The organism is Nocardioides sp., from assembly GCF_964228225.1.
In the GTDB taxonomy this organism is placed as follows: Bacteria; Actinomycetota; Actinomycetes; order Propionibacteriales; family Nocardioidaceae; genus Nocardioides.
Genome location: NZ_CAXQZB010000016.1, coordinates 56,702 through 112,978, shown reverse-complemented (window position 1 = coordinate 112,978; position 56,277 = coordinate 56,702). Strand labels below are relative to the sequence as shown.

Annotated in this window: 54 protein-coding genes (2 of these 54 only partly in view); 38 read left to right on the top strand and 16 right to left on the bottom strand. The window is 74.6% G+C overall.

The window, feature by feature from the left end; translation table 11 throughout:
• The 7 genes from ACERUJ_RS04110 to ACERUJ_RS04080 form a co-directional block, all read left to right on the top strand.
• A protein-coding gene (locus tag ACERUJ_RS04110; RefSeq protein ID WP_370247171.1) for a prenyltransferase/squalene oxidase repeat-containing protein crosses the window boundary here: on the top strand, positions 1-740 show its 3' portion. The gene continues 901 nt to the left of window position 1, outside the view; the window shows 740 of its 1,641 coding nt (coding positions 902-1,641); its start codon lies beyond the left edge, outside the window; its stop codon occupies positions 738-740.
• Positions 737-1,792 (top strand): hypothetical protein, encoded by a 1,056-nt coding sequence (locus ACERUJ_RS04105; protein ID WP_370247170.1) that lies wholly within the window; start codon positions 737-739, stop codon positions 1,790-1,792. The genes ACERUJ_RS04110 and ACERUJ_RS04105 overlap by 4 nt, the downstream gene beginning before the upstream one ends.
• Complete coding sequence (locus ACERUJ_RS04100; RefSeq protein WP_370247169.1) at positions 1,792-2,928, top strand: energy-coupling factor transporter transmembrane component T; 1,137 nt, start codon at positions 1,792-1,794, stop codon at positions 2,926-2,928. The genes ACERUJ_RS04105 and ACERUJ_RS04100 overlap by 1 nt, the downstream gene beginning before the upstream one ends.
• On the top strand, positions 2,925-4,505 hold the full coding sequence (locus ACERUJ_RS04095) for an ABC transporter ATP-binding protein (RefSeq protein ID WP_370247168.1): 1,581 nt from the start codon (positions 2,925-2,927) through the stop codon (positions 4,503-4,505). The genes ACERUJ_RS04100 and ACERUJ_RS04095 overlap by 4 nt, the downstream gene beginning before the upstream one ends.
• Positions 4,502-5,359: an ECF transporter S component gene (locus ACERUJ_RS04090; RefSeq protein WP_370247167.1), complete on the top strand. Its 858-nt coding sequence runs from the start codon at positions 4,502-4,504 to the stop codon at positions 5,357-5,359. Before ACERUJ_RS04095 ends, ACERUJ_RS04090 begins: the two co-directional genes overlap by 4 nt.
• A 4-nt stretch (positions 5,360-5,363) precedes the next feature.
• On the top strand, positions 5,364-6,074 hold the full coding sequence (gene hemQ, locus ACERUJ_RS04085; RefSeq protein ID WP_370247166.1) for a hydrogen peroxide-dependent heme synthase: 711 nt from the start codon (positions 5,364-5,366) through the stop codon (positions 6,072-6,074).
• A gap of 67 nt (positions 6,075-6,141) precedes the next feature.
• Positions 6,142-6,810 carry a hypothetical protein gene (locus ACERUJ_RS04080; RefSeq protein ID WP_370247165.1) on the top strand — a complete coding sequence of 223 codons (669 nt, stop codon included), beginning with the start codon at positions 6,142-6,144 and terminating at the stop codon, positions 6,808-6,810.
• 83 nt (positions 6,811-6,893) lie between these two features.
• Here the strand turns inward: ACERUJ_RS04080 and ACERUJ_RS04075 are convergent, their stop codons facing one another.
• Entirely contained in the window at positions 6,894-7,472 is a 579-nt protein-coding gene (locus ACERUJ_RS04075) for a dTMP kinase (RefSeq protein WP_370247164.1), read from the bottom strand.
• A gap of 163 nt (positions 7,473-7,635) precedes the next feature.
• Between ACERUJ_RS04075 and ACERUJ_RS04070 the strand changes: the two genes are divergently transcribed.
• The 6 genes from ACERUJ_RS04070 (at position 7,636) to ACERUJ_RS04045 (ending at position 14,541) form a co-directional block, all read left to right on the top strand.
• Positions 7,636-9,261: an amino acid permease gene (locus ACERUJ_RS04070; RefSeq protein ID WP_370247163.1), complete on the top strand. Its 1,626-nt coding sequence runs from the start codon at positions 7,636-7,638 to the stop codon at positions 9,259-9,261.
• On the top strand, positions 9,258-10,079 hold the full coding sequence (locus ACERUJ_RS04065) for a FadR/GntR family transcriptional regulator (protein WP_370247162.1): 822 nt from the start codon (positions 9,258-9,260) through the stop codon (positions 10,077-10,079). Before ACERUJ_RS04070 ends, ACERUJ_RS04065 begins: the two co-directional genes overlap by 4 nt.
• A gap of 90 nt (positions 10,080-10,169) precedes the next feature.
• Positions 10,170-11,534, top strand: coding sequence for a glutamine synthetase family protein (locus ACERUJ_RS04060; protein ID WP_370247161.1), 1,365 nt, complete (start codon positions 10,170-10,172; stop codon positions 11,532-11,534).
• Between the two features lie 11 nt (positions 11,535-11,545).
• Positions 11,546-12,922, top strand: coding sequence for an aldehyde dehydrogenase (locus ACERUJ_RS04055; protein WP_370247160.1), 1,377 nt, complete (start codon positions 11,546-11,548; stop codon positions 12,920-12,922).
• A gap of 85 nt (positions 12,923-13,007) precedes the next feature.
• Positions 13,008-13,775, top strand: coding sequence for a 3-oxoacyl-ACP reductase (locus ACERUJ_RS04050; RefSeq protein ID WP_370247159.1), 768 nt, complete (start codon positions 13,008-13,010; stop codon positions 13,773-13,775).
• A gap of 40 nt (positions 13,776-13,815) precedes the next feature.
• Positions 13,816-14,541: a gamma-glutamyl-gamma-aminobutyrate hydrolase family protein gene (locus ACERUJ_RS04045; protein WP_370247158.1), complete on the top strand. Its 726-nt coding sequence runs from the start codon at positions 13,816-13,818 to the stop codon at positions 14,539-14,541.
• On the opposite strand, the gene ACERUJ_RS04040 is transcribed toward ACERUJ_RS04045, so the two are convergent.
• Together ACERUJ_RS04040 and ACERUJ_RS04035 are read right to left on the bottom strand one after the other, a co-directional pair.
• Positions 14,522-15,502: a hypothetical protein gene (locus tag ACERUJ_RS04040; protein WP_370247157.1), complete on the bottom strand. Its 981-nt coding sequence runs from the start codon at positions 15,500-15,502 to the stop codon at positions 14,522-14,524. The two genes, ACERUJ_RS04045 and ACERUJ_RS04040, sit on opposite strands and share 20 nt — an antisense overlap.
• The gene (locus ACERUJ_RS04035) at positions 15,493-16,401 is read right to left on the bottom strand and encodes a hypothetical protein (RefSeq protein WP_370247156.1); all 909 of its coding nucleotides are present in this window, start codon (positions 16,399-16,401) and stop codon (positions 15,493-15,495) included. Before ACERUJ_RS04035 ends, ACERUJ_RS04040 begins: the two co-directional genes overlap by 10 nt.
• A gap of 88 nt (positions 16,402-16,489) precedes the next feature.
• Here ACERUJ_RS04035 and ACERUJ_RS04030 point away from each other — a divergent pair, with 88 nt between their 5' ends.
• From ACERUJ_RS04030 to ACERUJ_RS04010, 5 genes are all read left to right on the top strand, one after another.
• Positions 16,490-16,906 carry a hypothetical protein gene (locus ACERUJ_RS04030; protein ID WP_370247155.1) on the top strand — a complete coding sequence of 139 codons (417 nt, stop codon included), beginning with the start codon at positions 16,490-16,492 and terminating at the stop codon, positions 16,904-16,906.
• Positions 16,907-17,004: 98 nt separating this feature from the next.
• A complete protein-coding gene (locus ACERUJ_RS04025) occupies positions 17,005-18,186 on the top strand; it encodes a glycerophosphodiester phosphodiesterase (protein WP_370247154.1) in 1,182 nt (393 codons plus the stop codon).
• Positions 18,183-18,599: an HIT family protein gene (locus ACERUJ_RS04020; RefSeq protein ID WP_370247153.1), complete on the top strand. Its 417-nt coding sequence runs from the start codon at positions 18,183-18,185 to the stop codon at positions 18,597-18,599. The genes ACERUJ_RS04025 and ACERUJ_RS04020 overlap by 4 nt, the downstream gene beginning before the upstream one ends.
• Positions 18,600-18,699: 100 nt before the next feature.
• On the top strand, positions 18,700-19,467 hold the full coding sequence (locus ACERUJ_RS04015; protein WP_370247152.1) for an SDR family NAD(P)-dependent oxidoreductase: 768 nt from the start codon (positions 18,700-18,702) through the stop codon (positions 19,465-19,467).
• A gap of 99 nt (positions 19,468-19,566) precedes the next feature.
• A complete protein-coding gene (locus ACERUJ_RS04010) occupies positions 19,567-20,601 on the top strand; it encodes a DUF3048 domain-containing protein (RefSeq protein WP_370247151.1) in 1,035 nt (344 codons plus the stop codon).
• Between the two features lie 131 nt (positions 20,602-20,732).
• Here the strand turns inward: ACERUJ_RS04010 and ACERUJ_RS04005 are convergent, their stop codons facing one another.
• The 3 genes from ACERUJ_RS04005 to ACERUJ_RS03995 form a co-directional block, all read right to left on the bottom strand.
• A complete protein-coding gene (locus ACERUJ_RS04005; protein ID WP_370247150.1) occupies positions 20,733-20,987 on the bottom strand; it encodes a DUF3099 domain-containing protein in 255 nt (84 codons plus the stop codon).
• A gap of 91 nt (positions 20,988-21,078) precedes the next feature.
• Entirely contained in the window at positions 21,079-24,117 is a 3,039-nt protein-coding gene (locus ACERUJ_RS04000) for a S8 family serine peptidase (RefSeq protein WP_370247149.1), read from the bottom strand.
• A gap of 232 nt (positions 24,118-24,349) precedes the next feature.
• On the bottom strand, positions 24,350-25,360 hold the full coding sequence (locus ACERUJ_RS03995; protein WP_370247148.1) for an SGNH/GDSL hydrolase family protein: 1,011 nt from the start codon (positions 25,358-25,360) through the stop codon (positions 24,350-24,352).
• 86 nt (positions 25,361-25,446) lie between these two features.
• On the opposite strand from ACERUJ_RS03995, the gene ACERUJ_RS03990 reads away from it, so the two are divergent.
• From ACERUJ_RS03990 to ACERUJ_RS03980, 3 genes are all read left to right on the top strand, one after another.
• Positions 25,447-26,859 (top strand): cystathionine beta-synthase, encoded by a 1,413-nt coding sequence (locus ACERUJ_RS03990; RefSeq protein ID WP_370247147.1) that lies wholly within the window; start codon positions 25,447-25,449, stop codon positions 26,857-26,859.
• Positions 26,860-26,938: 79 nt separating this feature from the next.
• Positions 26,939-27,421 (top strand): Zn-ribbon domain-containing OB-fold protein, encoded by a 483-nt coding sequence (locus ACERUJ_RS03985; protein ID WP_370247146.1) that lies wholly within the window; start codon positions 26,939-26,941, stop codon positions 27,419-27,421.
• Positions 27,418-28,602, top strand: a complete 1,185-nt coding sequence (locus ACERUJ_RS03980; protein WP_370247145.1) for a lipid-transfer protein — start codon at positions 27,418-27,420, stop codon at positions 28,600-28,602. The genes ACERUJ_RS03985 and ACERUJ_RS03980 overlap by 4 nt, the downstream gene beginning before the upstream one ends.
• Before the next feature lie 16 nt (positions 28,603-28,618).
• Here the strand turns inward: ACERUJ_RS03980 and ACERUJ_RS03975 are convergent, their stop codons facing one another.
• Genes ACERUJ_RS03975 through ACERUJ_RS03965 form a run of 3 tightly spaced genes read right to left on the bottom strand, consistent with a single transcriptional unit; the run spans position 28,619 to position 31,258 of the window.
• On the bottom strand, positions 28,619-28,990 hold the full coding sequence (locus ACERUJ_RS03975; protein WP_370247144.1) for a YchJ family protein: 372 nt from the start codon (positions 28,988-28,990) through the stop codon (positions 28,619-28,621).
• Positions 28,987-29,823, bottom strand: coding sequence for an adenylate/guanylate cyclase domain-containing protein (locus tag ACERUJ_RS03970; RefSeq protein WP_370247143.1), 837 nt, complete (start codon positions 29,821-29,823; stop codon positions 28,987-28,989). Before ACERUJ_RS03970 ends, ACERUJ_RS03975 begins: the two co-directional genes overlap by 4 nt.
• A 13-nt stretch (positions 29,824-29,836) precedes the next feature.
• Entirely contained in the window at positions 29,837-31,258 is a 1,422-nt protein-coding gene (locus tag ACERUJ_RS03965; protein ID WP_370247142.1) for a wax ester/triacylglycerol synthase family O-acyltransferase, read from the bottom strand.
• A gap of 173 nt (positions 31,259-31,431) precedes the next feature.
• Here ACERUJ_RS03965 and ACERUJ_RS03960 point away from each other — a divergent pair, with 173 nt between their 5' ends.
• Both ACERUJ_RS03960 and ACERUJ_RS03955 read left to right on the top strand, forming a co-directional pair.
• Positions 31,432-32,844, top strand: a complete 1,413-nt coding sequence (locus ACERUJ_RS03960) for a magnesium chelatase (protein WP_370247141.1) — start codon at positions 31,432-31,434, stop codon at positions 32,842-32,844.
• 155 nt (positions 32,845-32,999) lie between these two features.
• The gene (locus ACERUJ_RS03955) at positions 33,000-35,027 is read left to right on the top strand and encodes a VWA domain-containing protein (RefSeq protein ID WP_370247140.1); all 2,028 of its coding nucleotides are present in this window, start codon (positions 33,000-33,002) and stop codon (positions 35,025-35,027) included.
• 205 nt (positions 35,028-35,232) lie between these two features.
• Here the strand turns inward: ACERUJ_RS03955 and ACERUJ_RS03950 are convergent, their stop codons facing one another.
• Positions 35,233-36,078 (bottom strand): cobalamin-binding protein, encoded by an 846-nt coding sequence (locus tag ACERUJ_RS03950; RefSeq protein WP_370247139.1) that lies wholly within the window; start codon positions 36,076-36,078, stop codon positions 35,233-35,235.
• 103 nt (positions 36,079-36,181) lie between these two features.
• On the opposite strand from ACERUJ_RS03950, the gene ACERUJ_RS03945 reads away from it, so the two are divergent.
• The 7 genes from ACERUJ_RS03945 (at position 36,182) to metG (ending at position 42,630) form a co-directional block, all read left to right on the top strand.
• Positions 36,182-36,961 (top strand): sulfite exporter TauE/SafE family protein, encoded by a 780-nt coding sequence (locus ACERUJ_RS03945; protein ID WP_370247138.1) that lies wholly within the window; start codon positions 36,182-36,184, stop codon positions 36,959-36,961.
• A 39-nt stretch (positions 36,962-37,000) separates the two neighbouring features.
• Positions 37,001-37,330, top strand: coding sequence for a pyridoxamine 5'-phosphate oxidase (locus ACERUJ_RS03940; protein WP_370247137.1), 330 nt, complete (start codon positions 37,001-37,003; stop codon positions 37,328-37,330).
• Between the two features lie 10 nt (positions 37,331-37,340).
• Entirely contained in the window at positions 37,341-38,126 is a 786-nt protein-coding gene (locus ACERUJ_RS03935; RefSeq protein WP_370247136.1) for a VOC family protein, read from the top strand.
• Positions 38,123-38,686 (top strand): DinB family protein, encoded by a 564-nt coding sequence (locus tag ACERUJ_RS03930; RefSeq protein ID WP_370247135.1) that lies wholly within the window; start codon positions 38,123-38,125, stop codon positions 38,684-38,686. The genes ACERUJ_RS03935 and ACERUJ_RS03930 overlap by 4 nt, the downstream gene beginning before the upstream one ends.
• A 98-nt stretch (positions 38,687-38,784) precedes the next feature.
• The gene (locus tag ACERUJ_RS03925; RefSeq protein WP_370247133.1) at positions 38,785-39,387 is read left to right on the top strand and encodes a DsbA family protein; all 603 of its coding nucleotides are present in this window, start codon (positions 38,785-38,787) and stop codon (positions 39,385-39,387) included.
• A gap of 126 nt (positions 39,388-39,513) precedes the next feature.
• Positions 39,514-40,794 (top strand): MOSC domain-containing protein, encoded by a 1,281-nt coding sequence (locus ACERUJ_RS03920; protein ID WP_370247132.1) that lies wholly within the window; start codon positions 39,514-39,516, stop codon positions 40,792-40,794.
• A 42-nt stretch (positions 40,795-40,836) separates the two neighbouring features.
• Positions 40,837-42,630, top strand: coding sequence for a methionine--tRNA ligase (metG, locus tag ACERUJ_RS03915; RefSeq protein WP_370247131.1), 1,794 nt, complete (start codon positions 40,837-40,839; stop codon positions 42,628-42,630).
• 49 nt (positions 42,631-42,679) lie between these two features.
• Here metG and ACERUJ_RS03910 read toward each other — a convergent pair whose 3' ends face one another.
• The 4 genes from ACERUJ_RS03910 to ACERUJ_RS03895 form a co-directional block, all read right to left on the bottom strand.
• Positions 42,680-43,858: a sorbosone dehydrogenase family protein gene (locus tag ACERUJ_RS03910; protein ID WP_370247129.1), complete on the bottom strand. Its 1,179-nt coding sequence runs from the start codon at positions 43,856-43,858 to the stop codon at positions 42,680-42,682.
• Between the two features lie 5 nt (positions 43,859-43,863).
• On the bottom strand, positions 43,864-44,778 hold the full coding sequence (locus ACERUJ_RS03905) for an alpha/beta fold hydrolase (protein ID WP_370247128.1): 915 nt from the start codon (positions 44,776-44,778) through the stop codon (positions 43,864-43,866).
• 44 nt (positions 44,779-44,822) lie between these two features.
• Positions 44,823-45,113, bottom strand: coding sequence for a hypothetical protein (locus ACERUJ_RS03900; RefSeq protein ID WP_370247127.1), 291 nt, complete (start codon positions 45,111-45,113; stop codon positions 44,823-44,825).
• Positions 45,114-45,188: 75 nt separating this feature from the next.
• Complete coding sequence (locus tag ACERUJ_RS03895; RefSeq protein WP_370247126.1) at positions 45,189-46,070, bottom strand: DMT family transporter; 882 nt, start codon at positions 46,068-46,070, stop codon at positions 45,189-45,191.
• A gap of 106 nt (positions 46,071-46,176) precedes the next feature.
• Between ACERUJ_RS03895 and ACERUJ_RS03890 the strand changes: the two genes are divergently transcribed.
• The 4 genes from ACERUJ_RS03890 (at position 46,177) to ACERUJ_RS03875 (ending at position 50,183) form a co-directional block, all read left to right on the top strand.
• On the top strand, positions 46,177-46,947 hold the full coding sequence (locus tag ACERUJ_RS03890) for a peroxiredoxin-like family protein (protein WP_370247125.1): 771 nt from the start codon (positions 46,177-46,179) through the stop codon (positions 46,945-46,947).
• 85 nt (positions 46,948-47,032) lie between these two features.
• Entirely contained in the window at positions 47,033-47,488 is a 456-nt protein-coding gene (locus ACERUJ_RS03885) for an SRPBCC family protein (protein ID WP_370247124.1), read from the top strand.
• 44 nt (positions 47,489-47,532) lie between these two features.
• On the top strand, positions 47,533-49,224 hold the full coding sequence (ilvD, locus tag ACERUJ_RS03880) for a dihydroxy-acid dehydratase (RefSeq protein ID WP_370247123.1): 1,692 nt from the start codon (positions 47,533-47,535) through the stop codon (positions 49,222-49,224).
• Positions 49,221-50,183 (top strand): hypothetical protein, encoded by a 963-nt coding sequence (locus tag ACERUJ_RS03875; RefSeq protein WP_370247122.1) that lies wholly within the window; start codon positions 49,221-49,223, stop codon positions 50,181-50,183. The genes ilvD and ACERUJ_RS03875 overlap by 4 nt, the downstream gene beginning before the upstream one ends.
• Before the next feature lie 134 nt (positions 50,184-50,317).
• Here ACERUJ_RS03875 and ACERUJ_RS03870 read toward each other — a convergent pair whose 3' ends face one another.
• The gene (locus ACERUJ_RS03870) at positions 50,318-51,382 is read right to left on the bottom strand and encodes an enhanced intracellular survival protein Eis (protein WP_370247121.1); all 1,065 of its coding nucleotides are present in this window, start codon (positions 51,380-51,382) and stop codon (positions 50,318-50,320) included.
• A gap of 359 nt (positions 51,383-51,741) precedes the next feature.
• Positions 51,742-52,278 carry a DUF1990 family protein gene (locus ACERUJ_RS03865; protein ID WP_370247120.1) on the bottom strand — a complete coding sequence of 179 codons (537 nt, stop codon included), beginning with the start codon at positions 52,276-52,278 and terminating at the stop codon, positions 51,742-51,744.
• Between the two features lie 45 nt (positions 52,279-52,323).
• Here ACERUJ_RS03865 and ACERUJ_RS03860 point away from each other — a divergent pair, with 45 nt between their 5' ends.
• The 4 genes from ACERUJ_RS03860 to ACERUJ_RS03845 all read left to right on the top strand — a co-directional run.
• The gene (locus ACERUJ_RS03860; protein WP_370247119.1) at positions 52,324-53,541 is read left to right on the top strand and encodes a kynureninase; all 1,218 of its coding nucleotides are present in this window, start codon (positions 52,324-52,326) and stop codon (positions 53,539-53,541) included.
• Between the two features lie 37 nt (positions 53,542-53,578).
• Positions 53,579-54,826: an MFS transporter gene (locus tag ACERUJ_RS03855; RefSeq protein ID WP_370247118.1), complete on the top strand. Its 1,248-nt coding sequence runs from the start codon at positions 53,579-53,581 to the stop codon at positions 54,824-54,826.
• A 101-nt stretch (positions 54,827-54,927) separates the two neighbouring features.
• The gene (locus ACERUJ_RS03850) at positions 54,928-55,629 is read left to right on the top strand and encodes a 4a-hydroxytetrahydrobiopterin dehydratase (RefSeq protein WP_370247117.1); all 702 of its coding nucleotides are present in this window, start codon (positions 54,928-54,930) and stop codon (positions 55,627-55,629) included.
• A 68-nt stretch (positions 55,630-55,697) separates the two neighbouring features.
• Positions 55,698-56,277: the 5' portion of an FAD-binding domain-containing protein gene (locus ACERUJ_RS03845; protein WP_370247116.1), read on the top strand. 653 nt of this gene lie beyond the right edge of the window; the window shows 580 of its 1,233 coding nt (coding positions 1-580); its start codon is at positions 55,698-55,700; its stop codon lies off the right edge, out of view.

Genomic DNA, 56,277 nt, shown 5'->3' with positions numbered 1-56,277 from the left:
CCGACGCCGCCACCTGGCTGCGCACCTACCAGGCCGACGACGTCGCCCCCTGCATCACCGCGATGACCCCCGAGCGGGGTGCGGTGGCCTACGAGCCGGGCGCCCTCGCCACCGCCCGGGTCGACGGCATCGCCGAGACGGTCGAGGACCAGTTCCGCTTCGCCACCGCGCAGGCCCTCGGCGGCCTGCTGTACGCCGACGACCGGCAGCCCACCAGCGAGCCCACCTCCAACGCCACGTTCGTGCGCGCGGGCAGCCTGCAGAACATCGACGTCACCGGCGTGGCCCCCGGCCGCACCCTGTGCGTCGTGCGGGTCTCCGACGGCCAGACCAAGCTGCTCAACGCCGACCCCGAGGGCAACGCCTCGCCGATCGTGCGCGCCGGTCGCCCCGACCGCTCCCAGGACGTGCGCTTCCGCATCAAGCTCGGCACCGAGGTCCTCGGCGTCGTGACCCTGCGCGCCCTGGCCCCCACCAGCTTCGTGGTGCAGGCCCCGGCCCGCGCCAGCCGACGCGACGGCGTCGTCGTCACCGTGACCGGCCTCGCGCCGGGCGAGCGTGGCCTGGTGCGCGTGCTGCGCGGTGACAAGGCGGTGGGCAAGTCCCGTCGTGCCGACGCCGATGGCGTGCTCAAGGTGCGCGTGGCCCTCACCGACCTCCCGCTCGGCAAGGCCGTGATCCGGGTCCAGGGCTTCTTCGACGACCGTCGCGGCTCCAAGGCGCTGCGGATCACCCGGTGACCCGCGGCAGGTTCGCGGCCCTCGCTGCGACCCTGCTCCTCCCGGTGTCGGCCCTCGTGGTCGGCACCGGGGCGGCCCCTGCCCACGCCGCGGCGTGTGCAGGGTCCACAGGGGTCACGGTGGTGGTCGACTTCCACGAGCTGGGCGGCGGCGTCCGCTCGGTGTGCGTCGCCGCCGGCGGCGACGTGACGGCCGACCGGCTGTTCACGGCGGCGGGCTTCAGCCTGCGCTACGCCTCGCGCCAGCCCGGCTTCGTGTGCCGGGTGGCCGGCGTGCCCGAGAGCGACCCGTGCGTGAACGCCGCCCCGGCGGACGCCTACTGGGCGCTGTGGTGGAGCACCGGCGACCCCGGCGCGCGCTGGGTCTACTCCAGCCTCGGGGTGACCTCGCTCGAGGTGCCCGAGGGCGGCCTGGTGGCCTTCAGCTGGGACCAGGGTCCCGGCGACAGCCTGCCCGGCGCCGCCGCGACCCGCCCCGAGCAGCCCGCGCCCACCGAGCCCTCCGACCCGACCCCGGGCAGCGGCTCCGGGGGCTCCGGCGGCTCGGGATCCACCGGTTCCGGTGGCGGCAAGGGCGGCGGCAAGGGCGGTGGCACGGGCGGCGGCACGGGCGGCGGCTCCGACGCGGGTGCCGACGGGGAGACGGCGTCGCCGGACCCCGCGGCCACGCCCACCGAGGACCCCGCCGACGAGACCACCGACCCGGCCCAGGACCCCACCGACGACGCCGGCGACGCCTCCGACGAGGACGGGGCCGCGGGACAGGGCCGTGGGAAGGGCCGCGACCGTGGTGACCGCGACGGTCGGGACGACGCGAGCCCGACGCCGTCGCCCGAGGCGTCCGCCGACCCCGGCACGGTCACGCTCGACGCGCCGGCGACCGAGGTGGACCTCGCCTCCGACGCCGCCGATCCCGCCTCCCAGGGCCTGCCCGGCTGGGTCGTGCCGCTGGTCCTGCTGCTGCTCGCCGCGGGCGGCGGCGCGGTGGCGTGGCGGCGTCGGACCGGCCCCGGGGCGGGCACCGGATCGGGCACCGGGTCGGGTCCGGCCTGATGAGCCGGCGGCCGTACCGCGAGCTCCACCCCCTGGCCTGGTGGCTGTGGGCGGTGGGGCTGGCGGCTGCCGCCTCGCTCACGACCAACCCGCTCACCCTGCTGCTCCTGGTGGTGGTGGTCGCGTGCGTCGTGTCCGCGCGGCGCACCGACCACCCCTGGGCCCGCTCCTTCCGGTTCTACCTCTGGCTCGGGGCGGTCGCGGTGGTGCTGCGCGTCGTGTGGCGCATCCTGCTCGGCGGCTACTCCGGCACGGTGCTGATCGACCTGCCCGAGATCCCGCTGCCCGACGCCGTCCTCGGCATCCGGCTGCTGGGCCCCGTCACTCGCGAGGCCCTGCTCTCGGGGCTCTACGACGGCCTGCGGCTGGCCACCATCGTGATCTGCATCGGGGCGGCGAACAGCCTGGCCAACCCCAAGCGACTGCTGCGCAGCCTCCCGCCGGCGCTCTACGAGGTCGGCACCGCGCTCGCGGTGGCCGTCACCGTGCTGCCGCAGTTCACCGAGAGCCTCACCCGCGTGCGCGCCGCCCAGGCGCTGCGGGCGGGGGAGACCCGGCGGGTGCGGGGCCTGCGGCGCCTCGTCGTGCCGGTCCTGGAGGACACCCTCGAACGCTCGCTGGCCCTGGCCGCGGGCATGGACACCCGCGGCTACGGCCGCAGCGGCGGGCTCGACCCCCGGCAGCGACGCGTCTCGGGGGCACTGCTGCTGGGGGCGCTCGCCGGGCTGCTGGTGGGCACCTACGCCTTCCTCGACCCCACCGCGCCCCGCTGGCTGGCCGCGCTCGGCCTGCTGATCGGGTTCGCGGCCGCGGCCGGGGGCTTCCGCAGCGCCGGGCGCCGGGTCGTGCGCACCCGCTACCGCCCCGACCCCTGGCGCCGCGAGGAGACCGCGGTGGCCGCCGTCGGCCTCGGGGCCGGTGTGGTGGCCTGGTGGGTGGGCCGCGAGCAGGTGGGCATCGCCTACCCCGACCTCGACGTCGTGCCGCAGGTGAGCCTGGTGGCGCTGCTCGGCACCCTGCTGGGCCTGCTCGCGATCGCCGCCAGCCCGCTCCCACGGGCCCCCGAGCCCACCGGCGACCCCGCCGCACCCCCGACCGACTCCCCGTCCCTCCCGCGAGAACGGATCCGGACATGATCGAACTGCGCGGCGTCACCGTGCGCTACGACGCGCGGCCCGGCGAGCAGGACCGGCCGGGCCTGCCGGTGCTCGACGGCGTCGACCTCACCGTCGAGGAGGGCGAGCTGATGCTCGTCTCCGGACCGACCGGGGTGGGCAAGTCGACCCTGCTCGGGGTCGTGACCGGCCTCGTGCCGCGGTTCAGCGGCGGGGAGCTGGCCGGCGACGTGCTGCTCGACGGCGTCTCGATCCTGCACACCCCGCCCCGCGAGCGCGCCCACGTGATCGGCTACGTCGGGCAGGACCCGGCCGCCGGGTTCGTCACCGACACCGCCGAGGAGGAGCTCGCCTTCGGCATGGAGCAGCTCGGCCTCGACGCCGCCACGATGCGGCGCCGCGTGGAGGAGACCCTGGACCTGCTCGGCATCGCCCACCTGCGCGACCGCGACCTGCGCTCGCTCTCGGGCGGGGAGCAGCAGCGCGTCGCGATCGGGGCGGTGCTCACCACCCACCCGCGGCTGCTCGTGCTCGACGAGCCGACCTCGGCGCTGGACCCCACCGCCGCCGAGGAGGTGCTGGCCATCCTCACCCGGCTCGTGCACGACCTCGGCGTCTCGGTGCTGCTCGCCGAGCACCGGCTCGAGCGGGTCGTGCCGTTCGCCGACCGGATGGCGCTGTTCACCGGCGCCGGCCGGGTGGAGGTGGGGGAGCCCGCCGACCTGCTCGCGCAGTCGCCCGTCGTGCCCCCGCTCGTCGAGCTGGGCCGGGCCGCGGGCTGGGACCCGCTGCCGCTCACGACCCGCGAGGCCAAGCGCCGGGCCCGCTCCCTGTCGCTGGTGCCGCCGCCCGTGCCCGCCCCCGCCGCGAGCGAGGAGGTGCTGGCCGCCGACGACGTCTCGGTGTCGCACGGGTCGCGGGTGGCGCTGCGCGAGGTGTCGTGCCGCCTGCACGCCGGGCGCATCACCGCGCTGATGGGCCGCAACGGCTCCGGCAAGTCCACCCTGCTCTGGACCCTGCAGGGCACCCGCGCCCGCCGGGCGGGTCGGGTGCGCGTCGGCGCCGTCGACCCCCACGCCCTGGACCCCGCCGGGCGCCGCGGCGTCGTCGGGCTGCTGCCGCAGACCGCCTCCGACCTGCTGTACCTGGAGTCGGTGGACGCCGAGTGCGCCGCGGGCGGACCCGCCACCCGCGGCCTGCTCGACCGTCTCGTGCCCGGCATCGACGGCGCCACCCACCCCCGCGACCTCTCCGAGGGGCAGCGCCTCGCGCTCGCCCTGGCGCTGGTGCTCGCGGCCGACCCGCAGGTCGTGCTGCTCGACGAGCCCACGCGCGGTCTGGACTACGCCGCCAAGGCGGCGCTCGCCACGATCCTGCGCGAGCTGGCCGACGAGGGCCGGGCGGTGTTCGTGGCCACCCACGACGTGGAGTTCGTGGCCGTGGCCGCCGACGACGTCGTCGTGCTGGCCGAGGGCGAGGTCGTCTCCTCCGGGGAGGTGCACGACGTGCTCACCCAGAGCCCGGCCTTCGCCCCCCAGGTGACCAAGGTGCTTGGCGCCCCGTGGCTGCGGGTGGCCGAGGTGGTGGCGGCGCTGTGAGCGCCCCCGAGGTCCCGCGGCCGGCGGCGCGGTCCCGGGTGACCGGCTCGGTGGACCGCCGCGGCGTCGTGCCGGTGTCCCCGCGCACGGCCGCCGCGCTGGTGCTGGCCTCCGCCGCGGGCCTGGTGATGCTCGGCTGGCCGCTGATCGTGGACGTCGACCCGGGCTCGCGGATGGACCCGCCGTTCCTGTTCCTGCTGCTCATGCCCGCGGTGCTCGTGGTGGTGCTGGTCGAGATGACCGAGGGCGGCATGGACTCCCGCGTCCTGGCGCTGCTCGGCGTCCTGGCCGCCCTCGACGCCGTGATGCGGCTGCTCTCGGCGGGCACCGCCGGGGTCGAGCTGGTGTTCTTCCTGCTCATCCTCGCCGGGCGCGTGTTCGGGCCGGGGTTCGGCTTCGTGCTCGGGGTGCTGGCGCTGTTCGCCTCCGCGCTGCTCACCGCGGGCGTGGGCCCCTGGCTGCCGTTCCAGATGATCTGTGCCGCCTGGGTGGGCATGGGGGCCGGGCTGCTGCCGCGCCGCGTGCGCGGCCGCGCCGAGGTCGCGATGCTCATGGCGTACGGCGTGGTGGCGGCCTACGCCTACGGCCTGCTCACCAACCTGTCGGGCTGGCCGTTCCTGTTCGGCATCGGCGTGCCCGGGGCCTCCGGCGACATCCAGTACGTGCCGGGCGACCCGACGCTGGAGAACCTGCGCCGCTTCGTGGCCTACACCCTCATCACCTCGACCACGAGCTGGGACACCGGCCGGGCGATCACCACCGCCGTCGCGATCGCGGTGCTCGGGCCCGCGGTGCTCGTGACGCTGCGGCGGGCGGCCCGCCGCGCCGTCGTCACCGGCACGACGGCACAATGAGGGTATGAGCGAGCACCAGACCAACGCCGCGCGCATCCGCGAGATCAACGCCTCGATCCGCTACACCATGTGGTCGGTCTTCCGCCTCGACGACGTCCTGGGCGACGGGGCCGACCGGGCCGCCGAGGCCGCTGAGGCCGAGAAGCTGTTCGCCGAGCTGGCCGAGGCCGACGTCGTGCTGCGCGGTGCCTACGACGTCAGCGGGCTGCGCGCCGACGCCGACGTCATGCTGTGGCTGCACGCCGCCACCTCCGAGGAGCTGCAGGACGCCTACCACCGCTTCCGCCGCACCGCCTTCGGTCGCCGGTTCGCCCCGGTGTGGTCGCAGCTGGCGCTGCACCGCCCCGCCGAGTTCAACAAGTCCCACGTGCCGGCCTTCCTCAGCGACGAGGAGCCCAAGAAGCACGTGTGCGTCTACCCGTTCGTGCGCTCCTACGAGTGGTACCTGCTGCCCGACGAGGAGCGCCGGGCGCTGCTGGCCGAGCACGGCAAGATGGCGCGGCCCTACCCCGACGTGCGCGCCAACACCGTGGCCTCCTTCGCCCTGGGCGACTACGAGTGGCTGCTCGCCTTCGAGGCCGACGACCTGTACCGGATCGTCGACCTCATGCGCGACCTGCGGGCTTCGGGCGCGCGGCGGCACGTGCGGGAGGAGATCCCGTTCTACACCGGCGCCCTCACCCCGATCGCCGACCTGGTCGACAAGCTGCCCTGACCCGGGCCGACCGGGCCCGATCCGACCCGCAGGGAACCGATCCGGGTCGGGCCGCGTCGGAGTGGACATGCGCCCTCCCGCCCGGCCCTTGAAGGCCCTGCTCGTGCCCCTCGCGATGCTCGTCCTCCTCCTCGCCGGGTGCGCCGGTGAGGAGGACGCGGCCCGCGCCAGCGACCCGGCCTCCGACACCAGCGCTCCCGCGCGGCCACCGGCACCCTCCGCCGTGCCGGCCGCACCGGGTCCGGTGCGCTCGACCGCGCTGCCCACGGTGATGGACGCCGGGCCGGAGGGCCCGGTGCTCTGCCTCGGCCCGATCGCGGAGTCCTACCCGCCGCAGTGCTCGGGCCCGGCGATCACGAACTGGTCCTGGCAGCGCGACGGCCAGGGGATGTTCGAGCAGCAGGGCGACGTCCGCTGGGGCACCTTCGCCGTCACCGGCACCTGGGACGGCACCGCGTTCACCGTGACCGAGGCGATCCCCGGTCCGCTCTACGACCCGATGATGAGCGAGCCCGTGGTGCTCCCGGCGCCGAGCGTGGCCTACGACCCCGCCGAGCTCGAGCGGATCGCCACCGAGACCTCCTCCCTGCCCGGCGCCCAGGGCTCCTACGGCGACGACGAGGGTCACGTGCTGCTCGACGTCACCTACGACGACGGCACCCTGCAGGACTACGTCGACGCCGCCTACGGCGATGGCGTCGTCGTGGTGCGGGGACTGCTGGCCGACGCGGGCTGAGTTCTCCCTTCGTCACCAGCGGAATGCACCGGTTCTCCCTCGGGACCGGTGCATTCCGCTGGTGACAACGGGAAACGGCGACCTCAGTCGTCGAGGTGGGCGAGGATCGCCTCGACGATGCTGTCCGAGGTCGTGTCGGCGTCCACCACGGTGAAGTCGGCGAACTCGGGCAGCGCGCGGTACGCGGCGTCGAAGGCGCGCAGGTGGGTGAGCGTCTCGTGGTCGGTGCCGCGTCGCTCGATGCGCTCCTGGGCGCGCTCGGGCGCCAGGGCGAGGTAGAAGGTGCGTTCGGGGGAGCGCAGGCCCCGGTAGCGCTCGCGCGCCGGGGCGGGGTCGGAGCCGCGGGCCGCCATGAGGGCGTACTGGCAGGGCATCCAGCGGTCGCAGACCGCGATCCGGTCCGGTCGGGCCCCCCACCACTGCGCGCGGCGCATCGCGGCGTGGCGCACGCGCATCTCGACGGCCTCGAAGCGGTCGCGGCCCAGCCAGGCGACGCCGTCGTCGTGTCCCTGGCGGCGGGCCAGCTGGTTCATCATCGGCCGCCCGCCGGGGTTCTCGAAGTAGCGCGCGTGCCGGCCGCGCTCCTGCAGGGCGGTGGTGAGGGCCCGCGCCGCGGTGGACTTGCCGGCGCCGTCGATCCCGACCAGCGCCACCAGCGTCATGTGCCGACCCTAGGGCACCTGCGGGCACCCGCCACGGTGATCGCCGCCACCCCCGCGGGCCGCCCCGACAAGTAAAGGTCTGAAGTCGGTCCATTGACAGTGGGTGGGGGCGGCAGCACACTTCCCTCCACCCCCACCGTCCCTCGGCGAAAGAGGACCTGGCATGGCAGTGACCGACCCGAAGCTCGACGCCGACGCCGCGAGGCTGGCCGAGCTCGGCTACAAGCAGGACCTGAAGCGCAGCTGGTCGAGCTTCTCCAACTTCGCGATCTCGTTCTCGATCATCTCGATCCTGGCCGGCTGCTTCACCAACTTCGGAGCCGGCTTCAACAACGGCGGCCCGATCTCGATCTCGTGGTCGTGGCCGATCCTGTCGGTGCTGATCCTCATCATCGGCCTCACCATGGCCGAGCTCGTCTCGAGCTACCCCACCTCCGGCGGCATCTACTGGTGGGCCTCGAAGCTCGGCGGGCCCCGCGCCGGCTTCTACACCGGCTGGCTCAACCTCGTCGGCCTGATGGCGGTCACCGCCGGCGTCGCCTACGGCTGCGCCACGTTCATCGACCTCACGATCAGCACCTGGTGGACCGCGTGGGCGGAGGACTACTCGCTGGGCCGGGTGTACCTGCTCTTCCTCGGTGTGCTGGCGTTCATCTCGGTGATCAACATCTTCAGCGGCCACCTCATGGCGGTGATGAACAACATCTCGGTCTGGTGGCACGTCGCCGGCGCCGCCACGATCGTCGGGATCCTGGTGTTCGTCCCCGACCAGCACCAGTCGTTCTCCTACGTCTTCACCGAGCGGTTCAACAACTCCGGCTTCAGCGACGGCAGCACCTCCAGCTTCGCCTTCTTCCTCGCCGTGATCCCGTTCGGCTTCCTGCTCACCCAGTACACGATCACCGGCTTCGACGCCTCGGTGCACCTCTCGGAGGAGACCCAGGGCGCCTCGCACGGGGCGGCCCAGGGCATCTGGCGCTCGATCGCCTACTCCGCGATCGGCGGCTACGTCCTGCTGCTCGCGGTGGTCTTCGCGATCCCCGACGACGCGATGGGCAACCCCGACAACGCCGGCGTCGGCGCGGGCGGGGTGGCGTTCATCTTCACCTCGGTGCTCGACTCGAAGGTCGCGGGTCTGGTGCTGTTCATCTCGGCCTCGGCCCAGCTGTTCTGCGCGACCTCGTGCATGACCTCGGCCTCGCGGATGCTCTACGCCTTCAGCCGCGACCGCGCCGTGCCCGGGTCCGGGCTGTGGCAGCGGCTGACCTCGGCCCAGGTGCCGGCCAACGCCGTGGGCCTGGTCGCGCTGGTGAGCATCGTCGTCACCGCCCCCGCCCTGGTGGAGGTGAACCTCGGCACCCCCGAGGAGCCGCTGATCGTGCCGGTGGCCTTCTACGCCGTCACCTCGATCGCGGTGATCGGGCTCTACCTCTCCTTCGCCATCCCGATCTACCTGCGCTGGCGCCACGGCGACCGGTTCGAGCTCGGCAGCTGGAACAACGGCGCGAAGTACAAGTGGATGAACCCGCTGGCGGTGCTGGAGATCGTGCTCGTCTCGGGCTACCTGATGATGCCGTTCGTGCCCGGCGCGGTGCCGTTCAGCGACGACTTCGACTGGAAGTTCGTCAACTACGCACCGATCGTCACCCTCGGGGTGCTGCTGCTCATCACGGTGTGGTGGGAGGTGTCGGCCAAGAAGTGGTTCACCGGTCCGGTGCGCACCATCGACGACGCCGCCCCCGCCGCGCCGGACGGTGGCGTGTCCGGCAGCGCGACCCCGTTCCCGTGACCGCGACGCCGGGCGGGCTCGGGGCCCCCGGCGACGCGGCGGCGGGAGCCCCCCTCGAACCGCCCCCCGGCCACGGGGCGGAGCACGACCTCGGCGCGGTCGTGCTCCGCCCGGTGCGGGCCCACGCGTTCGAGACCTGTGTGGAGCAGCTGGCCACCGCCCTGCGGCTGGGCGTGTACCCGTTCGGCACGATGCTGCCGCCCGAGCGCGAGCTCGCCGAGCGGATGCACGTGTCGCGGGCGACCCTGCGCGAGGCGATCGCGGCGCTGCGGGCGGCCGGGATGGTGCGCACGACCCGCGGCCGCGGCGGCGGCACCGTGGTGGACTACCGGCCCGGCGACCCCGGTCGCGCCGGCGGGTCCGGGGCCGCGCCGGGCGCCGCGGGACCCGAGCGGGAGGCGTTGCTGGACTCCCTGGTCTTCCGGCGCATCGTCGAGCCGGGTGCCGCGCACCTCGCCGCCGGACGGACGCTGGGCGAACACGAGCGGGCGGCCCTGACCACCGCGCTGGAGGAGGTCGACGCCGCCGCGCGGGCCGGCGACGCGGCCGCCCACCGCCAGGCCGACTCGCGGCTCCACCTCGCGATCGCCTCCATGAGCGGCAGCCCGCGCACGATCGCCGCCGTCACCGAGGTGCAGGCGCGGTTGCACGACCTGCTCGACGCCATCCCGGTGCTGGAGGTCAACATCGAGCACTCCTGCCGCCAGCACCGCACGATCGTGACCGCGATCCTCACCGACGACGCCCCCCGCGCCCGCCGTGCGATGGAGCAGCACTGCGACGACACCGCCGCGCTGCTGCGCGGCCTGCTCGCCTGAACGCCCCGCCGGCGACCGAGACCGACCAGCCCCGCCCCCACCAGTTCCGACCAGTTCCGACCAGCTCCGACCAGTTCCGGGAGGACCCGCATGACCCGCACCGACCGCCACCTCGATCTCGACCGGTTGCGCGCGCTCGTGGCCGGCGGCGCGATCGACACCGTGATCGTGGCCTTCACCGACATGCAGGGCCGGCTGCAGGGCAAGCGCCTGCACGCGCAGTACTTCCTCGACGTCGCCCTGGCGCACGGCACCGAGGGCTGCAACTACCTGCTCGGCGTCGACGTCGAGATGAACACCGTCGACGGGTACGCCATCACCTCCTGGGAGCGCGGCTACGGCGACCTGGAGTTCGTGCTCGACCTCGACACCCTGCGCCCGCTGCCGCACCTGCCCGGCACCGCGCTGGTGCAGTGTGACCTGGTGTGGCCCGACCACGCCCCGGTCGTGCAGTCGCCCCGCACGGTGCTGCACGCCCAGCTGGCCCGCCTGGCCGAGCGCGGGTGGGACGCGCTCGCCGGCACCGAGCTGGAGTTCATCCTGTTCACCGACACCTACGAGGAGGCGCACCGGCGCGACTACCGCGGCCTCACCCCGGCCAACCAGTACAACGTCGACTACTCGATCCTCGGCGGCACCCGCGTGGAGCCGCTGCTGCGCGAGATCCGCAACGCGATGTACGGCGCCGGGATGGCGGTGGAGGGCTCGAAGGGCGAGTGCAACCTGGGCCAGCACGAGATCGGGTTCCTCTACGACACCGCGCTGGTCACCGCCGACAACCACGTGGTCTACAAGACCGCGGCCAAGGAGATCGCGGCCCAGCACGGGCAGTCGCTCACCTTCATGGCCAAGTACGACGGCCGCGAGGGCAACTCCTGCCACATCCACCTCTCGCTGCGCGGCACCGACGGCTCGCTGGTGTTCTGGGACGCCGAGCGCGGCACCCGCTCGGCGCTCTACGACCACTTCACCGCCGGGGTGCTCGCCACCCTGCGCGACTTCACCCTGCTCTACGCGCCCAACATCAACTCCTACAAACGCTTCGCCGACGGCTCCTTCGCCCCCACCGCCATCGCCTGGGGCGAGGACAACCGCACCTGCGCGCTGCGGCTGGTGGGGCGCGGCGCGGGCGCGCGGATGGAGAACCGGGTGCCCGGCGGCGACGTCAACCCCTACCTCGCGCTGGCGGCGATGATCGCCGGCGGCCTGCACGGCATCGACGCCGAGCTGCCGCTGGAGCCGGCGCTGGAGGGCAACGCCTACGCCTCGGGCCGCCCGCGCGTGCCGGCCACCCTGCGCGAGGCCCGGGAGGCCTTCCTGGGCTCCGAGGTCGCCCGCGCGGCCTTGGGTGAGGACGTCGTGGAGCACTACGCCACGATGGCCCGGGTGGAGATCGAGGCCTTCGACGCCGCCGTCACCGACTGGGAGCTGCGCCGCAGCTTCGAGCGGATGTGAGAGAGGGAGCCATGAGCAGCAGCACGTTCGTCGTCCGCAACCCCGCCACGGCCGCGGTGCTCACCGAGGTGCCGCTGGCCTCGGTGGAGGAGACCGACGCCCACATCGCCCGCGCGGCCGCGGCGTTCCCGGCCTGGCGCGACGTCGCCCCGGCGGAGCGGGCGCGGCTGCTGCGCTCCTTCGCCGCCGTCGTCGACGCCCACCTGGAGGAGCTCGCGCTGCTGGAGGTGGCCAACGCCGGTCACACGCTGGGCAACGCGCGCTGGGAGGCCGGCAACGTCCGCGACGTGCTGATGTACTACTCCGCCGCCCCGGAGCGGCTCTTCGGCCGCCAGATCCCGGTGCCCGGGGGTGTGGACGTCACCTTCCGCGAGCCGCTGGGCGTGGTCGGCATCATCGTGCCCTGGAACTTCCCGATGCCCATCGCGGGCTGGGGCTTCGCGCCCGCCCTGGCGGCCGGCAACACCGTGGTGCTCAAGCCCGCCGAGCTGACCCCGCTCACCGCGATCCGGCTGGCCGAGCTCGCCCTGGAGGCGGGGCTGCCCGAGGGCGTCTTCACGGTGATCCCCGGCGCCGGTCCGGTGGTGGGGGAGCGGTTCGTCACGAACCCGACCGTGCGCAAGGTCTGCTTCACCGGCTCGACCGTGGTGGGCAAGCGGATCATGGCCGGCTGCGCCGACCAGGTGAAGCGCGTGACCCTCGAGCTGGGCGGCAAGAGCGCCAACATCGTCTTCGCCGACGCCGACATCGAGCGCGCCGCGGCCGCCGCCCCCGGTGCGGTGTTCGACAACGCCGGCCAGGACTGCTGCGCCCGCTCCCGGATCCTGGTGCAGCGGCCCGTGTACGAGCGCTTCCTCGCCGGCCTCGAGACGGCCGTGCAGGGCGTGAAGGTGCTCGACCCGACCTCCCCGGACGCCGAGATGGGGCCGTTGGTCTCGGCCGGGCAGCGCGACCGCGTCGCGGCCTACCTCGACGGCGTCACCCCGCTGTTCACCGGCTCGGTGCCGACCGAGCCCGGCTTCGCCGAGGGCTACTGGCTGCCGCCGACCGTGGTGGAGGCCACCGACCCCACGGCCGCGCTGTGGCGCGAGGAGGTCTTCGGCCCCGTCGTGGCGGTGATGCCCTTCGACACCGAGGAGGACGCCGTGCGGCTCGCCAACGACACCGACTACGGCCTCTCGGGCTCGATCTTCACCCGCGACGTCGGCCGCGCGCTGCGGGTGGCCCGTGGCGTCGAGGCCGGCAACCTCAGCGTCAACTCCCACTCCTCGGTGCGCTACTGGACCCCCTTCGGCGGGTTCAAGCAGTCCGGCCTGGGCCGCGAGCTCGGCCCCGACGCCCCGCACGCGTTCACCGAGGAGAAGAACGTCTTCATCGCCACCGACTGATCCGGTTGCTGAGCCGGCGACCGAGCCCTCTCCCCGCCCCACCCCCACGCTCCACCACACACGCTCCAGGAAAGGACCCATCACCATGGCAGGACGTCTCGACGGCAAGGTCGCCGTGATCACCGGAGGCTGCTCCGGCATCGGGCTGGCCACCGTGCGCCGCTTCCTCGAGGAGGGCGCGAAGGTCGTCGTCGGCGACGTCGACGACGCCTCGGGCACCGCCCTCGCCGCCGAGCTCGGCGTCACCTACGTGCACGTCGACGTCACCAGCAAGGAGGAGGTCGACGCGCTGTTCGCCACGGCGAAGGACACCTACGGCTCGGTGGACATCGCCTTCAACAACGCCGGCATCAGCCCGCCCGACGACGACTCCATCCTCGACACCGAGCTCGACGCCTGGCGCCGGGTGCAGGAGGTCAACCTCACCAGCGTCTACCTGTGCTGCAAGGCGGCGCTGCCGTACATGCTCGAGCAGGGCAAGGGCTCGATCATCAACACCGCCTCGTTCGTGGCGGTCATGGGCGCGGCCACCTCGCAGATCTCCTACTCCGCCTCCAAGGGCGGGGTGCTCACGATGACCCGCGAGCTGGGCGTGCAGTTCGCGCGTCAGGGCGTGCGGGTCAACGCGCTGTGCCCCGGACCGGTCAACACCCCGCTGCTGCAGGAGCTGTTCGCCAAGGACGAGGAGCGGGCCGCGCGCCGCCTGGTGCACGTGCCGATGGGCCGCTTCGGCGAGCCCGAGGAGATGGCCAACGCGGTGCTGTTCCTGGCCTCGGACGAGTCCTCGTTCATGACCGCCTCCACCTTCCTCGTCGACGGCGGCATCTCGGCGGCCTACGTCACCCCGCTGTGAGCCCGAGGTGAGGGCGAGGTGAGGGCGAGGTGAGGGCGCGGTGACCCCGCTCGTCGGTCTCTCGACCTACCGCGAGCCGGCCCGCTGGGGTGTCTGGGACGCCCCGGCGGACCTGCTGCCGGCCACCTACGCCCGCGCCGTCACGGCCGCGGGCGGGGTGCCGGTGCTCCTGCCGCCGCAACCGGTCGACCATGCCGCCGCCGTGGTGGCCCGCCTCGACGCGCTGGTGATCTGCGGGGGCGCCGACGTCGACCCGGCGCGCTACGACGCCGCCCCCCACCCCGCCACCGGAGCACCGCGGGACGACCGCGACGCCTGGGAGTGGGCGCTGCTCGACGCCGCCGGGTCCACCGACCTGCCGGTGCTCGGCGTGTGTCGGGGCATGCAGGTGATGGCGGCCCACGCCGGCGGGACGCTCGACCAGCACCTGCCCGACCTGCTCGACCACGACGGCCACGACCCCGGCGGCGACGCCTACGGGCGCACGGCGGTGCGGCTCGAGCCGGGCTCGCGGCTGGCGCAGGTCGTGGGGGAGGGGCCGCCCGTGGCCTGCCACCACCACCAGGCCGTGCGCACCCACCCCGGCTTCCGGGCGGTCGCGTGGGCCCCCGACGGTGTGCTGGAGGCCATCGAGGACCCCGCCCACCCCTTCCGCCTCGCCGTGCAGTGGCATCCCGAGGTGGACGAGTGGGCGGGCGCCGGCGGGGTGTTCGCCGCCGTCGTCGCCGCTGCGCGCGAGCGGGCGCTCAGGGACAGGTCCGGGTGACCTGGTCGAACAGCCGCGTCGGGGCCTCGATGTCGACCGGTTCCCCGGCGTCGCGGTAGCCGATCCGCCAGCCCGGCGGGCCCGACTCCGCCACCAGAGTGGCGTACAACCCGTACTCGGCGGGGAGTCCGAGTGCCTCGATCGCGTCACCGAGAGCGGTCCCGAGGTCCTGCGCGCTGAGTTGGGCCTCGACGATCGTGCCGCCACGCACCACGATCGTGATCGGTACGCGCTTCGCTCCCAGCTGCGGGTCCGCCCGGAGTCGGCCGCCGAGGCCGAGCAGTGACAAGGCCACGCCGAGCGACGTCGTCCGGTCCGAGGGTCGGTAGCGGTCGATCAGCATCAGGGGGATGAGCGAGGCCGCCGTCGGCGGTTCGGTGGCCGCCGCCACCGCCTCGGGCGCCATCCCCTCGGCCTCGGCCTCGGAGAGGTCGGCCCCGGTGGTGAGGATCCAGCACTCGCCGGCGGGCGAGTCGAAACCCTCGGGGCGGAAGAACGTCCTGCGATCGGCGATGACGGTGTGGAAGGCCAGCGTGTCCGGGGCCTGCGGATCGATTCTGGTGACGTTGCGCTGGGTCACGAGCAGGTCCATCGCCACCGGCGAGATCGAGAACCGGCCCTCGCCCTCCACCGACACGAACCGGTCGTCGGGGGATGCGCCGACCTGCTCCACCACGACCCGGTGGGCGTTCGCGCGCAGCAGCCGCAGGTACGCCGGACGGAACTCCTCCTGCGCCAGCGGCGGGACGTCGGGGAACGCCGGCTCGGCGGGCGGCTCGGTGGTCGGCTCGCTGGTGGGCGGGTCCGTGGTCGTGGGTGCGGGCGACACCGCGTCGCCGGAACCGCCGCTGCGCACCGACCCGTCGCTGCACGCGCTCACCCCAGAGACGAGGCCAAGTGAGAGGCTCAGCACGAGTGCGTGGGCGCGCAGCGTCGGCCGGCTGATCGGGTTCAGGCGCATGCGGGGGTCCTTCCTGCGCGCAGCTCGGCCCGCGAGGGCCGGCTGAGGTCGGCGGGGTCGCCGAAGCCGGCGAAGGAGGCGGTCCAGGAGCGGATCCGGCTGCGGGTCAGGGCGCGGGCGAGGTCGGCGGCCTCGGTGCCGGGGACGTCCTGCAGGACGCGCACGACGTCGCCGGGGCGCACGACCAGCCGCCGCACCCGGCCGTCGGACTCGTCCAGGCGCACCGGGATCGTGGCGTCGGGGGCCACCTGGTCGCCGGCGGCGGTCAGGCCGATCATCCGCAGCACCGGCGCGGCGGCGGTGGTGCCGTCGGTGCGCTGGGCGGCGCCGTCGCGATCGGCGGCGAAGCGCAGCACGGCCTCGACCGCGGGGATGCGGCCCGGCACCCCGCTGTCGCCGATCTCGTCGGGGTCCACGGAGTCGACGAGGTTCCAGCAGTCGGGGCCGGTGCCCGGGGCCGGCTTGCCGGCGTAGAGATCGGTGCCCACCTGCAGCAGCGTGGCGCGCGGCACGTCGGAGGTGCCCGCCGCGCGCACGATCGACAGCGACGCCGCGTCGGCGTCGAAGTCCCACACCGCGCGGGAGCGCAGGAACAGCGGCAGACCGGCGGGCACCGTCCCGGCCACGCGCAGCGACATCGCGCCGGTGACGTCGTCGGTGAGGGACTCCAGCACCTGCGGCAGGGTCTCGCGGGTCACCGGGGAGTCCTCGGTCCCGCTGGTCCCTTCGTCCCCGCCCGGTGTGCTCGCGTCGGCCGTGGCCGACGTCGTCGGCCCGGAGGAGCCGCCGGGGGCCTCACCGTCGTCGGAGGAGCAGGCGCCCAGGCCGAGCCCGAGCACCAGGACGAGTGGGAGCAGCGAGCGCGTGCGCCGACCGGCGCGGGTCCCCGAGAGAGTCATGGGGCGCATCGTAGGGACTTCCCGCGGTCGGCGGTGGCGGAATCCGGGGGAGGTGGTCGGCGCCACGCCGGTCGGCCACGATGGGGCCATGACCCAGGGGATCCGCGCGGCCCGCCGCGCCGCCGTGATGCTGTCCGCCACCCTCGCCCTCGGGGGGCTCGCCGGCTGTGGCTCCGACGACGACTCCGGCAGCGGCACCGGCTCGGGCGGCGCGGGCGCCACGAGCGTCGAGGGCGCCCAGGCGGAGGTGGACCGGCTCGCCGTCGCGCTGGAGTCCTACTACCGCGGGGCGGGCTACCCGGAGACCCTCGACGACGCCGTCGCCAGCCTGCCGGGTGCGGGCCTGAGCGCCACCGCGGGCTACACCGTGGCCGGCTACGTCTACGACCCCGACGCCGTGGAGTTCACCCTGTGCGTCGAGGACGCCGACGGCGCCTGGGCCACCTACGACACCGCCCCGATGAGCGTGCGCGACTCCGGCGACTCCGGCGGCTGCAGCATCTAGGAAGGCAGCCTGGATCCGGGCGTGGGGTCCGGCAACCGTCGCCCCGCGTTCACCCTGGCGTTCACTCCCGTGCCACCGGGGTCGGTGAGGGTCGAGCCATGTCTCGGAACCTGCGCCCCCGTGCGCTCCCACGTCCCTTCGTCGTCCCGATCGCCTCGGGCCTGCTCACCGCCGTGCTCGCGACACTGCTCACCGCCGGCGCCACCGTCGCGGCCACCCCCGACCCGGCGGACCGGGCCGGCGCCCGATCCCCGCACGGCTCGCACGGGCCGCGCGCCGTGACCCCGCTGGTCTTCGGCCACCGCGGAGCCTCCGGCTACCGCCCCGAGCACACCCTGGCCTCCTACGAGCTCGCCATCCGGATGGGCGCCGACTACATCGAACCCGACCTCGTGCCCACCCAGGACGGCGTGCTCGTGGCGCGCCACGAGAACGAGATCGGCGGCACCACCGACGTCGCCGCGCACCCCGAGTTCGCCGACCGGCGCACCACCAAGACCATCGACGGCGTGCGCGTGACCGGCTGGTTCACCGAGGACTTCACCCTCGCCGAGCTGCAGACGCTGCGCGCGAAGGAGCGGCTGCCGCAGGTGCGCCCGGCCAACACCCGCTACGACGGCCGGTTCACGATCCCCACCTTCGCCCAGGTGGTCGACCTGGTGCAGCGCTACCGCGCCCGCGGCTACGACGTCGGGATCGCCCCGGAGACCAAGCACCCGTCCTACTTCGACGGCCTCGGCCTCTCCCCGGAGGAGCCGCTGCTGCGCACCCTGCGCCGCGCCGGCCTGGACCGGCGCTCCTCCGGCGTCGTCATCCAGTCCTTCGAGGTCTCCAACCTGCGCGACCTCGCGCGCCGCACGCGCGTGCCGCTGGTGCAGCTGACCAGCGCCACCGGCGGCCCGGCCGACCTCGCGGCCGCCGGCACCACCTACGCCGACCTGCTCACCCCCGCCGGCCTGCGCGGGGTGGCCCGCTACGCCACCTGGCTCGGCCCGGAGAAGTCCCAGGTGCTCCCGCGCGACGCCGCCGGCGCCACCGGCATCCCCAGCGGGCTGGTCGATGCCGCCCACGACGCCGGGCTGAAGGTCGTGGTCTACACCGTGCGCGACGAGAACCAGTTCATGGCCACCAACTACCGCCGCGGCACCGACCCGAACGCCGCCGGGGACGTGTTCGCCGAGATCACCGACCTGCTCGACGCCGGCGTCGACGGCCTGTTCGCCGACATGCCCGACTCCGCGGTCGACGCCCGCGACGCCTGGGTAGCCTCGCACGCGTGACCTCGGTGGCCGGGTGCGTGTTCTGCGAGATCGTCGCCGGACGCGCCCCGGCCCACCTCGTGCTCGAGACCGAGCACCTGATGGCCTTCCTCGACACCCGGCCGGTCTTCCCCGGGCACGTCCTGCTCGTGCCCCGCGCGCACGTCCCGACGCTGGTGGACCTGCCGGCCGCGTTGCGTGACCCGTTCCTGGCCGCCGCCCAGCGGCTCGCGGCGGCGGTGGTGGCCTGCGGCGCCCAGGGCAGCTTCGTGGCGATGAACAACGTCGTCAGCCAGTCGGTGCCGCACCTGCACCTGCACGTGGTGCCGCGCACGAAGGGCGACGGGCTGCGCGGCTTCTTCTGGCCCCGGCGCCGCTACGGCGACGGGGAGGCGGACGCCCGGGCCGCCGCGCTGCGCGCCGCACTATCGTGACCGGGGGCGTGACGCCCGTGCGCAGCGCGCGCGAGCGGCGTCCGAGCACGGGCCGGCGGCGACCGCCGCGGGCCGAACCGAGCAGAGAGGTGCACACCTGATGGGTCGCTATGACGGACGGGTCGCTGTCGTCACCGGAGCCGCGCGCGGGATCGGGTTCGGGATCGCCACCCGCTTCGCCGAGGAGGGTGCCTCCGTGGCGATCGTCGACCTCGACGAGTCCGCCGCTGCCGAGGCCGCCGGTCGGCTGCCCCTGGTCGACGGCGCGAAGGCCGTCGGCGTGGGCTGCAACGTCAGCGACGCCGCGGCGGTGGACGCCGCGATCGAGCGCGTCGTCACCGAGCTGGGCGGCATCCACGTGCTGGTGAACAACGCCGGCATCACCCGCGACAACCTGCTGTTCAAGATGACCGAGGACGACTGGGACCTCGTGATGGGCGTGCACCTCAAGGGCGCGTTCCTCATGACCAAGGCCGCCCAGAAGCACTTCGTGGAGCAGAAGTACGGCAAGATCCTCAACCTCTCCAGCGTCTCCTCGCTGGGCAACCGCGGCCAGGCCAACTACAGCGCCGCCAAGATGGGCGTGCAGGGCTTCACCCGCACCCTGGGCATCGAGCTGGGTCCCTTCGGCATCAACGCCAACGCGATCGCCCCCGGCTTCATCGCCACCGAGATGACCGACGCCACCGCCGCCCGGCTGAAGATGGACGTCGAGGAGTTCCGCAAGCTCAACGCCGAGCACAACCCGGTCAAGCGCGTGGGCTTCCCCGAGGACATCGCCGCCGCGGCGGCGTTCCTGTGCAGCGACGAGGCGTCCTACATCACCGGCCAGACCCTCTACGTCGACGGCGGCGCCAAGCTCGGCTGACCCCCGACGACCCGCGTTAAGGCGACTTCTTCACTACAGATTCGCCACACGCCGCTCCGGTGCCCCGGGATCCTCGGGGCGCCGGAGCACACTGGGGGGATGACCGCCCCCCGACTCCCGCACCGCGCGCGCCGCCGGCCGGCGCGCGCGATCGTGGTCCCCGTGCTCGCCTCGCTGGTGCTCGCCGGCTGCGGCGGCGACGACGGCGGTGACGCCGCCGGGGAGAAGTCCGGCCGCGACGGCGCCGCGGCGGCCACCGACACCTGGCCGCTCACCGGCCTCCCGGCCCGTCGGGGGGCGGACCAGCGTCACCCGGTGATCGTCGTCAAGATCGACAACACCGCCTCCAGCGCTCCGCAGGCGGGTCTGGGCGGGGCCGACCTGGTGGTGGAGGAGCTCGTCGAGGGCGGCTCCACGCGCCTCGCGGCCTTCTTCTACTCCCGGCTGCCCGACGTCGTGGGCCCGGTGCGGTCGATGCGCGCCAGCGACCTCGGCATCCTCGGCGGCACCGACGCGGTGGTGGCCACCAGCGGCGCGGCCCAGGTGACCCTCGACCGGATCGGCGCCGCGGGGGTCACCTACGTCACCGAGGGCAGTGCGGGCTTCTACCGCGCCGACGACCGCTCGGCCCCCTACGACCTGATGGCCCGGCTGCCCGAGGTGGCCGACGCGCTGCGCACGCCGCGCGCCGTGCGTCCGCCCGACTACCTCGACTTCGCCGCCGACCCCGAGCTGCCGGAGGGGCGTCGCGCCGACGGCGTGGCCGCCGTGTTCTCCGGGGGTCACACCACCGCGTGGCGCCGCGACGGCGACGCCTACGTCGTGCAGGACGGCTACGCGGCCGCCGACGACGGCTTCCGCGCCGACACCGTGCTGATCCTGCGGGTGCAGGTGGGCGACGCCGGCTACCGCGACCCCGCCGGCAACCCCGTGCCCGAGACGAAGCTGGCCGGGGAGGGTGCGGCGCTGCTGGTGCACGGCGGTCGGGCGATCACCGCCCGCTGGAGCAAGCCCGCCCCCGACGCCACGATCAGCCTCACCACCGCCGACGGCACCCCGCTGTCCGTCCCGGCCGGGCACACCTGGATCGAACTGGTGCCCGCCCAGGGCGGCGACGTCACCCTCACCCGCTGACCCCACCAGGGGCCCGGTGGTCGCTGTCTCCCGTTGTCACCAGCGGAATGCACCGATTCCGGGCCCGAAGTGGTGATTGTGGCTGGTGACAACGGGAGACCCCGGGCACGGTGCGACCTGGGGGGCGGCGCTCAGCGCAGGCCGTCGTCGTCGGCCTCGCGCGGCGGGAACGCCGGGGGGCGCGGGCCCTGCAGCCGCCGGATCGCGCCCCGGTTGCCCACGATCGAGGCGACCGGGGCCAGGATCGCCGCGACGGCGCTCATCGCGATCGCGGCGGGTACCGACCACAGGCGCACCACGTTCCAGGCCAGCAGGATGAGCACCAGGCTGGTGCCCATCAGCTGGAAGTAGCGACGCCGGCGCTGCGCCTGATCGGAGGGGGTCATCCCTGCCAACCTCGGGCGCAACGCCGGCGTCCGCCGCACCGGTTCGGGTGGTCCTCCCCGGTGCGGCCCGTGCCGTGACGTGCGGCTCGGCTCAGCTCTCCGGGACCGTCACCGCGACCTCGGTCTCCTCGACCGAGCCCTCGTAGGCGAGGTAGCCGAGGTAGCGGCCCGGCGTGAGGCCGGTCCAGGACACCGTGGCCGTGCTGGTGCTGCCCTGGGTGATCGCCACCGGGTTCGGGGTGACGGTGAGGTCGCCCAGGTCGGGCGTGCCGCCGAGGTCGAACACCGCGAGGGTGAACGGGATCGGGCTGCCCTGGGTGCCGGCCGAGAAGCCGATCGACTGGGTGATGTAGACCGGCGAGTCGGGCTCGTCGACCACCACCCGCTCGTCGGGCGACCCGGTGGCCGACTCCCCGGCCACGCCGGTGATCGCGTCGGTGGCGCAGTCGTCGGCGGCGTAGACCACGAGGTCGAGGTCGGCGCTGTTGTCGCGGGCGTCGAGGTCGAACACCGCCCGGGTGGTGGTGCCCGGCGTGACGCTGAAGCAGTCGAGGAACTGCTCGCCGGCCGGGATGGCGTCGTCGTAGCCCTGGGCGGCCGCGAGACCGGAGGTGGTGATCGCGAGGTCGGTGTCGGTGCCGCCGACCAGCGACAGCTCGGCCTCACCCTCGGCCGTGGTGCCGGTGACCTTCGCCGGGGCGTCGACCACGACCGGGCGCAGCTGCACCGGGATGCGCACCTTGCTCGGACCGGTCAGCGTGATCGCACCGCTGGAGTAGTCGCCCAACGGGGCGGTGGTGCGGGTGTAGGTGAGGGTGAGGTCGATGACGTCGCCCGCCCGCTTGGACACCACGCTCGCCGGGCTGACGCTGACGTCGAACCCGGGCTGGTAGGTGCGGATCCGCCACGTGCCGGCCGTGCTGGCACGCAGCGAGCGGGTGACGGTGTAGGAGCCGGTGACGGCGTCGTTGGCGATCGAGGGCACGTTGAGGTCGCCCGCGGCCAGCGGCCGGGAACCGGTGTCGAGGCCCTGGCCGGCGAGGAACGCGCTCCAGTCGCGGGCGTCGGAGCTGATGAACAGGCCGGGGCTGAAGAAGTCGCGCGGGGTGACCTCACCCGAGCCGCCCGCCAGGGCGTTGGTGTCGACCGAGCCGTCGGCCCGCTTGAGCGGGGTGGCGGTGGTCATCATGGCCGACTTGACGTCCATCGGGGCCCAGGACGGCTTGCGGCCGAGCATGAAGGCCGCCAGACCGGCGATGTGCGGGGAGGACATCGAGGTGCCGGAGTACAGGTCGTAGTCGCGGCCCTGGTTCGAGGGCGGGGCGACCGCGGCGAGCACGCTCTGCCCGGGAGCGGTGATGTCGGGCTTGAGCAGCATGCCGTCGTTGGCCAGCGCCGGACCGCGGGAGGAGAACCCGGCCACCTGCGGCAGCGGGGTGGTCTGCCCGGTCAGGTTCTTGAGCCGGAACGCCGCGGTGGGGTTCGGGGTGCTCTCGAGGTAGGTGGCCAGGGTGGCGCCGTCGGTGTCGGAGATGTGGATCGTGGGCACCGCGTGGAAGTCGGCGTCGAGGCTGTTCGGGCTGGGGTTGACCAGGATCATCGCCCGGCCGCCGGCCCGCTTCACCTCCGCGCTCTTGGCGACGCGGTCGTAGGTGCCGCGGTAGCAGACCACGATCTTGCCGGTGACCTTCGCGGGGTCGAGGGTCTCGGGCCCGCACAGTCGGGCGTCGGCGGCGTCGCCCCCGGAGACCACGCTGGCCTCGGCGGTGACCACCGGACGCTGGCTCAGGAACGTGCCGTTGATCGAGGAGCCCAGGATCTTGGTGCCGTCGCCGAGCACGAGGGTGTTCTCGAAGGAGGCGTGCGTCCCGGCCGCCACGGTGGTGAGCCAGGGGCTGTTGTGCGCCACGGTCGAGGCGTCGGGCCCGGAGTTGCCGGCCGAGGCGGCGATGAAGATGCCGGCCTCCGCGGCGCCCTCGAACGCCAGCTCGACGGGGTCGATCACGGTGTCCTGCGCGCCCGAGATCGAGAAGTTGATGACGTCGACGCCGTCGACCACGGCCTGGTCGATCGCGGCGACGTTGTCGGAGGTGTAGCAGCCGGTGAGGTCGGGGTCGACGTTCTCCCAGCAGGTCTTGTAGACCGCGATCTTCGCGGCCGGGGCCATGCCCTTGATCGTGCCGAACGCCCGGCCCTCGACCGAGACGTTCTTCACGGCCCGACCGGCGGCGGTGCTGGCGGTGTGGGAGCCGTGGCCGCTGCCGTCGCGGGGCGAGACGTACTCGGAGTCGGGCAGGCTGTCGGCCGGCACCGAGTCGAAGTAGCCCTCGCCGAAGGTGCGGGCGCTGATCAGCTTGGTGGTGCAGAACGCGCGCGGGAAGGCCTCGCCCTCCTCGCAATACCCGCGGAACACGCCGCCGTCGACCTTCTCCATGCGCGTGTTGCCCTCGGCGTCCATGGAGATGTCCCAGGTGGTGCTGGGGGTCGCCGTGAGCGCGTCGCCGCGGAAGGAGCGGTTGGAGGGCCAGATGCCGGAGTCGATGACACCGACCACGACGCCGTCGCCGGCGCTGGCCTCGCCCCCGTTCTTCGCCCAGGCGCCGTCGGTGCCCTCGAGCCCCAGGAACGTGGGGGTGTTCCACGTGTCGACCTTGCGCAGGGTGTCCTTGCTCAGCAGCAGCACGTCGCGGCTGGTGGCCAGCTCGGTGGCCTGCTCGCCGGTGAGGTCGGCGGAGAACCCGTTGAGGGCCGCGGTGTACTGCGCGTCCGGCGCGGCGCCGACGCTGCGGGCCAGCGCGCGCTGCTCCCCGCGCAGGTAGGTGCTGTAGGCGCGCACCGCCGTGCTGTCGCCGCGGAACTCGCGGCCCGGGCCGGGGCGGGTGGGCGCCAGACCGCGGGTGCCGCCGTCGTAGGACACGGCCGGCGGGGCCTTGAGCACGACCACGTAGCGGCCGGCGTCGTAGGCCGCGGGCGTGCCCTCGAGGCGCTGCGGACGTGCGCCGTCACCCCCGTCGGGTGCGGCGGAGGTGGAAGGGGCGGTGGCGAGCCCGGCGATGCCCACGAGCACGCTGCCGGCCATGACGGCCAGGCCGCGCGCGGTGCGCCGCCGGGTGGGGTTGGGTGACGACAACGGAGAGGCTCCTTGATCCCGAAACGATGAGCCCGCGCGCCCTCGCTGGACGTACGGGTAGGGGCATCCTGTTCCCGGGTCGAGGCGAATGTCTACGGTCGGCCGCAAGTTTTTCGCAAGCGTGACCTCCGGCGACGATTCGTGACCCGCCTGGGCGCTGCGGCCCGCAGATCCTGCGCTGCTCCCGCTCGCCGGTCTAGCGCTCCCTCGGGGCTCCGACGACCCCCGCGGGTCAGCCGGACTCGGTGGCCCGGGGGGCCTCGGGGGTGCTCTGCGGCTGGCGCCGGCGCTGGCGCAGCTCGACCCAGCGACCGCGGACGCCGTGGCGCTGGCCGGCCAGCTCGGTGCCGTCGAGCTCGGTGCCCTCCTGGGCGACGGCGCGCACCGCAGCCCGGCCGATCGGCAGGATGCCCTCGCCGCGACGTCGGTCGGGCACCGTCTCCTGGTCGGGGGCGAGGTCGAGGGCGGCGAGCACCGAGGGCAGCAGGATCCGCACCAGCGCGCGGTAGCCCTTCGCCGAGGGGTGGAACCGGTCGGGGCCGAACAGGTCGGCGCGCTCGGCGGCGAACACCGGCCCCAGGATCGAGCCGAGGGAGACGGTGCGCCCGCCCTCGGCGATCACGGCCATCGTCTGCGCGGCCGCGAGCCGGCGCGACCAGGTGCGCGCCACCTGGCGCAGCGGCGGGGCGATGGGGGAGATGGTGCCGAGGTCGGGGCAGGTGCCCACCACCACGGCGACGCCGGCCTCGCGCAGCCGGCGCACGCCCTCGGCGAGGTGGCGCACCGACTCCGAGGGGCGCACGACGTGGGTGACGTCGTTGGCGCCGATGAGGATCACCGCGACGTCGGGCTCGATGAGCAGGGCGCGGTCGATCTGGGCGGCGAGGTCGGCGCTCACGGCCCCGACCACGCAGAAGGTGCCGAGGTAGGCGCGGCGGTCGGCCTGGTCGACGACGCCGCTGGCCAGCAGCGCCCCGGGGGTGTCCTCCACGCGGTCCACGCCGTAGCCGGCCGCGCTGGAGTCGCCCAGCAGTGCGAGCTTGAGCGCCGGCCCGGGACGGCCGCGGCCGTACCAGCCGCTGGCGTTCGGCACCGGGTCGGGCAACGGGTCGCCGATCGTGCGGCGGGCCAGCACCGCCTCGGTGCGCAGGAGGCCTAACAGCGCCGTGCCGGCCACGGTGAGCCCGCCTCCGCCGTACACCGCGGCGGCGGCCAGCTTCCTGGCGGCGCGGGAGGACGGCATGCCGCCAGCGTAGGGACCCGGGCCAGGATCCCCGGCGCGGGCCATCCGCGGGGGTGTGCGGGCGGATCGTGGGTAGGTTCGGCTGCGTGGACTACGTGAACTCACTGCTGGACCTGATCGGCGACACCCCGCTGCTCCGGCTCGCCCGCACCCTCGACCTCGGCCAGGACCCGACCGGTCACGCCGACGGCGAGGGCCCCCTCGTGCTCGCGAAGGTCGAGTACCTCAACCCCGGCGGGTCGGTGAAGGACCGCATCGCCACCCGCATGATCGAGGCGGCCGAGGCCAGCGGCGAGCTGCGGCCCGGCGGCACGATCGTGGAGCCGACCTCGGGCAACACCGGCGTCGGGCTGGCCATGGTGGCCCAGGCCAAGGGCTACCGCTGCGTGTTCGTGTGCCCCGACAAGGTGAGCGAGGACAAGCGCAACGTGCTGCGCGCCTACGGTGCCGAGGTGGTGGTGTGCCCCACCGCCGTGCCGCCCGAGCACCCCGACAGCTCCTACAACGTCTCCGACCGGCTGGCCTCCCAGCCCGGCGCCTGGAAGCCCAACCAGTACGCCAACCCCCACAACCCGCGCTCGCACTACGAGGAGACCGGCCCCGAGATCTGGCGCCAGACGCAGGGGCGGATCACGCACTTCGTGGCCGGCGTCGGCACCGGCGGCACCATCAGCGGGATCGGTCGCTACCTCAAGGAGCAGAACCCCGGCGTGCAGGTGGTCGGCGCCGACCCCGCCGGATCGGTGTACTCCGGCGGCACCGGCCGCCCCTACCTGGTGGAGGGCGTGGGCGAGGACTTCTGGCCCGACACCTACGACCGCGGCGTGGCCGACCGCATCATCGAGGTCTCCGACGCCGACTCCTTCGCCTTCACCCGTCGTCTCGCGCGCGAGGAGGCGCTGCTGGTGGGCGGCTCCTCGGGCATGGCCGCCTTCGCCGCGCGGCAGTTGGCGCAGGAGCTGGCCGGCACCCCCGAGGGCCGCGACGCCGTGATCGTGGTGCTGCTGCCCGACTCCGGGCGCGGCTACCTCTCCAAGGTCTTCAACGACGACTGGCTGGCGCAGTACGGCTTCGCCACCGGCGGCGAGACGCCCTCCCGCACCGTGGGGGAGGTGCTGCGCGCCAAGCGCGGCGCGCTGCCCGACCTCGTGCACACCCACCCCGCCGAGACCGTGGCCGAGGCGGTGGCGATCCTGCAGGAGTACGGCGTCTCGCAGATGCCGGTCGTGCGCGCCGAGCCGCCGATCGTGGCGGCCGAGGTGGCGGGCTCGGTGTCCGAGCGCACCCTGCTCGACGCCCTGTTCGGCGGGCAGGCGCGGCTCACCGACCCGGTCGAGCAGCACATGTCGCCCCCGCTGCCCACGATCGGCGCCACCGAGGACGCCTCGGCCGCCGTGGCCCTGCTCGGCGGGGCGGACGCCGTGCTCGTGCACGAGGACGGCAAGCCGATCGGCGTCGTCACCCGGCAGGACCTGCTGGCGCACCTGGCGCGCGGCTGACACGACGGTTCCGGGCGGGGGCCCGCTGCACTAGAGTGAGAACACGTTCTAGTTTTGCCGTCCGTTCTCAGGAGTCGTGATGACCCAGGCCCCCGCCACCCCGGCGATCGAGGGGTGGTTCCGCGTCGGTGACGCCGACACCGCCCCCGCGCTGCTCGGCTCGCGCTGCACCGCCTGCGGCTGCACCTTCTTCCCGGTCACCGCCGGGTTCTGCCGCAACCCCTCCTGCGCGGGCGAGGAGTTCGCCACCGTCGAGCTGGCCCGGCGCGGGCGGATCTGGAGCTACACCGACGCCCAGTACCAGCCCCCGAAGCCCTACATCGCCGACACCGACCCCTACGAGCCGTTCGCGCTCGCGGCGGTCGAGCTGCCCGAGGGCCTGGTCGTCATGGGTCAGGTGGCCCGCGGCTACGGCGTCGCCGACCTGCGCGTCGGGCTCGAGGTCGAGCTCGTGGTCGAGCGGCTCTACACCGACGAGACCGGCGACCGGCTGATCTGGCGCTGGCGCCCGCTGACGGATGCGGTGCCGGAGGGTGCCCGGGAGCAGGAGGTGTCGGCGTGAGCGCGCTGATCGCCGGGGTGGGCATGCACCCCTGGGGCAAGTGGGGCCGGTCGTTCGTCTCCTACGGCGTGCACGCCGCGCGCGAGGCGCTGGCCGACGCCGGCGTCGCCTGGACCGACGTCGACCTCGTCGTGGGCGGGGAGACCGTGCGCAACGGTTACGGCGGCTACGTCGCCGGCTCGACGTTCGCCTCGGCGCTGGGCTGGAACGGCGCCCGCGTGGCGACGTCCTACGCCGCGTGCGCCACCGGCGCCCAGGCGCTCGACACCGCCCGGGCCCGGATCATGGCCGGGCTCTCGGAGGTCGCGCTCGTCGTCGGCGCCGACACCACGCCCAAGGGCTTCCTGGCCCCCAACGCCGGCGAGCGCTGGGACGATCCCGACTGGCTGCGGTTCCGGCTGCTCGGCATGACCAACCCTGCCTACTTCGGCCTCTACGCGCGGCGTCGCATGGACCTCTACGGCGCCACCTCGGCCGACTTCGCGGCGGTGAAGGTGAAGAACTCCCGCCACGGCCTCACCAACCCGAACGCGCGCTACCGCAAGGAGGTGAGCGTGGAGGAGGTCCTCGGCAGCGCCGTGGTGGCCGACCCGCTGCACCTGCTCGACATCTGCGCCACCTCCGACGGCGCCGCCGCGGTGGTGCTGGTGAGCCCGGCCTACGCCGAGCGCCACGGCCTGGGCGACCTGGTGCGCGTGGCGGGCATCTCGACGGTCACCCCGACCTTCCCGAACACCGTGCTCGACATGCCGATGCTCGCCACCGACCCCGCGGCGGTGCACGGCACGCCCGAGCACACCTTCAAGGAGGCCATCGGCCGCGCGGTGTACGAGGAGGCCGGCGTCGACCCGGCCGACGTCGACCTCGCCGAGGTCTACGACCTGTCCACCGCCCTGGAGCTGGACTGGATGGAGGACCTCCAGCTGTGCAAGCGCGGCGAGGCCGAGGTGCTGCTGCGCGCCGGGGAGACCACCCTGGGCGGCCGGATCCCGATCAACCCCTCCGGCGGTCTGGCGTGCTTCGGCGAGGCCGTGCCGGCCCAGGCGCTCGCGCAGGTCTGCGAGCTCACCTGGCAGCTGCGCGGGCAGGCCGGGGACCGGCAGGTCGAGGGCGCCCGGGTCGGCATCACCGCCAACCAGGGCCTGTTCGGCCACGGCTCCTCGGTGCTGCTCACCCGCTGACCACCCGCTGACGGGCTCAGGACGGCGGGTGCGTGCCGTCGAGGTAGAGCCACCGGCCCGCGCGCACTGCGAACCGGCTGCGCTCGCGCAGCACGCCGTCGCGGTGGTGGGCGCTGAACTCCACCCAGTCCTCACCGGCTTCGTGCACCACCAGCCCGGTCCAGACGACGTCGGGGTCCAGCGTCAGCTCCGCCGGCCGGGTGCGGGGGTGCCAGGTGCGCACGAGGTAGCCGACGTCGCCGCGCACGAACGCGCTGTAGCGCGAGCGCATCAGCGCCTCGGGGGTCTGCGGCGGGGCGGGCAGCCGGGCGCCGGAGTGCAGGGGCCCGCAGCAGGTCGCGTACGCCGCGCCGCCGCAGGGGCAGACGGTGTCCACGGGGCCGGTCACGAGCCCGCGCGCTGGGTGACGACGCGCCACACGCGGTGCGTGCCCGGCAGGCCCTTGAGCTCGACCTCGCCCATCTCGACCAGCTCCACCGCGGCGTCGTCGTCGAGCGCCTCGTGCACGGCGTCGCTCACCAGCACCTCACCGCCCGTGGCGATGGAGCCGATCCGCGCCGCCAGCGCGACGTTGCGGCCGAAGTAGTCGCCGTCCTTGGTGACCACGCGGCCGGTGTGGATGCCGATGCGCACCTTCACCGGCGCCACGACCCGCAGCATCGGGTCGAGGGTGCGGCGCAGGTCCTTCTGGATGCCGACGGCGGCGCGGCAGGCGGCCTCGGCGTCGCGGAAGGCGATCATGAAGCCGTCACCGGAGTGCTTCACGACCTGCCCGCGGTAGCGCTCCACCCGGGCGGTGACCAGGGCGTCGTGGGCCGAGAGCACCCGCACCCAGACGTCGTCGCCCAGCCGCTCGGTGAGCGGGGTGGAGTCCTCGATGTCGGAGAACATCAGCGTCACCCGCCCCTCGGGATCGGCCATCGTCAGGATCTCCTGCTGCTCGGCCGTGGCCCAGGCGGTGAGGTCCTCCAGCGAGGACTGCAGCAGCCCGGTGACCCCGCGCTCGCGCACCATCGTGGCGGTGCGGATCACGCGCTGCACGGCCCGCTCGGCGGTCGAGGACGCCGGCCGCGGCTTCAGCGCCGCGCTCAGGTCGGCCTCGAGCTGGGCGATCCGCGCCTCCTGCTCGGCCAGGGCGGCGTCGTGACGCCGCGCCCGCCACGCGCTGCGGCCCCAGCCGGCGGCGAGCAGTGCGCTCAGCGCCAGCAGTGCCCAGGTCACGCGCTGATCGTAGTCAGGGCGTGCTCACGCCGTAGGCCTGCTCCAGCGCTTCCAGCTCCTCGCCCGAGTACACCGCGATGCGCTGCAGGCTCGGCAGGGAGTCGCGGCAGCCGGTGTAGCCGATGTTGAACTCCCCGTCGTAGCTGACGCCGGTGATGTTGAGCGCCTGCCCGTTGAACAGCAGGCTCACCGGGTACAGCTCCTCCAGCTGCGAGCCGTCGAGGTAGCGGGTCTCGGGCAGCCCGGGCACGTTGGAGATCACCAGGTTCGCCGCGGGCCGGCCCCGACCGCCGAAGCCGAGCATCGCCTGGCCGAGGAACGGGCTCATGAGAGCGGCGGTGTAGGCGTCCATCGCCGCGCCGCCCACCGCCGGCAGCCGGTCCTTGCCGAGCTTGGTGGAGGCCTTGATCGCCTCGAAGCGCGCCACCGGGTGCGACTGGTCGGTGGCCAGCGAGGCGTAGAGGAAGGTGATGGCGTTGCCGACCCGCGCCCCGGTCTCGGGCGGGCGCACCGAGACCGGCACGTTCGCGATCAGCGGCGAGCGCGGCAGCGCGTCCTGCTCGGCGAGGTAACGCCGCAGCGAGCCCGAGCACAGCGCCAGGAAGACGTCGTTGAGGCTGCCGCCCGCCTCGCGCGCCAGCCGCTGGAGCCGGTCGATCGGGTAGTGCTGGGTGGCGAAGCGGCGCGGGGTGTGGATGCGGCCGTTGAAGATGGTCTTGGGGGCGCGGAACGGCGCCGCGCGGTCGGCGTCGTCGCGGCGGCCGGTGAGGGTCTCGCCGTAGGTGCGGGTGAGGGACCCGCCGACCTCCCGCACGCTGCGCACCGCCCCGCCCACCCCCGCCAGCGGCGAGGACTTCGGGGCGGCGACGGCCACCGCCTTCGTCGACGGGCGCGGCGGCAGGCCCGACTGGTCGGGCCCCCGGACGCCGATCGACCACGGCGGCAGCATGTCGCGCGCCTCGGGGTCCACCGAGAAGGTGCGGCGCAGCAGCCGGATGCCGCCGACGCCGTCGACCTGGGAGTGGTGGGCCTTGAAGTACAGCGACCAGCGGTCCTCCTCCAGGCCCTCGATCACGTGGCACTCCCACAGCGGGTAGCGGCGGTCCATCTTCGCCGAGTGCAGCCGGGACACCAGGACGCCGAGCTCGCGCTGGCTGCCGGGGTGGGGGAGCGCGGAGTGGCGCAGGTGGTAGTCGAGGTCGATGTCGTCGTCGCCGAGCTCGACCCAGCTCGGCACCGGCGCGCGTCGGAAGAGCAGGTTGAACGGCGGGGCGAAGGCCCGCGTCTCGCGCCAGCGGGCCACGAGGTCGGCGACGAACGTGGGGCGGTCGGCGGGCACCCGGAACGTCGCGAGCATGCCGACCTGCATCGGCGTGCGGTGGGTCTCGGCGAACAGCCAGGCGGAGTCGTTGATCGCGAGCATCTTGCGTGGCACGTCCGGGCCTTGCCTTTCGACGACGGTGATCGGGAGGTGATCGGGAGGTGATCGGTATCTGATCCGGCCTCGGTGCGGGGAGTCGCCGAGTGGGAGCACTATGGCCGGTGCGCACCGGGGGCGCGACATCGGGGTGTGGCGGTGTTCCTTGTCAACGGTGGGAAGGTGGGAAGGTGACGGTTCCTCCCCTCGACAGCAGCCCGGCCCCCACGATCTCCACCCTCGGCGAGTTGCGGGCCTCGGGCCACGTGCACAAGCCGCTGCGCACCGAGATCCGCGACAACCTGCTGGCCCGCCTCGGCGCCGGCCAGGACCCCTGGCCGGGACTGCACGGCCTCGAGAACACCGTGGTGCCGCAGGTCGAGCGGGCGCTGATCGCCGGCCACGACATCGTGCTGCTCGGCGAGCGCGGCCAGGGCAAGACCCGCCTGCTGCGCACCATGGTCGGCCTGCTCGACGAGTGGACGCCGGTGATCGCCGGGTCCGAGCTCGGCGAGCACCCCTACGACCCCATCACCGTGGCCTCGCTGCGGCGGGCGGCCGAGCTGGGCGACGACCTCCCGGTGGCCTGGCGCCACCGCGACGAGCGCTACTCCGAGAAGCTCGCCACCCCCGACACCTCGGTGGCCGACCTCATCGGCGACGTCGACCCGATGAAGGTGGCCGAGGGCCGCTCGCTGGCCGACCCCGAGACCATCCACTTCGGCCTCATCCCGCGCAGCCACCGCGGCATCGTGGCGATCAATGAGCTGCCCGACCTCGCCGAGCGCATCCAGGTCGCGATGCTCAACGTGATGGAGGAGCGCGACATCCAGATCCGCGGCTACGTGCTGCGCCTGCCGCTCGACGTGCTCGTCGTCGCCTCGGCCAACCCCGAGGACTACACCAACCGCGGTCGCATCATCACCCCGCTCAAGGACCGCTTCGGCGCCGAGATCCGCACCCACTACCCGGTCGAGCTCGAGGCCGAGGTCGCGGTCATCCGCCAGGAGGCCGACCTCGTGGCCGAGGTGCCCGACTACCTGGTCGAGATCCTGGCCCGGTTCACCCGCCAGCTGCGGGGGTCTTCCGCGGTCGACCAGCGCTCCGGCGTCTCGGCGCGCTTCGCGATCGCGGGCGCCGAGACCATCGCCGCCTCCGCGCTGCACCGCGCCACCGTGCAGGGCGAGGACGCCGCCGTGGCGCGCGTCGTCGACCTCGAGACGGCGGTGGAGGTGCTCGGCGGCAAGATCGAGTTCGAGACCGGCGAGGAGGGGCGCGAGACCGAGATCCTCACCCACCTGCTGCGCACCGCCACCGCCGAGACCGTGCGCGCCCACTTCCGCGGCCTCGACTTCGCGCTGCTGGTCGACGCCATCGAGGGCGGCGCGATGGTCACCACCGGCGAGCGCGTCACCGCCCGCGACTTCCTCACCGGCCTGCCGGTGCTGGGCGAGTCCGACCTCTACGACCAGGTCTGCGACCGCCTCGGGGCCACCAGCGACGGCCAGCGCGCCGGCGCCCTCGAGCTGGCCCTCGAGGGCCTCTACCTCGCCCGCACGATCGGCAAGGACGCCGACGGCGGCGCCACGGTGTACGGGGCCTGACATGGACTCGCTGTGGACGTTCCGCAGCCGCGGCCGAGCGACGGTTTGCTCGGTCAGCCGAGCAAACCGTCGCGATCCGGGCCCTGGAACGCCGATCGCCGACAGTTTGCTCGGCCAACCGAGGAAACTGTCGGACCGGCCCCTGGGAGGTGCGGATGCCTAGCCACCGGTTCACCCGCTACGACGGCGGCGACCCGCTCGCGCCGCCGGTGGACCTCGCCGAGGCCCTGGAGGCCATCGGGGAGGACGTGATGGCCGGCTACAGCCCGGAGCGGGCGATGCGGGAGTTCCTGCGGCGCGGGGGCCGCGACCAGCAGGGCCTGGACGACCTCGCCCGCCGGGTGGCGGAGCGGCGTCGTCAGCTGCTGGACCAGCACCAGCTCGACGGCACGCTCACCGAGATCAAGGAGCTGCTCGACAAGGCCGTGCTGGAGGAGCGCAAGCAGCTGGCCCGCGACGCGATGATGGACGACGCCGACCGCGCGTTCCGTGAGATGCGGATGTCGAACCTGCCCCCCAGCCCGGCGGCGGCCGTGAGCGAGCTGGGCGACTACGACTGGACCAGCAGCGAGGCGCGCGAGGCGTTCGAGCAGATCAAGGACCTGCTGGGCCGGGAGATGCTCGACCAGCGCTTCGCCGGCATGAAGCAGGCCCTGGAGAACGCCACCGACGAGGACCGTGCCGCGATCCAGGAGATGCTGGACGACCTCAACGACCTGCTGGCCAAGCACGCCCGGGGGGAGGACACCCCCGAGGACTTCGCCGAGTTCATGGCCAAGCACGGCCAGCACTTCCCCGAGCAGCCGGAGGACATCGAGCAGCTGCTCGACGCCCTCGCCCAGCGCGCCGCGGCGGCGCAGCGGATGCTGAACTCGATGACCGCCGAGCAGCGCGCCGAGCTGATGCAGCTCAGCGCCCAGGCCTTCGGCTCCCCGCAGCTGATGGAGAGCCTGGCCCGGCTGGACTCCCAGCTGCAGGCGCTGCGCCCCGGCGAGGACTGGAACGGGTCGGAGCAGATGGGGCAGGGCCAGGGGCTCGGCCTCGGCGACGGGACGGGGGTGTTCCAGGACCTCGCCGAGCTCGACGCGCTCGCCGAGCAGCTCTCGCAGAGCTACAGCGGCTCGCGCCTGGACGACCTCGACCTCGACGCGCTCAGCCGTCAGCTCGGCGAGCAGGCGGGCATCGACGCCCGCACGCTGCAGCAGCTCGAGCAGGCGCTGCGCGACACCGGCACCCTGCGCCGCACCTCCGACGGCCAGCTCGCGCTCAGCCCCAAGGCGATGAGACAGCTCGGCAAGGCGCTGCTGCGCGACGTCGCCGAGAAGATGAGCGGGCGCCAGGGCCAGCGCGACATGAACAAGGCCGGCGCGGCCGGTGAGCGCTCCGGCGGCACCCGGCCCTGGGAGTTCGGCGACACCGAGCCCTGGGACCTCCCGCGCACCGTGCTCAACGGCGTCAGCCGGCGCGCCGCCGACCCCCGCGACGCCCGCCTGATCGCCATCGACGACGTCGAGGTCGTCGAGACCGAGGCGCGCACCCAGGCGGCGGTCGCGCTGTGCGTGGACACCTCGTTCTCGATGGCCATGGACGGGCGCTGGGTGCCGATGAAGCGCACCGCGCTCGCGCTGCACACCCTGATCCGCACCCGCTTCCGCGGCGACGCGCTGCAGCTGATCACCTTCGGTCGCCACGCCGAGACGATGGACATCGAGCGGCTCACCGCCCTCGACGCCAAGTGGGACAAGGGCACCAACCTGCACCACGCGCTGCTGCTGGCCAACCGGCACTTCCGCAAGCACCCCGGCGCGCAGCCGGTGCTGCTGATCGTCACCGACGGCGAGCCCACCTCGCACCTGGAGCCCGACGGCGAGGTGTGGTTCAGCTACCCGCCGCACCCCAGGACGATCGCCTACGCCGTGCGCGAGCTCGACAACGCCCGCCGGCTCGGCGCGCAGACGACGTTCTTCCGGCTCGGCGAGGACCCCGGCCTGGCCCGGTTCATCGAGCAGATGGCGCAGCGGGTGGACGGCCGGATGGTCAGCCCCGAGCTCGACGACCTCGGTGCGGCCGTGGTCGGCAGCTACCTCGGCTCCCGCACCGCGGGACGCCCGGGTGGGCTCACCGGCGGCGGTCCGGCGTCGTTCCGCGACTGGTTCGGCGGTCGGGGGTTCTGGGCCGGCTGAGGCCTCCGCCGACCCCGGCCCGACACCGTGCGTCCACCGCCGCACGTCGGCTCGCCGGGTCTCGTGACGGCGCTGGGGCGCCTCCTCGACCACCGTCGGGGGACCTGGGGCGCCTCCTCGACCACCGTCGGGGGACCTGGGGCGCCTCCTCGACCACCGTCGGGGGAGCTGGGGCGCCGGCTCGACCCCCGTGGCGCAGGTGGTCTCAGCCGTGGAGCACCGCGGCGAGCTCCTCCACGCCGTCCACGAGCCGGGGGCCGGGGCGGGCCCACATCGCGTCGGCGTCGACGGCGTGCACCCGCACCCCGGCGGGCAGCCGACCGGCGGCGACGAGCAGGTCGGCCTGGGCCTGGGCGCCCTCGCGGTCGTAGCCGCACGGGGCGACCACGACGACGTCGGGGGCGCTCGCGGCGAGGTCGGCCCAGGTGATGGGGTGCGAGACGGTGCCGGCGGCGCCGATCACGGCCTCCCCGCCCGCCAGGGCGACCATCTCGGGGATCCAGTGCCCGGGGGCGTAGGGCGGGTCGGTCCACTCCAGCACCGCCACGCGCGGGCGGGGACGCCCGGCCACCCGCGCGGCGACGGCGTCGAGCCGCTCCTGCAGCGAGGCGGTGAGGGCGACGGCGGCGTCCTCGCGGCCGACCGCGCGGCCGATCGTGCGCACCGACTCCAGGACCTGCGCCAGGGTGTGGGGGTCGACGGTGAGCACCTCGGCCCGGCAGCCCAGGTGGGTGAGGGCCTCGTCGACCGTGCCGACGTCGATCGCGCACACCGCGCAGAGGTCCTGGGTGAGCACCAGGTCGGGGTCGAGGTCGGCCAGCGCCCCGGCGTCGAGGTGGTAGAGGTCCTCGCCTCGGGCCAGCGCGTCGGCCACGAAGGCGTCGATGCCGGCGGGGTCCAGACCGTCGGGCATGGCGGAGGTCGACACCACCCGGCGATCGCGGGCCTGCTCGGGGTAGTCGCACTCGAAGGTCACTCCGACGACGTCGTCGCCCGCGCCGAGGCCGAACAGGATCTCGGTGGTGGAGGGCAGCAAGGACACGATCCGCACCCCGGGAGGGTAGGGGACTACGGTCGGAGCGTGCCGTGCCGCCCATCACCCGACCGGTGCGGGCCCGCTCACACGGGGCCTGCTCACACGGGGCCGGCCCCGCGTGGCTGATCCCGAGCTCGTCACGCTGGTCCTGCTGGCGCTGGCCGCACTCCTGGCGGGATTCGTCGACGCGGTCGTGGGCGGGGGCGGGCTGATCCAGCTGCCCGCGCTGGTGATCGCCTTCCCGCACGCGACGCCGCTGCAGCTGCTGGCCACGAACAAGTCCGCCGCCGTGTGCGGCACCTCGGTGGCCGCGGTCACCTACGCGCGGCGGCTCCGCCCGCCCGTGGGCGAGGTCGCGCCCCTGGTGGCCGCGGCGTTCCTCGGCGCGGCGGGCGGCGCCCTGGTGGCGGCCCTGCTGCCCCGGGAGGTCTTCGAGCCGATCGTGCTGGTGCTCCTCCTCGGGGTCGGCACCCTCGTGGTGCGCCGCCCCGACCTCGGCCACACCGCCGCGCCGCGCTTCACCGGCCGTCGCCGGGCCGCGGCCGCGGCGGTCGTGGGCGCGGGGATCGGCTGCTACGACGGCGCGCTGGGGCCGGGCACCGGCACGTTCCTCGTGATCGCGCTGGTGCTGTGGCTGGGCCACGACTTCCTCGGCGCGAGCGCCCGCGCCCGGTGGGCCAACGTGGCCACCAACCTCGGCGCCCTGGCCGTCTTCGTGCCGCAGGGCGTGGTCGTGTGGGAGGTCGGGCTCACCATGGGGGCGGCCGGCCTGCTCGGCGGCTGGCTGGGCGCCCGCACCGCCCTCGAGCGCGGCGCGGGCTTCGTGCGGGCACTGTTCGTGGTGGTGGTCGCCGGGTTCGTCGTGCGGCTGGGCGGGGCCCAGATCGGGTGGTGGTGAGCCTCCGCCGCGGCTCCCCGGGGTCCTAGGCTGGGCGACATGAGCATCCCGGTCGCCGTCGACAACCTCGCCCCCACCCTGGCCGACTTCGACGCCGCCTACCTGTGCACCATCCGCGAACGCCGCGTGAAGGTGGTCAGCGTGCGTGCGGTGCTGTCCGACGACGGCACGCTGCGGGTGCTGAACCCCGGGCGCGGCTCGGTGCTCAACGTCGCCGACGAGCCGGCCGTCACCCTCACCTTCCCGCCGCTGACCCCGGGCTTCAGCCTGCTCGTCGACGGCACCGCGGTGGCCGACGGCGACGACGTCGTGGTCACCCCCACCGGTGCCGTGCTGCACAAGCCCGCACCCCCCGCCCCGTCCGCGTGAGGCCCTCCCCGTGAGCCCGTCGGAGCCGTCGGTCACCTGGCTCACCGCCTTCCTCGACCACCCGGCCGACGGCCCGCACGAGGAGGCGGTGGCCTTCTGGCGCGCGGTCACCGGCGCCGGGCTGTCGGCCCGGCGCGGCCCGACCGGCGCCTTCGCGACCCTGGTGCCCGCCGACGGCGACCCCTACCTGCGCGTGCAGCGCCTCGACGCCGATCCTGCATCGGCCGGATGCCCGGACCCGCGGGTGCACCTGGACCTCCACGTCGCCGACCCCGGGGTGGCCACGGAGTCCGCCGTCCGGCTCGGCGCCACCGTGCTGGCGCGCCCCGGCGGTCCCGGGGGCCACGTCGTGCTGGCCAGTCCCGCCGGGGTCGTGTGGTGCCTCGTGCCCGACCGCGACCAGCGCGGCGCCGTCGTCCCGACCCCGCCGGTCTCCGCGGCCGGTCGGGCGCAGGTCGACCAGGTGGCCGTCGACGTCGGCCCCGCGGCGTTCGACGCCGAGCTGGCGTTCTGGCAGGCGGTCACCGGCGCCGAGCGCACGCCCACCTCCTCGCCCGAGTTCGCGCGCCTGCAGCTGCCGGGCACGGCGCTGCACCTGCTGCTGCACCGACTCGACGAGGACCGCTCCGCAGGCCTGCACGTGGACCTGTCGTGCGACGACCGCGCCGCCGAGGTCGCCCGGCACGTGCGGCTCGGCGCGGAGGTCGTGGCGCAGCAGCGGTCGTGGACCGTGCTGCGCGACCCCGCCGGCCTGGTCTACTGCGTGACCGACCGACCCGTGCGGGAGCGCCCGTGAGCCCGGCGATCCCGGCCATCCCGGCCGGTGGGCCCGTCGACCGGCCCCGGGCGCCCCTGGCGGGCGGGGAGGCCGCCACGCTGCTCGGGTTCCTGGAGCACCACCGCGCGACGCTGCGCTGGAAGGTCGGCGGGCTGTCCACCGAACAGCTGCGGGCCGCGCCGCTGCCGAGCAGCCTCACGCTCGTGGGTCTCCTCAAGCACCTGGCCTACGTCGAGGACTGGTGGTCCGGGGTCGTGCTGTCGGGCCGGGGCCAGGCGCCGCCGTTCGACACCGCGCCGTGGGACGACGACCCGGACTGGGAGCTCACCTCGGCCCGGGCCGACGACCCCGCGGACGTGCTCGCGCTGTGGGAGTCGCGGGTGGCGGCCGCCCGCGACGACGTCGACGCCGCCCTGGCCCGGGAGGGTCTCGACACGCCGTCGGCGATCGCCCACCCCCGCACCGGCGAGCGGGCGAGCCTGCGCTGGATCCTGGTGCACCTGATCGAGGAGTACGCCCGCCACAACGGTCACGCCGACCTGCTGCGCGAGGCGATCGACGGCACGACCGGCTGCTGAGCCCCGGCCCGTCTCCGGCCCGTCACCGGCTCACCCACGCCCCGCGGCCCGCCCTGGGAGGTGGAATGCGGCGCGCCGGGCGGTGGTTGGGTGTGGGCGTGACCACCAACGCCGACTTCTGGTTCGACCCGCTCTGCCCGTTCGCCTGGATCACCTCGCGCTGGATCCTGGAGGTCGAGCCGCAGCGCGACATCTCCGTCACCTGGCACGTGATGTCCCTGGCCTACCTCAACAAGGACAAGGACATCCCCGAGGAGTACCGCGAGCTGCTGGCTCCGGCCTGGGGCCCCGTGCGCGTGTGCATCGCTGCCGAGCAGCGCCACGGCAAGGACGTCCTGCTCCCGCTCTACACCGCCATGGGCACCCGCATCCACCTCGGCGGGGAGAAGATCAGCCGCGAGCTGATCGCCGCCGCGGTGGCCGAGGCCGGGCTCGAGGCCGACCTCGTGGACGCCATGGACGACCCCTCCTACGACGACGCCGTGGCCGCCAGCCACCACCTCGGCATGGACCAGGTGGGCGACGACGTCGGCACCCCGACCATCGCCTTCGAGGGGGCGGCGTTCTTCGGGCCGGTGCTCTCCTCGATCCCCAAGGGCGAGGAGGCCGCCCAGCTGTGGGACGGTTGCGTCGCGGTGGCGAAGTTCCCGCACTTCTACGAGCTCAAGCGCTCCCGCACCGGCGGTCTCGACTTCAGCTGACGACGCCCGCCCTCCCCGGCTCCGGGCTGGCTCCGGGCCGGGGAGGGGCCGGGGAGGGTTTGCCCGCGTCTGCGGCGGCGCACGATGGCCTGCGTCCCTCCCGACCCGGACAGGAGCTGATCGCCCATGGGCGCCGAGCGCGAGTTCACCCACACCACCACGCTGCCCGCCGAGCAGACCTACGACGCGGTGCGCCGCGTGGTCGCCGATCTCGGCTACGCCCTGCAGGGGGAGGACCGCGCCCAGGGGCGGCTCGTGGCGCAGACCCCGCGCTCGGCGCTGTCGTGGGGCCACCTGCTGTTCCTCGCCGTGGAGCCGGCCGCGGACGCCGGGTCGACCTTGCGGCTCACGGTCACCGGTGTCACCGACGCCCCCCGCGCGCTGATGGACGGCCGCAAGAACGACAAGCCGGTCGCCGCTTCCTCGAGGCCCTCACGCCCGCCCTGCCCTGAGCGCCCGCGGCGCCGCGGACCGGCGACAGCGTCGGGCAGGATGGCCGGCATGACGCGGATCTCGGAGCTGTGGCGCTACCCCCTCAAGTCCGCGGCCGGTCACGCCGTCCCCACGCTCGGGGTCGACCCGTGGGGGCTCGCGGGCGACCGACGGTGGGCCGTGCTCGACCCGGCCGACGACGACGGCCTCGTGGTCACCGCCCGCGAGGAGCACCGGCTGCTCCTGGTCCGCCCGGAGCCCACCGCGACCGGGCTCCGGCTCCACGCCCCCGGACGGGCGCCGCTGGAGGTGACCACCCCCACCGCGGGCGTCGGGCTGCGCCCGGTGCGGGTGTGGCGCTCGCGGATCGTGGCGGCCGACGCCGGCGACGAGGCCGCCGCCTGGCTCGGCGCCGCGCTGGGCCGCACGGTGCGGCTCGTGCACCTGGACGACCCCATGCGCCGGGCCACCAACCCGGCCTACTCCGAGGAGACCGACCGCGTCTCGCTCGCCGACGGCTACCCGATCCTGCTCACCACCACGGCCTCGCTGGCCGCCCTCAACGACGCCGTCCTGGAGGGCGCCGGCCCCGACGGCGCCCCGGAGTCCTGGCCGCTGCCGATGACCCGGTTCCGCCCCAACGTCGTGGTCGACCACGGGGCCGAGGGGGCGCCGTGGGTCGAGGACGACTGGCGCCGGGTGCGGCTCGGCACCCACACCTTCCGCGTGGTCAAGGGCTGCGAGCGCTGCGTGATGACCACCCTGCAGCCCGACCACGAGCGCGGCGTGGTGGACCGCGGCCCCGAGCCGATCCGCACGATGGCCCGGATCCGCCGCTTCGACGGCGGCACCTGGTTCGGCGTCAACCTCATCCCCGATCCGCTCCCGGCCGGCGCCCCACCGGTGGCGCTGGCGGTCGGCGACGACGTCGAGGTGCTCGCCGCCGTGCCCGCCGGAGGCGGTCCACCGCGGTGACCCGCGCGCCCGCGGACGGGTCCGGTCCCTAGGATCGACGCCATGACCCACGTCCTCTCCGCCGTCGCCTGGCCGTACGCCAACGGCCCGCGCCACATCGGCCACGTGGCCGGTTTCGGTGTGCCCTCCGACGTCTTCAGCCGGTACTCCCGGATGGCGGGCCACGACGTGCTCATGGTGTCGGGCTCGGACGAGCACGGCACCCCGATCCTCATCGCCGCCGACGAGGCGGGGCTGAGCCCGCAGGAGCTGGCCGACCGCAACCACCGCCTGATCGCCGAGGACCTGGTCTCCCTCGGCTGCTCCTACGACCTCTACACCCGCACCACCACCCGCAACCACCACGCGGTGGTGCAGGAGCTGTTCCTCGGGGTCTACGAGAACGGCTACTTCGTGGAGCAGACCACCTACGGCGCGATCTCGCCGTCCACCGGCCGCACCCTGCCCGACCGCTACATCGAGGGCACCTGCCCGATCTGCAAGACCCCGGGAGCCCGCGGCGACCAGTGCGACACCTGCGGCAACCAGCTCGACCCCGCCGACCTCATCGAGCCGCGCTCGCGCATCAACGGCGAGACCCCGGAGTTCATCGAGACCCAGCACTTCTTCCTCGACCTGCCCGCGCTGGCGCAGGCGCTGGGGGAGTGGCTCGACGAGCGCGAGGCCACCGGCCTGTGGCGGCCCAACGTGATCCGGTTCTCCCAGAACATCCTCAAGGAGATCCGGCCGCGCGCGATGACGCGCGACATCGACTGGGGCATCACCGTGCCGCTCGACGGCTGGCGGGAGAACCCCACCAAGAAGCTCTACGTCTGGTTCGACGCCGTCGTCGGCTACCTCTCCGCCTCCATCGAGTGGGCCCGCCGCAGCGGCGACCCCGAGGCCTGGCGGCAGTGGTGGAACGACCCCGAGGCGCTGTCGTACTACTTCATGGGCAAGGACAACATCACCTTCCACTCCCAGATCTGGCCCGCCGAGCTGCTCGCCTACGCCGGCCGCGGGGAGAAGGGCGGCGAGCCCCGCGAGCTCGGCGTGCTCAACCTGCCCACCGAGGTCGTCAGCTCGGAGTTCCTCACCATGGAGGGCCGCAAGTTCTCCTCCTCCAAGAAGGTCGTCATCTACGTGCGCGACCTGCTCAGCCGCTACCAGCCCGACGCGTTCCGCTACTTCGTGGCCGCGGCCGGACCGGAGGCGCAGGACTCCGACTTCACCTGGTCGGAGTTCGTGCGCCGCACCAACGACGAGCTGGTCGCCGGCTGGGGCAACCTCGTCAACCGCACGGCCAACCTGATCCACAAGTTCTTCGGCGAGATCCCCGCCGCGGGCGAGTTCACCGAGGCCGACGTCGCCGTGCTGGCCGCCACCGAGCAGGCCTTCGCCACCGTCGGCGACCTCATCGCCCGGCACCGGCAGAAGGCCGCGATCGGTGAGGCGATGCGCGCGGTGGGCGAGGTGAACAAGTACGTCTCCGACCACGAGCCCTGGAAGCTCAAGGGCGAGGACGAGCGGGAGCGCCTCGCCACCATCCTGCACGTCACGGCCCAGTGCGTGGCCGACCTCAACCTCGTGCTCAGCCCGTTCCTGCCGTTCTCGGCCAACGCCGTGGACGCCGCGTTCGGCGGGCGCGGCGAGATCGCCCCCATGCCGCGCATCGACGACGTCGAGGACCTCGACGGCGGCGCCGGCTACCCGATCATCACCGGCGACTACACCGGTGCCCCCACCTGGCAGCGCCACCCGATCGCGGTCGGCACCCCGGTGGCCAAGCCCGTGCCGGTGTTCACCAAGCTCGACGCCGGCGTCGTCGAGGACGAGCTCGCCCGCCTCGGCACCTGACGACGACCCCCGACGACGACCCCCGACGGCGACCCCGTCGATCCGTCGGTCAGTAGGTGAGCACCAGGATCCGGTCGTCCTGCGCGGCGGGGTCGCCGCGGCCGTCGCGGTTGGACGTCGTGAGCCACAGCGTGCCGTCGGGGGCGGCGGCGATGGTGCGCAGCCGGCCGTAGCGGCCCACGAAGTACGGCTCGGGACGACGCGCCTCGCCGTCGACCAGCGGGATCCGCCACAGCCGCTCGCCGCGCAGGGCGGCCATCCACAGCGAGCCGCCGGCGTAGGCCAGCCCCGAGGGCGAGGCGTCCTCGGTGGCCCAGGTGGCGGCGGGGTCGCGGTAGGCGCGGTCGCGGCCGGCGCCCTCGTAGACCGGCCAGCCGTAGTTGGCGCCGGGCTCGATCCGGTTGAGCTCGTCGAAGGTGTTCTGCCCGAACTCGCTGCTCCACAGCTGCCCGTCGGGGGTGAAGGCGAGCCCCTGGGGGTTGCGGTGGCCGAGCGTGTACACGGCGGTGCCGCCGGGATTGCCCGGCGCCGGCTCGCCCTCGGTGGTGATCCGCAGGATCTTGCCCGACAGCGACGTCGGGTCCTGGGCGGCGTCGGGCACGTCGGCGTCGCCGGTGGTGGCGTAGAGGTGGCCGTCGGGGCCGAACGCCAACCGACCGCCGTCGTGGATGAACGCGTCGGGGATGCCGGTCAGCAGCGGTTCGGTGGCGCCGAGCCGCCCGGGGGCGTCGCCCTCCAGCCGGGCCCGCACGATCCGGTTGTCCTCGGCGGTGGTGACGTAGAGGTAGAGCAGCCGGTCGCGGGCGAAGTCGGGCGACACCGCCACGCCGAGCAGCCCGCCCTCGCCCTCGGGGGCCGCCTCGTCGACGACGCCGAGCTCGGCGACCTCGCCGCGGCGGTCGATCCGCAGCACCCGCCGGGTGTCGCGCTCGGTGACCACCGCGTCGCCGTCGGGCAGGAAGTCCAGCCCCCACGGGGCGGCAAGACCGGTGACCAGGGTGCGCGCCACCCGCGGCTCCACCGGGCCGGTCGGGGACGGCGACGGGTCCGGGCCGCTGCTCGCCTCCGGGGCCGGCGCGGTCTCCAGGGCCGGGGCGTCGACGGCCGCGCCGGTGGTGCGCGGACCGCTCGGCGCGCCGTCGTCGGCGCACCCGCCGAGCAGCCAGGCCGTGAGCGAGGCGGTGAGGAGCAGGCCGGCGATCCGGCCTCCCGGGGGCCGCGTGCGCATCGGTCTCAGTCCACCCGGGACACGAAGTCGAGCAGCAGCGCGTGCACCGTGTCGGGGTGCTCCATCTGGATGAAGTGACTGCCGCGCAGCTCGATGTACTCGGCGTCCTGCATCCGCAGCGCGGCCGACTCCATGTCGCGCGCACCGGCGAGCAGGTCCCACTTGCCGGCCACGAACACCGCGGGCACCTCGATGCCCGACAGCGACACCCGGGCGTGGCGCGACGTGGACAGCGCCAGGTGGAAGTACCAGTCCAGGGGCGTGGTGAGGAACTCGCGCACCGCGACGACGGCGAGCGCGGGGTCGGCGACCGGGAGCATGAAGCCGGAGTGGCTCAGCAGCTCGATCGCGCGGGGGCCGACGGGCAGTCGGCGCGCCACCGGGGTGAGCGCCTTGCCGGCGACGCTCATCACGCGGGAGGCGTTGACGGTGATCGTGCGCGCCACCGCGTGGGGCAGGCGCAGCGGCGCCAGCATCGTGGCGAAGGTGTCGCCGGGCACCCCGGCCACGGCGAACAGGCCCGAGACGCGCTCGGGGTGGCGCACGGCGAGCTCGAACATCGTGTTGACGCCCATCGACCAGCCCATCAGCACCGCACGGTCGATGCCGAAGTGATCCATGACCGAGAGGCCGTCCTCGACGAAGTGCTCGATCTCCACGTGCGAGGGGTCGGCGGGGCGATCGGAGCCGCCGACGCCGCGGTGGTTCCACGACACCACCCGCACGCCGCAGTCCGGGGACAGCAGCGCGGGCCAGCACCACGGGTTGGTGCCCAGACCGTTGCACAGCACCACGGTCGGGCCGTCGATGAGCCCGTCGGGGTCGTTGGTCCAGACGCGCAGGCTGGTGCCGTCGTCGGAGAGGATGTCGCGGAAGGCGGGCCGGCTGGCGGCGGCCGCGGTCGCGGCGGAGGTCGACATGCGCACCAGTGTGCCCCAGCATCCGCGCCGCGGGCAGGGCCCGCTCAGCCTCGGGCGGTGTGGTGTTCCTCGCGGGCGGGGGCGGTCGCCTCGGCGGCGCACACGTCGCAGTCGGCCGCCTCGGCGGCCCCGGCTGCGCTGCCGACGGTGGTGACCGCGGCGGCGCCCGGGGTGAGCGAGGCGAGGAAGGCGGCGACCTCCTCGCGCTCGGCGCGGCGTCGGGCGGCCGCGGTGGCGGCGATCATGGCGTTGCGGCGGGCCTGCTGCTGGGACTCCACGGGCCAGGAGCGCAGGCGCTCCAGCCCACGGTGGAGGAGGGCGGTCGGCACGGGCATGTCGGCCAACGTACGCCCCGTGGGGTATCGGGTCGTCACGACGACGTGTCGACGGCGTGAACTCACTGCGGATTCTCAGGCTCCACCGGCCACCAGGCCCTCGGGCGCGGGGGTGCGGGCGGCGCGGGTGGCCCCGATGCTGGCGACGACGACGCACGCCACCGCCAGCCACTGGGCGGTGCGCAGCTGCTCTCCGAGCACCAGCAGGGCGGCCAGCGCGGCGGCGGCCGGCTCCAGGCTCATCAGGATCCCGAAGGTGGCGGCGGAGAGCCGGCGCAGGGCCACGATCTCCAGCGAGTAGGGCAGGACCGAGCTGAGCACGGCCACCACCGCGCCGAGGGCGAGCACCCGGTGGTCCAGGAGCCCCGGGTCGGTGCCCAGCGCGGTCTGCGCGAGCACGACCGGCGCCAGGGCGAGGGCGGCGAGGGTGCTGGCCACGGCGAGACCGTCGAGGCCGGGCCAGCGCCGCCCGGTGGCGCCGCTGGCCAGGATGTAGGCGGCCCAGGCCGCGCCGGCCACCAGCGCCGCGAGCACGCCCACGGGGTCGAGGTCGGCCCGCTCCGCCCCCAGGAGCACGACGCCGGCGCCCGCCAGCGCCACCCAGACCAGGTCGCGGGCGCGCCGGGAGCCCACCAGTGCGACCGTGAGGGGGCCGATGAACTCCAGCGTGACGGCGACGCCGAGCGGGATCCGGGCGAAGGACTCGTAGATCGCCAGGTTCATCACACCCAGGGTCGCGCCGTACCCCGCGACCACGCGCCAGTCCTCGCGGCTGCGTCCGCGCAGCGCGGGCCGCACCGCGACCAGCAGCACGAGAGCCGACACGGCCAGGCGGACCAGCACCAGGCCGGCCGGGCTGGCGTCGTCGAAGAGCGACTTGGCGACGCTGGCGCCCAGCTGCACCGAGGCGATGCCGAGGAGCACCAGCGCCACCGGTGAGCGCAGGGCGGAGGGCACCCGGTCACCGTAGTGGGCCGCGGGCGGCGCGCGAGCGTCGCGGTCGGTCGACAGAGCACCGCGCGGGGAGTAATCTCGATCGAGTTACTACAGAAAGGTGATCGCGATGCCCACCGTCCCCGCCGCCGACACCGGTGCCGTCCCGATCCCCGCCCTCGCCGTGGACCCCGACGTGGACCCCGTCGCGCCCCGCGTGCCTGACGTGCTCCCCGACGACGCCGTCGCCCCCCGCCTGCTGGCCGACCGGCTGGAGCGGGCTCGCGCGCACCTGCTGCGCACCCTGCCCGTGGCCGACCTGGCGATCCTCACCGACGACCTCGATCGCGGCGTGGCGGCGCAGGTCGCGCGGCCGACCGGCCCCGTCGTGGGGGACACCCTGCCGATCGCCACGCTGTCCGACCACCGCGACCGGCCTGTGCGGGTCGCCGCCCCGGGGCGGGCGGCGGTCGTGGTGCTCGTGCGCGGCGTGTGGTGCCCGTTCGACAACCTCACCCTCGCGGCCTACCAGCGCCAGGTGCTGCCCGAGCTGCGCGAGCACGACGTCGATCTCGTCGCGATCAGCCCGCAGACCCCCGACGCGGCGGAGAGCATGGTGGTGGCCCACGACCTGCGCTTCCCCCTGCTCACCGACCCCGGCGGCGCCTATGCACGCCGGCTGGGGCTCGCCCACGACCTGGCCCCGGCCGTCAGCGCCGTGCACGGGCGCCTCGGCACCGACCTCACCCGGCTCCACGCCGGGGGCGAGTGGGTGCTGCCGCACCCGGCCACGATCGTGGTCAACGCCGCCGGTGTCGTGCGGTGGGCCGAGACGCACGTCGACTACACCCGCCGCGCCGAGCCCGCGCGCCTGCTCGCGGCGGTGCGGGCACTGGGGTGAGGCGGGCACCGGGTGAGGCGGGCACCGGGCTGGGGCGGCCCCGCGGGGGTCACGCGGAGGTCACGGTTGTGTCACGATGCCGGACATGGGTACCTACGTCGTGCGTCGTCGCGCCCGCATCGACGCCGATCCGGCCCGCGTGCTCGCGCTGATCGAGGACCTGCGCGCGTGGCGCGAGTGGTCGCCCTGGGAGGGCCTGGACGCCGACCTCGAGCGCAGCTACACCGAGCCCACCCGCGGCCCCGGGGCGGCCTACGCCTGGTCGGGCAACCGGCGGGCCGGCCGGGGGTCGATGGAGATCACCTCCTCCGACCCCGAGCACGTGCACCTCACCCTCACCTTCGAGCGGCCCTTCCGCAGCAGCAGCGAGGTCGCCTTCACGGTGCAGCCCGACGGCACCGGCGCCGACGTCGAGTGGGCCATGACCGGCGAGCGCAGCGGGCTGTGGGGCCTGCTGGGGCGGTTGGTGCCGATGGACGCCCTGCTCGGCCGCGACTTCGAGAAGGGCCTGCGCCGCCTCGCCGAGGTGGCCGAAGCCTGAGCGCGGCCGTCGGCGGCGTGGCGGCCCCCACTACCCTCCTACCCATGAGCAGCACCCCCGAGCAGCCCGACATCAAGCCCCGTTCGCGCGACGTCACCGACGGCCTCGAGCGGGCCGCGGCCCGCGGCATGCTGCGCGCCGTCGGCATGCAGGACGAGGACTTCGCCAAGCCGCAGATCGGCGTGGCGTCGTCGTGGAACGAGATCACGCCCTGCAACCTGCCGCTGGACCGGCTCGCCAAGGCCGTGAAGAACGGCGTGCACGCCGCCGGGGGCTACCCGCTGGAGTTCGGCACGATCTCGGTGTCCGACGGCATCTCCATGGGCCACGAGGGCATGCACTTCTCGCTGGTCAGCCGCGAGGTCATCGCCGACTCCGTCGAGACCGTCATGATGGCCGAGCGTCTCGACGGCTCGGTGCTGCTCGCCGGCTGCGACAAGTCGCTGCCCGGCATGCTCATGGCCGCCGCCCGCCTCGACCTGGCCTCGGTGTTCCTCTACGCCGGCTCGATCATGCCCGGCCAGGTCGACGGCCGCGACGTCACGATCATCGACGCCTTCGAGGCCGTCGGTGCCTGCCTGGCCGGCAAGATCACCCGCGAGGAGGTCGACCGCATCGAGCGGGCGATCTGCCCCGGTGAGGGCGCCTGCGGCGGCATGTACACCGCCAACACCATGGCCGCGGTCGCCGAGGCCCTCGGCATGGCGCTGCCCGGCTCGGCCGCCCCGCCGGCCGTCGACCGGCGCCGCGACGGGTTCGCCCACCGCTCGGGCGAGGCGGTCGTGAACATGCTGCGCCACGGCATCACCGCCCGCCAGATCATGACCAAGGAGGCCTTCGAGAACGCCATCACCGTCGTGATGGCCCTCGGCGGCTCCACCAACGCCGTGCTGCACCTGCTGGCGATCGCCCGCGAGGCCGAGGTCGACCTCACCCTCGACGACTTCCACCGCGTCGGCGACCGGGTGCCCCACCTGGGCGACCTCAAGCCGTTCGGCAAGTACGTGATGAACGACGTCGACAAGATCGGCGGCATCCCGGTGGTCATGAAGGCCCTGCTCGACGCCGGCCTCATGCACGGCGACTGCCTCACCGTCACCGGGCGCACGATGGCCGAGAACCTCGAGGCCCTCGCCCCGCCGCCGCTGGACGACGACGTCATCCGCTCCCTGGAGCGCCCCATCCACCGCACCGGCGGTCTGACGATCCTCAAGGGCTCGCTCGCCCCCGACGGCGCGGTGGTCAAGAGCGCCGGCTTCGACGAGACCGTCTTCGCCGGCACCGCCCGGGTCTTCGACGGCGAGCGCGCCGCGATGGACGCCCTCGCCGAGGGCCGCATCACCGCCGGCGACGTCGTGGTCATCCGGTACGAGGGCCCCAAGGGCGGCCCCGGCATGCGCGAGATGCTCGCCATCACCGGCGCCATCAAGGGCGCCGGCCTGGGCAAGGACGTCCTGCTGCTCACCGACGGCCGGTTCTCCGGCGGCACCACGGGGCTGTGCGTGGGCCACGTGGCGCCCGAGGCCGTGGACGGCGGCCCGATCGCGTTCGTGCGCGACGGCGACCCGATCACCCTCGACGTGCTCAACCGCACCCTGGACGTGGCGATCGAGCCCGACGAGCTGGCCCGCCGCCAGGAGGGCTGGGAGCCGCTGCCGCCGAAGTACACCCGCGGTGTGCTCGGCAAGTACGCCAAGATCGTGGCCTCGGCCGCGCACGGCGCCGTCACCTCGTGAGCCCGCGCCGACCCCGGGTCGGCGTGCTGGGCGCGGTCGCGCTCGGGCTGGTGCTGCTGGGCGCCCTCGTGGGGTTCGCGCGCCTGCCCGACGCCGACCCGGCGTCCCCGGGCCCGGCGTCGTCCTCCGGGGGCGACCGGTCCGCGGGCGACGGCGCGCCCGCGCGCCCCAACGCCTCCGCACGGACGCCCCGGGAGCGGATCTTCGACGACGGTCGGTTCCTGGTGGCCTTCTACGGCACGGCCGGGACCGGCGCGCTGGGGGTGCTGGGGGAGACCCCGCCCGACGTCGCGTTCGCCCGGCTCGCGCGCGAGGCGGCCCGCTTCGAGCGGCCGCGCCAGCCCGTGCTGCCGGTCTTCGAGCTGATCGTCACCATCGCCGACCCGTTCCCGGGACCCGACGGCGACTACGCCCACGACCTCCCGCGCGCCGCGGTGCAGCGCTACATCGACGCGGCCCGGCGTCACGGCGCGCTGCTCGTGCTCGACCTCCAGCCCGGACGCACCGACTTCACGACCGCCGCGAAGCGCTGGGCCTGGGCGCTGCGCGACCCCTACGTCGGCCTCGCGCTGGACCCGGAGTGGCGGATGGCGCGCGGCGAGGTGCCGGGGCAGGTGATCGGGAGCGTCGACGCGGCGGAGATCAACCGCACCACCGCGTGGCTGGCCGACCTGCAGCAGCGTCACCGGCTGCCGCAGAAGCTGCTGGTCCTGCACCAGTTCCGTACCGACATGATCACCCGCATCGGCTCGGTGCAGCCGCGGCGCTCGCTGGCGATGGTGCAGCACGTCGACGGTTTCGGGACGCCCGGCCAGAAGCTCGACACGTTCGCCGCCGTCGCGCAGCCCCAGCGCTTCCGGATGGGCTTCAAGCTCTTCTACGACGAGGACGTCGACCTCATGGACCCCACCGCGGTACACCGGATCCGGCCGAAGGTCCGCTTCGTCAGCTTCCAGTAGCTCAGCTTCCAGTAACCCCCGGGGGGCCGCGGTAGCCCGTTGTCACCAGCGGAATGCACCGGTTTCGGTCCGAAGTCGGTGCATTCCGCTGGTGACGACGGAGAACGGCGACCACGGCAGCGGGTGAGGGGCGCTCAGAAGTAGTCGCGGATGTGCACCGGACGTCCCGTGAAGGCGGCGTCGAGGACGGCGTCGTGGTCGGCGGGGCCGTCGAGCAGGCCGAGCAGGCGCAGGTTGGCGCACTGCTGGGCGCCGCCCAGGAGCAGCGCCAGCCCGCGCGGATGCAGGCGGGGGCCGGCGGCCAGGGCGGCGTCGGTGCCGGGCAGCGGCGTCGCGACGCTGGGGTCGGCGCAGTCGCGGGCGGTGAGGTGCAGGCGGAAGCCGTGCTCGCCGACGCGGAGCGGCACCGGCTCCGCGCGGCCGCCGCTCACGGGGAGCCGCGGGTCGAGCGCGGCCACGGCGCCCACGAGGTCGGTGACCGCCAGCATGTAGGGGTGGCGCGCCACGACGTCCCACGTGTCGGCGGGCAGGACGAGCCGCGCCGGGTCGGGGCCGGAGGTGTGCACGCGCACCCGCCGCGCGACGGAGGCGAAGGTGCCCACCATCGCCCACAGCGCCTCGTAGCCGCCCGGTGCAGTGGCCATCAGGTCGCGCACCTCGAGCACGCCGGCGCCCTGGTAGCCGCCCGAGCGGTCCCAGGCCAGCATCCCGATCGGCTCGTCCTCGCGGCGGGCCACGGTGATCTCGGTGTCGGCGAGGTACTGCGCCGGGGTCTCGTCGTCGTACAGCGGGCCGGTGCGGGTGAGCGGACCGTGCTGGGCGCGGGCCCAGGCGGTGTAGACCGCCCGCGCCTGCTCGACGTGCTCGGGGCCGGCGCGATGCAGGGTCACCTCGCGGGGCGCGCGCAGCCGCGCGAGGTCGGCGGTGGCGAGCTCGACGGTGTCGTAGGAGCCGACGATCTCGTAGCCCTGGCCGCGGTAGATGCCCGGCGCGGTGGGGAACAGCGTCGAGACCGGCTGGCCCTGGGCGGCGGCGTGCTCGCGGATCAGGGGGAACAGCCGGCCCAGCAGGCCCGCACCGCGGTGCTCGGCCGCGATCGCCACCCCGGCGATGCCGCACGTCGGCACCTCGCGGCCGCCCAGCCAGGAGACCAGGTCCAGGGCGACCATCTTGGCGACCAGGCGCCCGCCGTCGAACACCCCGAGGTTGAGGCGACCCGGCCGGGGTGCCCGGGCTCCTCCGGAACCGCGGAGCCCTCCGGTCGGGACCGGTCCGGCTCCTCGGGCGCCGGTCGGGGCGCGCCGAAGGCCTCGTGGCTCAGGGCCTGCGCCTGGGCGTCGTCGTCGACGGTGAGCGGGCGGATCTCCCAGGAGTGCGCGGCCATGGGGCCAACCTAGGGCGTGTCTCCTGACTCGGATGCGCGGCGCCGGCGCCGCCCGCGCGGCGCCCCGGCAGCGTTGCCGATCCCTCGAAGACGCCCGGTCTGCGCTCGGACCGGCGCCTTGCCGGGCCACCACCCGAACGACGCCGGCATCCACGCCGAGTCAGGAGACACGCCCTAGGACGGTGTCCCGTCCAGCGCGCGCAGATAACGGTCGGTCTGACGCCGCTGGGCCAGGCCCGCGACCGGCCCGCCGAGCCGGGTGAGCCAGGAGCCGTGGCGCGAGAACGCGGCGACGGTGAGCCGCAGCGCGCCGTCGGGGAGTCGGTCGAGCACGAACAGCTCCTCGCCGCGCTCGGGGTGGCCGGGCAGGGTGCCGTAGACGAACCCCGCCCGATCGGGCTCCTCGATCACCTCGACCACCCGGCAGGGCGCGGTGAGCCCGAGCGGTCCGACACCGATGCGCACCTGCACCACCACGCCGGGCGCCACGCGCACCGCTGACGCCGTGACGCGCAGGCCCGCCCCCTCCTGCACGCCCCAGCGCAGCAGCCGCTCGGCGGCCACCTCGAAGTCGCGCCGCGCCAGCACCCGCTCCCGGCGGAACGCCGGCCAGCCCGCCGGCGGCTCGCGCAGCGTGGCGCCGACGTCGGGGTAGGTGAACGGGGCCGCGGCCAGGCGGGCCGCGACGTCGTCGGGGAGCAGTGAGACCACGCATCATCCTCACCCGCGGCGCCGCCGGCCGGTAGCGTCCTGCGGGTGATCGCCGCCCCGCTCGACCCGGTCCCGCTCGACGCCGCCGACCCGCTGGGGGCCCACCGCGACCGGTTCGTGGGCGCAGAGACGCCGCTGGTGTACTTCGACGGCAACTCGCTGGGGCGGCCGCTGCGCGTCACCGGTCCGCGCCTGGCCGCGTTCGTGGAGCAGGAGTGGGGCGGCCTGCTGATCCGGGGCTGGGACGAGGCGTGGATGGCGCTGCCCCAGCAGGTGGGCGACGACCTCGGCCGGATCTGCCTGGGCGCCGGCCCGGGGCGCACGATCATCGGCGACTCCACCACCGTGCTGCTCTACAAGGCCCTGCGCGCGGCCGTGGCTGCCCGCCCCGGGCGCACCGAGATCGTCGTGGACTCCGACAACTTCCCGACCGACCGCTACGTCGCCCGCGCGGTCGCCCAGGAGTGCGGTCTGACGCTGCGGTGGATCGAGGTCGACACCGCCGCCGGGGTCACCGAGCAGCAGCTCGCCGACGTCGTCGGGCCGCGCACGGCGGTCGTGCTGCTCAGCCACGTCGCCTACCGCTCGGCGTGGCTCGCCGACGCGGCCGCGCTCACCGCGCTCACCCACGAGGCCGGGGCGCTGGTGGTCTGGGACCTCAGCCACGCGGCCGGGGCGGTGGAGCTGGCGCTGGACGCGACCGGCGTCGACCTCGCGGTGGGCTGCACCTACAAGTACCTCAACGGCGGTCCGGGAGCGCCGGCGTACCTCTACGCCGGCGCGCATCTGATCGAGCAGCTGGACCAGCCCATCCAGGGGTGGATCGGGCACGCCGAGCCGTTCCTCATGGGCCCGGACTGGACGCCGGCGCCCGACCTGCGGCGGATGCTGTCGGGCACCCCGCCGATCCTCGGCATGCTGGCGATGCAGGACATGCTCGCCCTGCTCGACGAGGTCGGCCTGCCCGCGGTGCGCGCGAAGTCGATCGCCCTCACCGAGTACGCGATCGCGCTGGCCGAGGACCTGCTCGCCCCGCTCGGGGTGGCCCTCGCCTCGCCGCGCGACCCCGCCCGCCGCGGCGGTCACGTCACGTTCACCCACCCCGCGATGCGGGAGGTCGTGGCGGCGCTGTGGCGACGCGACGTGCTGCCCGACTACCGCGACCCCCACGGGCTGCGGCTGGGCCTGTCGCCGCTCTCGACGTCGTTCGCGGAGGTGGCCGCCGGCGTGGCCGCCGTCGCCGAGGAGCTGCAGCGGGGGTGAGCGGCCGGGCGCCGCACGCGTGCGACACTCGGCCCTCGTGAAGCGCCTGCTCCCTCTCCGCTCCGCCGGGTCCCGCGCCGACGACGGCGCGCCGCCGATGCCGGGGGAGATCCGGGTGCTCATCGGCTCGGCGTTCGTGATCGCCATCGGCTTCGGCATCGTGTCCCCGGTGCTGCCCGCCTACGCGCGCAGCTTCGACGTCGGCGTGGCCGCGGCGTCGGCCGTCGTCTCGATCTTCGCCTTCTTCCGCCTCGCCTTCGCCCCCGCCGGCGGCGCGCTGGTGACCCGGCTGGGCGAGCGCCCGGTCTACCTCACCGGGCTGCTCGTGGTGGCGGCCTCCAGCCTCGCCACGGCCTTCGCCCAGGACTACACCCAGCTGCTCGTGCTGCGCGGGGTGGGCGGCATCGGCTCGACGATGTTCACCGTCTCGGCGATGGCGCTGCTGGTGCGGCTCGCGCCGCCCACCATCCGGGGCCGGGTGTCCTCGGCCTACGCCAGCTCGTTCCTGCTCGGCGGCATGGTCGGGCCGCTGCTGGGGGGCGCGCTGGCCGGCTTCGGGCTGCGGCTGCCGTTCGTCGTCTACGCCGCCGCGCTCGTGGTGGCCGCGGCCGTGGTGTGGTTGCGGCTGCAGGAGGCGACGCCGGTGGCGACCGGCCCCGGCGACACCGCGGCGCCCCCGCCGATGCGCCTGGGCGAGGCCTGGGCGCACCCGGCCTACCGCGGGGCGCTGGCCTCGGCGTTCGCCAACGGCTGGTGCAACTTCGGGGTGCGGGTGGCCGTGGTGCCGCAGTTCGCCGTCGCCGTGCACGACGGCACCTGGGTGGCCGGCGTCGCCCTGGCCCTGGCGGCCCTCGGCACCGCCGCGATCCTGCCGCGCGGCGGCCGGATGACCGACGGCCTGGGACGTCGTCCCACCGTCATGCTCGGCCTCGCGGTCACCGCCCTCGGCCTGGGCCTCATCGGCTGGAGCGGCTCCCTGGCCGCGCTCCTGGTGCTCTCGGTGTTCTCCGGGGTCGGCGCCGGCTTCGTCAACCCCGCCCAGCAGGCCACGGTCTCCGACGTCGTCGGCAACGACCGCAGCGGCGGCAGCGTGCTCTCGGTGTTCCAGATGGCCCAGGACGCCGGCGCGATCGCCGGTCCGGTGATCGTCGGCGTCGTGGCCGACCGCGCCGGCTACGGCTGGGCGTTCACCGTGACCGGCCTCGTGGCGGCCCTCGCTCTGCTGCCCTGGCTCTCCGCGCCCGAGACCCGCCCCGCCCCCGCCGGGGAGGTCGCCGCGGGTTGACGTCGTACCAACCGTTCCTGCTGTTCCCAGGCCCGGAGACAGCAGGGACGGTTGGTACGACGGGGGTGCCCGGGGCCCCGGGGCCGTGGTGGGATGGCGGGATGGCGATCCCCGAGAGCGACCGCGTCCGACTCACCCCCGCCGAGGTGCACGCCGCCCTCGCCGCGCAGGAGCTGCACGACTGGGAGCTGCTCGCGGGGGTGCTCCACGCCCGCTACGCCACCGGGTCCTTCGCCGCCGGCGTCGCCCTGGTCGCGGCGGTCGGTGCCGCGGCCGACGCCGCGGACCACCACCCCGACCTCGACCTCAGCTACCCACGGGTCCTCGTGCGGCTGAGCAGCCACGACGTCGGCGGCATCACCGCCCGCGACCTGCGGCTGGCCCGCACGATCAGCGAGCTCGCGGCGGCGCAGGGCGCGCGCCCCGAGCGGGCCGCGGTGCAGGCCCTCGAGCTGAGCCTGGACACCGACGACCTCGACGTCGTCGCGCCCTTCTGGGCGGCGCTCCTCGGCTACCGCGCCTCCGGTGACGAGCTCGTCGACCCCGCCGGGAGGGGGCCGGTGGTGTGGTTCCAGCAGCGCGACCCGGCCGACCGGGGGTCGGGGGAGGGCCGGCGTCAGGCGTGGCACCCCGACGTGTGGGTGCCGGCGGACCAGGTGGCCTCGCGCGTCGAGGCGGCCCTCGCCGCCGGCGGCCGGCTGGTGTCCGACGCCGAGGCGCCGTCCTACATCGTGCTCGCCGACCCCGAGGGCAACCGGGTCTGTCTGTGCACCAGCCAGGGCCGCGGCCCGCAGGCCGGGTGACGCCCGCCTGATCGGCGGGACCCGTTCGGGCGTGCCGCGACGACGTCGTCGCCGCCATGCTCGAAGGCGTGAGTGTGCTGCCGTCCCCGCCCGCCCCGTCCGAGGGCGCCACGCCCGCCGACGTCGTCGCCTGGGTGGCGACGCACCTGGGCCACCTCGCGCGCGAGGGCGCCGACGGCGTGCGGGCCGGGGCGATCCGGGGCGGTCAGTCCGCCGCCGACGCCGCCCTCGCGGGCCTGGACGTGCGCGGCTACGCCCGCGACCGCAGCACCGTCCTGCCCGAGCACCGCCAGGGCGCCACCCGGATGTCGCCCTACGTGCGGCACGGGCTGGTGACGCTGCGCGAGCTCTGGGACGCCGTCACCGACGCCCCGCCGCGGGATCGGGACAAGTACCGCGACGAGCTGCTCTGGCAGGAGTACGCCCGCCACCTCTACGCCCGCGTGGGCCGCGACTCCGCGCGCCCCTACCGCGCCGAGCAGCCCCGGGTGGCGCAGCCCTGGAGCAACCCGTGGGACCGCAGCCTGCCCTGTCTGGAGGAGGCGGTGGGTCGTCAGCTGGTGCGCGACGGCTGGGTGGTGAACCAGAGCCGGATGTGGCTGGCCTCGCAGTGGGCCGTGCGGGGCGGCGTGGACTGGCGGGCCGGGG

Coding starts and splice junctions, on each gene's coding strand:
- ACERUJ_RS04075 (WP_370247164.1), bottom strand. CDS start 7,472: ATGACGCTGGTGGCGCTGGTCGGGATCGACGGCGCCGGCAAGTCCACC.
- ACERUJ_RS03900 (WP_370247127.1), bottom strand. CDS start 45,113: ATGCCCGTGCCGACCGCCCTCCTCCACCGTGGGCTGGAGCGCCTGCGC.
- ACERUJ_RS04100 (WP_370247169.1), top strand. CDS start 1,792: ATGAGCCGGCGGCCGTACCGCGAGCTCCACCCCCTGGCCTGGTGGCTG.
- ACERUJ_RS03985 (WP_370247146.1), top strand. CDS start 26,939: ATGACCCAGGCCCCCGCCACCCCGGCGATCGAGGGGTGGTTCCGCGTC.
- ACERUJ_RS04095 (WP_370247168.1), top strand. CDS start 2,925: ATGATCGAACTGCGCGGCGTCACCGTGCGCTACGACGCGCGGCCCGGC.
- ACERUJ_RS03920 (WP_370247132.1), top strand. CDS start 39,514: ATGGGCGCCGAGCGCGAGTTCACCCACACCACCACGCTGCCCGCCGAG.
- ACERUJ_RS03910 (WP_370247129.1), bottom strand. CDS start 43,858: ATGCGCACGCGGCCCCCGGGAGGCCGGATCGCCGGCCTGCTCCTCACC.
- ACERUJ_RS03890 (WP_370247125.1), top strand. CDS start 46,177: ATGCCCACCGTCCCCGCCGCCGACACCGGTGCCGTCCCGATCCCCGCC.
- ACERUJ_RS04050 (WP_370247159.1), top strand. CDS start 13,008: ATGGCAGGACGTCTCGACGGCAAGGTCGCCGTGATCACCGGAGGCTGC.
- ACERUJ_RS04060 (WP_370247161.1), top strand. CDS start 10,170: ATGACCCGCACCGACCGCCACCTCGATCTCGACCGGTTGCGCGCGCTC.
- ACERUJ_RS04030 (WP_370247155.1), top strand. CDS start 16,490: ATGACCCAGGGGATCCGCGCGGCCCGCCGCGCCGCCGTGATGCTGTCC.
- ACERUJ_RS04010 (WP_370247151.1), top strand. CDS start 19,567: ATGACCGCCCCCCGACTCCCGCACCGCGCGCGCCGCCGGCCGGCGCGC.
- ACERUJ_RS04080 (WP_370247165.1), top strand. CDS start 6,142: ATGCGCCCTCCCGCCCGGCCCTTGAAGGCCCTGCTCGTGCCCCTCGCG.
- ACERUJ_RS04025 (WP_370247154.1), top strand. CDS start 17,005: ATGTCTCGGAACCTGCGCCCCCGTGCGCTCCCACGTCCCTTCGTCGTC.
- ACERUJ_RS04040 (WP_370247157.1), bottom strand. CDS start 15,502: ATGCGCCTGAACCCGATCAGCCGGCCGACGCTGCGCGCCCACGCACTC.
- hemQ (WP_370247166.1), top strand. CDS start 5,364: ATGAGCGAGCACCAGACCAACGCCGCGCGCATCCGCGAGATCAACGCC.
- ACERUJ_RS03955 (WP_370247140.1), top strand. CDS start 33,000: ATGCCTAGCCACCGGTTCACCCGCTACGACGGCGGCGACCCGCTCGCG.
- ACERUJ_RS04055 (WP_370247160.1), top strand. CDS start 11,546: ATGAGCAGCAGCACGTTCGTCGTCCGCAACCCCGCCACGGCCGCGGTG.
- ACERUJ_RS04015 (WP_370247152.1), top strand. CDS start 18,700: ATGGGTCGCTATGACGGACGGGTCGCTGTCGTCACCGGAGCCGCGCGC.
- ACERUJ_RS03995 (WP_370247148.1), bottom strand. CDS start 25,360: ATGCCGTCCTCCCGCGCCGCCAGGAAGCTGGCCGCCGCCGCGGTGTAC.
- ACERUJ_RS03885 (WP_370247124.1), top strand. CDS start 47,033: ATGGGTACCTACGTCGTGCGTCGTCGCGCCCGCATCGACGCCGATCCG.
- ACERUJ_RS04070 (WP_370247163.1), top strand. CDS start 7,636: ATGGCAGTGACCGACCCGAAGCTCGACGCCGACGCCGCGAGGCTGGCC.
- ACERUJ_RS03940 (WP_370247137.1), top strand. CDS start 37,001: ATGAGCATCCCGGTCGCCGTCGACAACCTCGCCCCCACCCTGGCCGAC.
- ACERUJ_RS04035 (WP_370247156.1), bottom strand. CDS start 16,401: ATGACTCTCTCGGGGACCCGCGCCGGTCGGCGCACGCGCTCGCTGCTC.
- ilvD (WP_370247123.1), top strand. CDS start 47,533: ATGAGCAGCACCCCCGAGCAGCCCGACATCAAGCCCCGTTCGCGCGAC.
- ACERUJ_RS03905 (WP_370247128.1), bottom strand. CDS start 44,778: ATGTCGACCTCCGCCGCGACCGCGGCCGCCGCCAGCCGGCCCGCCTTC.
- ACERUJ_RS04005 (WP_370247150.1), bottom strand. CDS start 20,987: ATGACCCCCTCCGATCAGGCGCAGCGCCGGCGTCGCTACTTCCAGCTG.
- ACERUJ_RS03850 (WP_370247117.1), top strand. CDS start 54,928: ATGGCGATCCCCGAGAGCGACCGCGTCCGACTCACCCCCGCCGAGGTG.
- metG (WP_370247131.1), top strand. CDS start 40,837: ATGACCCACGTCCTCTCCGCCGTCGCCTGGCCGTACGCCAACGGCCCG.